Source organism: Blastococcus sp. SYSU DS0616, from assembly GCF_054051015.1.
On the sequence record NZ_JBJHAJ010000006.1, the window covers coordinates 1 to 57,470 of the forward strand.

At 74.1% G+C, this 57,470-nt stretch carries 49 protein-coding genes and 1 pseudogene (1 of these 50 running past the window's edge); 34 read left to right on the forward strand and 16 right to left on the reverse strand.

Translation table 11 applies throughout. The features are described from left to right. Window positions 1-199 precede the first annotated feature (199 nt). From ACI79K_RS05995 to ACI79K_RS06050, 12 genes are all read left to right on the forward strand, one after another. The gene (locus ACI79K_RS05995; RefSeq protein ID WP_456599219.1) at window positions 200-1,141 is read left to right on the forward strand and encodes an ABC transporter permease; all 942 of its coding nucleotides are present in this window, start codon (window positions 200-202) and stop codon (window positions 1,139-1,141) included. Then, the gene (locus ACI79K_RS06000) at window positions 1,138-3,195 is read left to right on the forward strand and encodes a dipeptide/oligopeptide/nickel ABC transporter permease/ATP-binding protein (protein ID WP_456599220.1); all 2,058 of its coding nucleotides are present in this window, start codon (window positions 1,138-1,140) and stop codon (window positions 3,193-3,195) included. Before ACI79K_RS05995 ends, ACI79K_RS06000 begins: the two co-directional genes overlap by 4 nt. Beyond that, window positions 3,192-4,214 carry an oligopeptide/dipeptide ABC transporter ATP-binding protein gene (locus ACI79K_RS06005; protein WP_456588016.1) on the forward strand — a complete coding sequence of 341 codons (1,023 nt, stop codon included), beginning with the start codon at window positions 3,192-3,194 and terminating at the stop codon, window positions 4,212-4,214. Before ACI79K_RS06000 ends, ACI79K_RS06005 begins: the two co-directional genes overlap by 4 nt. Before the next feature lie 29 nt (window positions 4,215-4,243). Then, entirely contained in the window at window positions 4,244-6,946 is a 2,703-nt protein-coding gene (locus ACI79K_RS06010; RefSeq protein WP_456599221.1) for a family 78 glycoside hydrolase catalytic domain, read from the forward strand. Continuing rightward, window positions 6,943-7,860: an alpha/beta hydrolase fold domain-containing protein gene (locus ACI79K_RS06015; protein ID WP_456599222.1), complete on the forward strand. Its 918-nt coding sequence runs from the start codon at window positions 6,943-6,945 to the stop codon at window positions 7,858-7,860. The genes ACI79K_RS06010 and ACI79K_RS06015 overlap by 4 nt, the downstream gene beginning before the upstream one ends. After that, on the forward strand, window positions 7,857-10,493 hold the full coding sequence (locus tag ACI79K_RS06020) for a glycoside hydrolase family 78 protein (RefSeq protein ID WP_456599223.1): 2,637 nt from the start codon (window positions 7,857-7,859) through the stop codon (window positions 10,491-10,493). Before ACI79K_RS06015 ends, ACI79K_RS06020 begins: the two co-directional genes overlap by 4 nt. Beyond that, entirely contained in the window at window positions 10,490-11,422 is a 933-nt protein-coding gene (locus ACI79K_RS06025; protein ID WP_456599224.1) for an alpha/beta hydrolase fold domain-containing protein, read from the forward strand. The genes ACI79K_RS06020 and ACI79K_RS06025 overlap by 4 nt, the downstream gene beginning before the upstream one ends. A 109-nt stretch (window positions 11,423-11,531) precedes the next feature. Continuing rightward, entirely contained in the window at window positions 11,532-11,714 is a 183-nt protein-coding gene (locus ACI79K_RS06030; RefSeq protein ID WP_456588011.1) for a hypothetical protein, read from the forward strand. Further along, a complete protein-coding gene (locus ACI79K_RS06035; RefSeq protein ID WP_456599225.1) occupies window positions 11,714-13,231 on the forward strand; it encodes a family 43 glycosylhydrolase in 1,518 nt (505 codons plus the stop codon). The genes ACI79K_RS06030 and ACI79K_RS06035 overlap by 1 nt, the downstream gene beginning before the upstream one ends. 15 nt (window positions 13,232-13,246) lie before the next feature. Beyond that, window positions 13,247-14,104 carry a nucleoside hydrolase gene (locus ACI79K_RS06040; RefSeq protein WP_456599226.1) on the forward strand — a complete coding sequence of 286 codons (858 nt, stop codon included), beginning with the start codon at window positions 13,247-13,249 and terminating at the stop codon, window positions 14,102-14,104. Window positions 14,105-14,262: 158 nt separating this feature from the next. Further along, on the forward strand, window positions 14,263-15,147 hold the full coding sequence (locus tag ACI79K_RS06045; RefSeq protein WP_456599227.1) for an LLM class flavin-dependent oxidoreductase: 885 nt from the start codon (window positions 14,263-14,265) through the stop codon (window positions 15,145-15,147). Between the two features lie 168 nt (window positions 15,148-15,315). Further along, a complete protein-coding gene (locus ACI79K_RS06050) occupies window positions 15,316-17,556 on the forward strand; it encodes a glycoside hydrolase family 3 C-terminal domain-containing protein (RefSeq protein WP_456599228.1) in 2,241 nt (746 codons plus the stop codon). A 73-nt stretch (window positions 17,557-17,629) separates the two neighbouring features. Here ACI79K_RS06050 and ACI79K_RS06055 read toward each other — a convergent pair whose 3' ends face one another. From ACI79K_RS06055 to ACI79K_RS06065, 3 genes are all read right to left on the reverse strand, one after another. After that, window positions 17,630-19,315, reverse strand: a complete 1,686-nt coding sequence (locus ACI79K_RS06055) for an MDR family MFS transporter (RefSeq protein ID WP_456588006.1) — start codon at window positions 19,313-19,315, stop codon at window positions 17,630-17,632. Window positions 19,316-19,395: 80 nt separating this feature from the next. Then, window positions 19,396-20,004 carry a TetR/AcrR family transcriptional regulator gene (locus tag ACI79K_RS06060; protein ID WP_456599229.1) on the reverse strand — a complete coding sequence of 203 codons (609 nt, stop codon included), beginning with the start codon at window positions 20,002-20,004 and terminating at the stop codon, window positions 19,396-19,398. Between the two features lie 103 nt (window positions 20,005-20,107). Then, complete coding sequence (locus tag ACI79K_RS06065) at window positions 20,108-21,598, reverse strand: diguanylate cyclase (RefSeq protein ID WP_456599230.1); 1,491 nt, start codon at window positions 21,596-21,598, stop codon at window positions 20,108-20,110. A 160-nt stretch (window positions 21,599-21,758) separates the two neighbouring features. Between ACI79K_RS06065 and ACI79K_RS06070 the strand changes: the two genes are divergently transcribed. Then, complete coding sequence (locus ACI79K_RS06070; RefSeq protein WP_456599231.1) at window positions 21,759-22,733, forward strand: patatin-like phospholipase family protein; 975 nt, start codon at window positions 21,759-21,761, stop codon at window positions 22,731-22,733. 7 nt (window positions 22,734-22,740) lie between these two features. On the opposite strand, the gene ACI79K_RS06075 is transcribed toward ACI79K_RS06070, so the two are convergent. Continuing rightward, a complete protein-coding gene (locus ACI79K_RS06075) occupies window positions 22,741-23,613 on the reverse strand; it encodes a polysaccharide deacetylase family protein (RefSeq protein WP_456599232.1) in 873 nt (290 codons plus the stop codon). 136 nt (window positions 23,614-23,749) lie between these two features. On the opposite strand from ACI79K_RS06075, the gene ACI79K_RS06080 reads away from it, so the two are divergent. The 3 genes from ACI79K_RS06080 (at window position 23,750) to ACI79K_RS06090 (ending at window position 27,242) form a co-directional block, all read left to right on the forward strand. Then, window positions 23,750-24,574 (forward strand): sulfite exporter TauE/SafE family protein, encoded by an 825-nt coding sequence (locus ACI79K_RS06080; protein ID WP_456588001.1) that lies wholly within the window; start codon window positions 23,750-23,752, stop codon window positions 24,572-24,574. A gap of 82 nt (window positions 24,575-24,656) precedes the next feature. Continuing rightward, window positions 24,657-26,165, forward strand: coding sequence for a class I adenylate-forming enzyme family protein (locus tag ACI79K_RS06085; protein ID WP_456599233.1), 1,509 nt, complete (start codon window positions 24,657-24,659; stop codon window positions 26,163-26,165). Between the two features lie 96 nt (window positions 26,166-26,261). Beyond that, a complete protein-coding gene (locus ACI79K_RS06090; RefSeq protein WP_456599234.1) occupies window positions 26,262-27,242 on the forward strand; it encodes a phosphotriesterase family protein in 981 nt (326 codons plus the stop codon). Between the two features lie 78 nt (window positions 27,243-27,320). On the opposite strand, the gene ACI79K_RS06095 is transcribed toward ACI79K_RS06090, so the two are convergent. From ACI79K_RS06095 to ACI79K_RS06110, 4 genes are read right to left on the reverse strand one after another with little or no spacing between them, the layout of a single operon-like run. Then, the gene (locus ACI79K_RS06095; protein WP_456599235.1) at window positions 27,321-28,094 is read right to left on the reverse strand and encodes an enoyl-CoA hydratase-related protein; all 774 of its coding nucleotides are present in this window, start codon (window positions 28,092-28,094) and stop codon (window positions 27,321-27,323) included. Further along, window positions 28,091-29,674, reverse strand: a complete 1,584-nt coding sequence (locus ACI79K_RS06100; RefSeq protein ID WP_456599236.1) for a long-chain-fatty-acid--CoA ligase — start codon at window positions 29,672-29,674, stop codon at window positions 28,091-28,093. The genes ACI79K_RS06095 and ACI79K_RS06100 overlap by 4 nt, the downstream gene beginning before the upstream one ends. Window positions 29,675-29,706: 32 nt before the next feature. Then, a complete protein-coding gene (locus ACI79K_RS06105) occupies window positions 29,707-30,078 on the reverse strand; it encodes a DUF6285 domain-containing protein (RefSeq protein ID WP_456599237.1) in 372 nt (123 codons plus the stop codon). Further along, window positions 30,078-31,124, reverse strand: coding sequence for a phosphotransferase family protein (locus ACI79K_RS06110; protein WP_456599238.1), 1,047 nt, complete (start codon window positions 31,122-31,124; stop codon window positions 30,078-30,080). The genes ACI79K_RS06105 and ACI79K_RS06110 overlap by 1 nt, the downstream gene beginning before the upstream one ends. A 220-nt stretch (window positions 31,125-31,344) precedes the next feature. Here ACI79K_RS06110 and ACI79K_RS06115 point away from each other — a divergent pair, with 220 nt between their 5' ends. From ACI79K_RS06115 to ACI79K_RS06150, 8 genes are all read left to right on the forward strand, one after another. Beyond that, entirely contained in the window at window positions 31,345-32,559 is a 1,215-nt protein-coding gene (locus ACI79K_RS06115) for an ABC transporter substrate-binding protein (protein ID WP_456599239.1), read from the forward strand. A 4-nt stretch (window positions 32,560-32,563) separates the two neighbouring features. Continuing rightward, window positions 32,564-33,364, forward strand: a complete 801-nt coding sequence (locus ACI79K_RS06120) for an ABC transporter ATP-binding protein (RefSeq protein WP_456599240.1) — start codon at window positions 32,564-32,566, stop codon at window positions 33,362-33,364. Next, window positions 33,361-34,068 (forward strand): ABC transporter ATP-binding protein, encoded by a 708-nt coding sequence (locus tag ACI79K_RS06125; RefSeq protein ID WP_456599241.1) that lies wholly within the window; start codon window positions 33,361-33,363, stop codon window positions 34,066-34,068. Before ACI79K_RS06120 ends, ACI79K_RS06125 begins: the two co-directional genes overlap by 4 nt. A 43-nt stretch (window positions 34,069-34,111) precedes the next feature. Beyond that, complete coding sequence (locus ACI79K_RS06130; RefSeq protein ID WP_456599242.1) at window positions 34,112-34,999, forward strand: branched-chain amino acid ABC transporter permease; 888 nt, start codon at window positions 34,112-34,114, stop codon at window positions 34,997-34,999. Then, window positions 34,996-36,156, forward strand: a complete 1,161-nt coding sequence (locus tag ACI79K_RS06135; RefSeq protein ID WP_456599243.1) for a branched-chain amino acid ABC transporter permease — start codon at window positions 34,996-34,998, stop codon at window positions 36,154-36,156. The genes ACI79K_RS06130 and ACI79K_RS06135 overlap by 4 nt, the downstream gene beginning before the upstream one ends. A 68-nt stretch (window positions 36,157-36,224) precedes the next feature. Then, on the forward strand, window positions 36,225-37,148 hold the full coding sequence (locus ACI79K_RS06140) for a crotonase/enoyl-CoA hydratase family protein (protein WP_456599244.1): 924 nt from the start codon (window positions 36,225-36,227) through the stop codon (window positions 37,146-37,148). Continuing rightward, on the forward strand, window positions 37,145-38,302 hold the full coding sequence (locus ACI79K_RS06145; RefSeq protein ID WP_456599245.1) for an acyl-CoA dehydrogenase family protein: 1,158 nt from the start codon (window positions 37,145-37,147) through the stop codon (window positions 38,300-38,302). The genes ACI79K_RS06140 and ACI79K_RS06145 overlap by 4 nt, the downstream gene beginning before the upstream one ends. Window positions 38,303-38,339: 37 nt before the next feature. Continuing rightward, window positions 38,340-39,362 (forward strand): LLM class F420-dependent oxidoreductase, encoded by a 1,023-nt coding sequence (locus ACI79K_RS06150; protein WP_456599246.1) that lies wholly within the window; start codon window positions 38,340-38,342, stop codon window positions 39,360-39,362. Between the two features lie 47 nt (window positions 39,363-39,409). Here ACI79K_RS06150 and ACI79K_RS06155 read toward each other — a convergent pair whose 3' ends face one another. Continuing rightward, complete coding sequence (locus tag ACI79K_RS06155; protein WP_456599247.1) at window positions 39,410-40,216, reverse strand: enoyl-CoA hydratase/isomerase family protein; 807 nt, start codon at window positions 40,214-40,216, stop codon at window positions 39,410-39,412. A gap of 98 nt (window positions 40,217-40,314) precedes the next feature. Between ACI79K_RS06155 and ACI79K_RS06160 the strand changes: the two genes are divergently transcribed. Further along, window positions 40,315-41,079 carry a crotonase/enoyl-CoA hydratase family protein gene (locus ACI79K_RS06160; protein ID WP_456599248.1) on the forward strand — a complete coding sequence of 255 codons (765 nt, stop codon included), beginning with the start codon at window positions 40,315-40,317 and terminating at the stop codon, window positions 41,077-41,079. Window positions 41,080-41,135: 56 nt separating this feature from the next. On the opposite strand, the gene ACI79K_RS06165 is transcribed toward ACI79K_RS06160, so the two are convergent. Then, a complete protein-coding gene (locus tag ACI79K_RS06165; protein ID WP_456599249.1) occupies window positions 41,136-42,398 on the reverse strand; it encodes an acyl-CoA dehydrogenase family protein in 1,263 nt (420 codons plus the stop codon). Window positions 42,399-42,677: 279 nt separating this feature from the next. Between ACI79K_RS06165 and ACI79K_RS06170 the strand changes: the two genes are divergently transcribed. After that, entirely contained in the window at window positions 42,678-43,457 is a 780-nt protein-coding gene (locus ACI79K_RS06170) for an SDR family NAD(P)-dependent oxidoreductase (RefSeq protein WP_456599250.1), read from the forward strand. Window positions 43,458-43,601: 144 nt separating this feature from the next. On the opposite strand, the gene ACI79K_RS06175 is transcribed toward ACI79K_RS06170, so the two are convergent. Further along, a complete protein-coding gene (locus tag ACI79K_RS06175; protein WP_456587997.1) occupies window positions 43,602-44,564 on the reverse strand; it encodes a hypothetical protein in 963 nt (320 codons plus the stop codon). A 225-nt stretch (window positions 44,565-44,789) separates the two neighbouring features. Between ACI79K_RS06175 and ACI79K_RS06180 the strand changes: the two genes are divergently transcribed. Beyond that, the gene (locus ACI79K_RS06180; protein WP_456587996.1) at window positions 44,790-45,017 is read left to right on the forward strand and encodes a hypothetical protein; all 228 of its coding nucleotides are present in this window, start codon (window positions 44,790-44,792) and stop codon (window positions 45,015-45,017) included. Window positions 45,018-45,046: 29 nt separating this feature from the next. Here ACI79K_RS06180 and ACI79K_RS06185 read toward each other — a convergent pair whose 3' ends face one another. After that, a complete protein-coding gene (locus ACI79K_RS06185) occupies window positions 45,047-46,018 on the reverse strand; it encodes a zinc-binding dehydrogenase (protein WP_456587995.1) in 972 nt (323 codons plus the stop codon). A gap of 192 nt (window positions 46,019-46,210) precedes the next feature. On the opposite strand from ACI79K_RS06185, the gene serA reads away from it, so the two are divergent. The 6 genes and pseudogenes from serA (at window position 46,211) to ACI79K_RS06215 (ending at window position 51,729) form a co-directional block, all read left to right on the forward strand. Beyond that, a complete protein-coding gene (gene serA / locus ACI79K_RS06190) occupies window positions 46,211-47,419 on the forward strand; it encodes a phosphoglycerate dehydrogenase (protein WP_456599251.1) in 1,209 nt (402 codons plus the stop codon). 46 nt (window positions 47,420-47,465) lie between these two features. Next, window positions 47,466-48,863: a thioredoxin family protein gene (locus ACI79K_RS06195; protein ID WP_456599252.1), complete on the forward strand. Its 1,398-nt coding sequence runs from the start codon at window positions 47,466-47,468 to the stop codon at window positions 48,861-48,863. After that, window positions 48,860-49,384: pseudogene (locus tag ACI79K_RS06200) on the forward strand (UGSC family (seleno)protein). The gene ACI79K_RS06195 and the pseudogene ACI79K_RS06200 overlap by 4 nt, the downstream one beginning before the upstream one ends. A 31-nt stretch (window positions 49,385-49,415) precedes the next feature. After that, window positions 49,416-50,018 carry a peroxidase-related enzyme gene (locus ACI79K_RS06205; protein WP_456599253.1) on the forward strand — a complete coding sequence of 201 codons (603 nt, stop codon included), beginning with the start codon at window positions 49,416-49,418 and terminating at the stop codon, window positions 50,016-50,018. A 31-nt stretch (window positions 50,019-50,049) separates the two neighbouring features. Next, the gene (locus ACI79K_RS06210) at window positions 50,050-50,883 is read left to right on the forward strand and encodes an SMP-30/gluconolactonase/LRE family protein (protein ID WP_456587991.1); all 834 of its coding nucleotides are present in this window, start codon (window positions 50,050-50,052) and stop codon (window positions 50,881-50,883) included. 108 nt (window positions 50,884-50,991) lie between these two features. Beyond that, the gene (locus ACI79K_RS06215) at window positions 50,992-51,729 is read left to right on the forward strand and encodes an HpcH/HpaI aldolase family protein (RefSeq protein WP_456599254.1); all 738 of its coding nucleotides are present in this window, start codon (window positions 50,992-50,994) and stop codon (window positions 51,727-51,729) included. A 3-nt stretch (window positions 51,730-51,732) separates the two neighbouring features. On the opposite strand, the gene ACI79K_RS06220 is transcribed toward ACI79K_RS06215, so the two are convergent. Next, on the reverse strand, window positions 51,733-53,031 hold the full coding sequence (locus ACI79K_RS06220) for a D-arabinono-1,4-lactone oxidase (RefSeq protein ID WP_456599320.1): 1,299 nt from the start codon (window positions 53,029-53,031) through the stop codon (window positions 51,733-51,735). A 201-nt stretch (window positions 53,032-53,232) separates the two neighbouring features. Here ACI79K_RS06220 and ACI79K_RS06225 point away from each other — a divergent pair, with 201 nt between their 5' ends. After that, window positions 53,233-53,889, forward strand: a complete 657-nt coding sequence (locus tag ACI79K_RS06225; RefSeq protein WP_456599255.1) for a TetR/AcrR family transcriptional regulator — start codon at window positions 53,233-53,235, stop codon at window positions 53,887-53,889. 2 nt (window positions 53,890-53,891) lie between these two features. Here ACI79K_RS06225 and ACI79K_RS06230 read toward each other — a convergent pair whose 3' ends face one another. The 3 genes in view from ACI79K_RS06230 to ACI79K_RS06240 are tightly spaced (each overlapping or abutting the next) and all read right to left on the reverse strand, a layout consistent with a single transcriptional unit that may run on beyond the window. Beyond that, the gene (locus ACI79K_RS06230) at window positions 53,892-54,662 is read right to left on the reverse strand and encodes an enoyl-CoA hydratase-related protein (protein WP_456599256.1); all 771 of its coding nucleotides are present in this window, start codon (window positions 54,660-54,662) and stop codon (window positions 53,892-53,894) included. Continuing rightward, window positions 54,655-56,256, reverse strand: a complete 1,602-nt coding sequence (locus ACI79K_RS06235; RefSeq protein ID WP_456587987.1) for a class I adenylate-forming enzyme family protein — start codon at window positions 56,254-56,256, stop codon at window positions 54,655-54,657. The genes ACI79K_RS06230 and ACI79K_RS06235 overlap by 8 nt, the downstream gene beginning before the upstream one ends. Further along, a protein-coding gene (locus ACI79K_RS06240) for an ATP-binding protein (protein WP_456599257.1) crosses the window boundary here: on the reverse strand, window positions 56,246-57,470 show its 3' portion. It continues 824 nt past the right edge of the window; 1,225 of the gene's 2,049 nt are visible here — the last part of the coding sequence; its start codon lies off the right edge, out of view; its stop codon occupies window positions 56,246-56,248. The genes ACI79K_RS06235 and ACI79K_RS06240 overlap by 11 nt, the downstream gene beginning before the upstream one ends.

Sequence of the window (57,470 nt, forward strand, 5' to 3'; positions counted from 1 at the left end):
CCGACCTCGTCCGCCCCGCGGGCCGCCACCGCGCGGCCGGCCGCGCCCCCGCCCCCCGCCCCCCGCCCCCGCCCGCCGCCCCCCCCCCCCCCCCCCCCCCCCCCCCCCCCCCCCCCCCCCCCCCCCCCCCCCCCCCCCCCCCCCACCTCTGCACCATCCCGGACGGGCACGTCGCCCCCACACGCCCAAGGACTCCCTGATGCTCGGCTACGTCGCCAAGAGGTTCGCCATGGCGGTCGGCACGGTGCTCGCCGCGATCCTCATCAGCTTCCTGCTGGTGCACGCCACCGACACCTCGCCTGGTGCGGTGCGCCTCGGTCCTGGCGGTACCCCCGAGCGCATCGCCGCCGAGAACGAGGCGCTGGGTTGGAACGACCCGTTGCACGTCCAGTTCTTCGACTATCTCGGCAGTCTGGTGACCGGCGACCTCGGCACGTCGCTCATCGACGGTCGCGATATCGCCGCGGACCTGACCGACCGGGTGCCGGTCACGGCGTTCATCGCATTGCTCGCCACGGTCTTCTCGGGAGTCGTCGGCGTGGTCCTCGGGGTCACGGCCGCCGTGCGAGGGGGACGCACCTCCCGGGTCATCACGACAGGAGCCGGGGTCGCGCTCTCCCTGCCCGTCTTCTGGGTCGGCATCCTGCTGGTGTATGCGCTGTCCATCCAACTGAGGTGGTTGCCGGCGACCGGCTACGTCCCCTTCGCCGCTGATGCCGCCGGCTGGTTCAAGAGCCTGCTGCTCCCGGTGATCGCACTGTCGATCGGCGGGGCCGCCATCATCGCCCGGACCGCGAGAGCCGGAATGGGCGAAGCGCTGGCCCAGGAGCACATCCGAACCCTGAGGGCCATGGGGACTCCCGAGTGGCGCGTCCGGTACGTGCACGCACTTCGCTTCGCCAGCCTGCCGGTGGTGTCTGTGCTCGGTGTCCAGTTCATCGCCCTGTTCGGCGGCTCGGTGATCATCGAGAACCTGTTCGCCCTCCCAGGCCTCGGCCAGGCCGGGCAGATCGCCGCCGCCTCCAGCGACTTCCCGGCGCTCACCGGCGTCGTCATCGTGGCCACGGTCGTGGTCGTCGTCATCAACCTGCTGCTCGACCTCGTGGTCGCGGCGCTCGACCCGAAGGTGCGTACCGCATGAGTGTGCTGCCCCTGGACGCGGCCGACGAGGTGGCGACCCAATCGGTCCCACAGGGCCCGAAGCGCCGTGGACTGCCCTATTTCCTGCGCCGCCCGGGCGGGATCTTCGGTGCCGCATGGCTCGTGTTCATGGTCGTTGCGTCGCTGACCGCTCCGCTGTGGCGGCCCTACGACCCGGCCGCGCAGGACACGGCCAACCGCTTGGCACTGCCGTCGGCCGATCACTGGCTGGGCACCGACCCGCTGGGCCGCGACCTGCTCAGCCGGATCTTCAGCGCGGGCACCGAGCCGTTGCTCGCCTCCGTGGTCTCGGTCCTCGTCGCCTTCGGGATCGGGCTGTCGATGGCGCTCGTCGCCGCCGAGCGCGGGCACCGCGTCGAGCGGGTCACCACCCGCCTGGCCGAGGTGCTCCTCGCCCTTCCCGGGACGATCATGCTGCTCGCCGTGATCGGGGTGATCGGCGTCCGGATCTACATCATCATGGCCATCCTCGGCGTGATGATCTCCGCGGCCGTCTACCGGGTCATGCTCGGCGTCGCGAAGTCGGTGCGCCAGCGCCTCTACGTCGACGCCGCGCGGGTCAACGGACTCGGCTCGCTGAAGGTCAACCTCGTCCACGTCCTGCCGTCCATGGGCACCGTCGTGGCCGTCCAGGCTGCGCAGCTCTACGGCATCGGTCTGCTCATCGTCGCCGGCCTGGCCTTCCTCGGCTTCGGCCCCGCCGAGCCGCAGCCGAGCTGGGGTTTCATGATCCAGGATGCGTCGTCGTACGTGTTCAACGCGCCGTGGCTCATGGTGCCGACCGGTTTCATCCTCGCGCTCACCGTCGTCGCGGCCAACGAGCTGGCCGACGCCATCGCCAGCAAGGGGTCGATCGCAGCGACCACGCGACGTCGCAAGCGCCCGCTGGCCAGGGCCGCTGCCGGGACCACGGGAGAACCTCGTTCTACCGATCCGCAGGCGCTGCTCGAAGTCCGTGATCTGGATGTCACCGTCGATGACGGTCCGGCGCTCGTCAGTGGGGTGTCGTTCAACCTGCGACCGGGGCGGGTCCTCGGGCTGGTCGGCGAGTCCGGCTGCGGCAAGACGATGACGGCCCGTTCGCTCATCCGTCTGCTCCCCGACGGCGTCTCGATCTCCGGCGGCTCCATCCTGTGGCAGGGGCGCAACCTGGTCGGGCTGAACGAGAAGGAACTCAACGCCATCCGCGGCCGGGAGATCGCGCTGATCTCCCAGGAGCCGATGGTCGCCCTCGATCCGATGTTCTCCGTGTCCTACCAGCTGACCCAGCCGTTGCGCCGGATCCGCGGGGTCGGCCGCGCGGAGGCCGGCCGGATCGCTGCCCAACTGCTGCAGCAGGTGGGGATCGTCGACGCCCACCGGGTGCTCGCGAGCTACCCGCACCAGTTGTCCGGCGGCATGGCGCAGCGCGTCGCCATCGCCCTGGCGCTGACCGGCGAGCCGAAGCTGCTCATCGCCGACGAACCGACCACGGCCCTCGACGTCACGGTCCAGGCGGAGATCCTGACCCTGTTGCGTCAGCTCGTCCGGGACCGCGGCCTGTCCGTCGTCCTCGTCAGCCACGACCTCGGCGTCGTCGCCGACATCTGCGACGACGTCGCGGTCATGTACGCGGGCACCGTCGTCGAGTCGGGGGACGTGGCGAGCGTCCTCGACAGCCCGGCACATCCGTACACGATGGCGCTGCTCGGCGCCAACCCGCACGTGTCGGAGGGCGAGCCGGTGCCCGAGCGGCTGGCGTCCATCCCCGGCACCGTGCCCTCCCCGGGGAGCTGGCCGACCGGCTGCCGGTTCGCCGGCCGCTGCCACTTCGCACGGGACAAGTGCACCGAGCCCTTCTCGTCGCTCCCCGCCCACGGCGACGGGTCCGTCCTGTGCATCCGAGCCGATGAACTCGCCCATGCCTCCGCCACCTGGGCGCCCGAACACGCCGGAGACGAGGTCGTCCCCGGCACGAGGCAGGCCGCCACGCCGGCCGGTGCGACCGCTGCCCGGAACGGGCAGACGATTCCGACTGCTGGAGCGTCCCGATGACCGCACCCGCCGATACGCCGTCCGCCGCCCCCGCCCCTGCGTCGGCCCCGGCGCTGGAGGTCCGCGATCTCGTCGTCCGCTACGGCCGGGGACGCAAGGCCCGGCAGGCGCCACCGGCGGTGGACCGCGTGAGCCTGGACATCGCACCTGGCGAGACCCTTGGTCTGGTCGGGGAGTCCGGCTCGGGCAAGTCCACCATCGGCAAGGCGGTCCTCGGCCTGGAGCCTCCGACCGAGGGGAGCGTAAGGCTGCACGGGCAGGACATCACCGAGATGCCGCTCAAGCAGCGCAGTCGGCTGGCTGCGGACCTGCGAGTGGTCTTCCAGGATCCGTACTCGTCGCTGAACCCCACCCGCACCGTCGGCCAGACGCTGGTCGAGCCGCTGCGGCTCATGGGTGTGCGCCATCAGGAGGCGCTCCAGAAGGCCCGGAAAGGCTTGGAGTCTGTCGGTCTGCCCGGCGACGCGGTCGACCGCTACCCCGCACAGTTCTCCGGTGGGCAACGGCAGCGGATCGCCATCGCCCGCGCGCTGGTCTGCGACCCGAAGGTCCTCGTCCTCGACGAGCCGGTGAGCGCGCTGGACCTGTCCACCCAGGCGCAGGTCCTCAACCTCCTGGCCGACCTGCGCGACCGGCACGGGCTGTCGTTCCTGTTCATCGCCCATGACCTCGGCGTGGTCCGATTCCTCTCCCAGCGGGTGGTGGTGCTCTACCGGGGGCAGATCATGGAGATGGGCCCGGCCGAGGCCGTCCAGGAGCGCTCACGGCACCCTTACACCGTGGCCCTCAACTCGGCCGCCCCGGTGCCGCGCCCGGCCGAGCAGGCCGCCCGCCGGGCGGCCCGCGAGGCCCTCGGCATCGGGGTGGCCGGCTCAGCGGCTCCGGCCGCGACCGGCTGCCCCTTCGTGCCGCGTTGCCCGTTGGCCACGGAGATCTGCGTCGCGCAGCGTCCGCCGCTGCGGCAGGTGGACCAGACCGTCACCGCCTGCCATCACGCCGAGCGCGTCCCCGGACTGTGACGGCTCCGGTGGAGGGCCGTGCCGCGAGCGTGCGAGTAGCCGAGGACGCCGGGGTCCTTGCGCACACGAGCTCCGCGTCTGCGCCGCACGGCCTGCGCGTCGAGCATCTGGACGAGGCGCTCGGTCTGCGGAGCACCGCGCCCCGGCTGTCATGGCGGCTGCCCGAGGGCGCTCGCGAGCAGCGCGCCTACCGGATCACCACCGACAGCGGGTGGGACACCGGCTGGGTGGGGGGCGACCGAGGCCTCCTGGTGCCTTACGCCGGGCCGCCGCTCTGCTCCGGCCAGCGGGTGGAGTGGCGGGTGCGGGTGGGCACCGACCTCGGTGAGAGCCCGTGGTCCGAGCCGGCGTCCTTCGAGACCGGCCTGCTCTGGGCGGAGGACTGGCAGGCGTCCTGGGTGGAGCCCGGCCGGATGCCCAGCGGCCCGAAGGGGTCGCGGCCGGCCGCCCTGCTCCGGTTCGAGTTCGACGCCGACCGGCCGGTGACCGCCGCCCGGCTGCACGCCACCGCGCAGGGCCTCTACGAGGCGTTCCTCAACGGGCGGCGGGTGGGGGACGCCGAGCTCACCCCGGGTTACACGCAGTACGACGCGCGGCTGCAGGTGCAGACCTACGACGTCACCCCATCGGTCTCGGTCGGTCGCAACGCGCTGGGGATCGTCCTCGCTGACGGGTGGTTCCGGGGGCAGGTCGGCCTGACGCGGGCGGCCGACCAGTGGGGGAGCGGGCTCGCGCTGCTGGTCCAGCTGCACCTCACGTACGACGACGGCTCGACCGCGGTGGTGGGCTCGGGTCCGGGGTGGCGCAGCGCGCTCGGCCACGTCGTCGCCGCGGACCTGATCGAGGGGGAGCGCTGGGACCTGCGTCGGCTGCCGCGCGGCTGGGAAGCCCCCGGCTTCGACGACACCGGCTGGGACGACGTCGCCGTCGTCGAGCACGGTTACGCGGGCCTCGTCGACTCGCCGGCCCCGCCGGTGCGGCGGGTCGAGGAGCTGGTCCCGCGCTCGGTGACGAGGCTGGCGAGCGGTGCCCACGTGATCGACCTCGGCCAGAACATCAACGGGTGGGTCCGGCTCACCGACCTCGGCCCGGCCGGCACGAACCTCACGCTGACCCACGGGGAGTGGCTCGCGCCCGACGGCGACGTCACGGTCGCGAACCTCGAGCCCGACATGCCGTTCCTGCCGCACCGGCTCTCCGCCGGGCAGGTCGATTCCGTGGTGTCCGCGGGCGCCCCCGGCGACGTCTTCGAGCCACGCCGGACCACGCACGGGTTCCGGTACGTGCGCATCGAGGGCCATCCCGGTGACCTGACCGTGGACGACGTCCGCGGGGTGGTGGTGCACACCGATCTGCGCCGCACCGGCTGGTTCTCCTGCAGCGACGAGCGGGTGGACCGCCTGCACGAGGCGGCGCTGTGGAGCTTCCGCGGCAACGCCTGCGACATCCCGACCGATTGCCCACACCGCGAGCGGCACGGCTGGACCGGTGACTGGCAGCTGTTCGTGCCGACGGCCGCCTTCCTGTACGACGTGGCCGGGTTCTCGACCAAGTGGCTCCGGGACGTCGTCGTCGACCAGTGGCCCGACGGCACGATCGCGAACGTCAGCCCGAGCCCACGGCACGAGGGCAGGGACGGGCCGATCGGGCACCTGAACGGCTCGTCCGGCTGGGGCGATGCCGCGGTGATCGTCCCGTGGGAGATCTACCGGGCCTACGGCGACGAACAGCTGCTCGACGAGCTGTGGCCGACGATGGTGCGGTGGCTGGACCGCACCGAGCGCCTGGCGCGGGAGGGGCGCCACCCGTCCCGCGTCGAGCGCAATCCCGATCCCGCGCCGCACGAGCGCCACCTCTGGGACACCGGCTTCCACTGGGGCGAGTGGCTCGAGCCCGGCGAGAACCTCGGAACGGGCAACGACGAGTTCCGGACGGCCGACAAGGGGCATGTCGCCACCGCATACTTCGCCTACAGCGCCCGGCTCGCGGCCCGGATCGCCGAGGTCCTCGGCCGGCACGACGACGCAGCCCGCTACGCGGAGCTCAGCGAGCTGGCCCGGCAGGCGTGGCAGGCGGAGTACGTCGACGCCGAGGGCCGGCTCACCCCCGACACGCAGGCGACCCACGTGCGCGCGCTGGCCTTCGATCTCGTCCCGGCCGAGCTACGGCCGGCGGTCGCCGAGCGGCTGGTCGAGCTGATCCGCAAGGCCGACACCCACCTGGGTACCGGCTTCCTCGCCACGCCGTACCTGCTTCCCGTGCTGGCCGACGCAGGGCACGTCGACGTCGCCTACGAGCTGCTGCTGCAGGACACCGAGCCGTCGTGGCTGACGATGATCGACCGGGGCGGCACCACGGTGTGGGAGAGCTGGGGCGGCGTGGACGACGACGGCGTGCCGCACGACTCGCTGAACCACTACTCCAAGGGCGCGGTCGTCTCGTTCCTCCACCGGTACACCGCGGGCCTGCAGCTGATCGATCCCGCCTACCGCCGGTTCAGCGTCCATCCGCGCCCCGGCGGCGGCCTGACCTCGGCCGAGGCGGCGCACGAGTCCCCGTACGGCCGGATCGAGTCCGCGTGGCGGATCGACGGCGGTGCGTTCGATCTCCGGGTGGTCGTCCCCGCCGGGACGGAGGCCGAAGTAGTCCTGCCCGACGGCACCACGACGACCGCCGGCCCCGGCGAGCACCGGTTCACCAGCCCCTTGGACGGAGAGGGAACCGAACGATGACGGCCGAGGCCGAGGCGTTCGAGTGGGCGGGGCCCGCCCGGTTCCTGCCGCCGCCTCCGGCGACCCGGCGGGACGACGGCGTCCGGGTCTTCTCCGGCGTCACCTACGCCTGCCCGGCCGGCTACCGGCCGCTGCAGCTGGACGTCTGGGTCCCCCCCGGGGAGAAACCGGCTCCGCTCGTCGTCTGGATCCACGGCGGCGCCTGGATGACGGGCGACCGCCGCTACCTGCCGGAGACGCTGCGGCCGGACTCGCTGTTCGAGGCGTTCGTCGCCGCGGGGCTGGCGATCGCCACGATCGACTACCGGTTCTCCCTCGAGGCGCCCTTCCCGGCCCAGCTGCACGACGCGAAGGCCGCCGTCCGGTACCTGCGGGCGCACGCCGGGGAACTCGGCGTCGATGTCACCCGCATCGGGGTCGCCGGCGAGTCGGCCGGCGGTCACCTCGCCGCGCTCGTCGCCCTGACCGGGCACCGCGCCGACCTGGAGGGCGACCTCGGGGTCGTCGGGCCGTCCAGCGGCGTCGACGTCGCCGTCGACTGGTACGGCGTCTCCGATCTGTCGACCATGCCGGGGGTGACCCCGCCGCCGCACATCGCGGCGAAGCTGCCCGAGGTGATGCGGGTGCCGGCGGAGGAACACCTCCTCGCCGGCCTCGACGAAGCCACGACGGCCGACGCCAGCCCGGTGACCCACGTGACCGCAGGCGCGCCGCCGTTCCTGCTGATCCACGGCACCGCCGACTGGCTGGTGCCGTTCAACCAGAGCCAGCAGCTCGCGGACGCCATGAGCGCTGCCGGTGTGGACGTCCGGCTGGTCCCGGTCGAGGGCGCCGAGCACATCTTCACCGGCTGCGACGACATCGACGCCGTCGTGCAGCTGTCCGTCCACTACCTGAGGGAGGCGCTCGGATGAGCGACCTGACCGTCCTACCCGTCTCGATCGAGCACCACCGGGAGCCGTTCGGCATCGGGGAGACGACGCCGCGGCTGTCCTGGGTCACGCGCACCGACCTGCCCGGCTGGCGCCAGGCCGCCTACGAGCTGGAGATCGCGCCGGAGGACGGCGAGGTCTGGTCGTCGGGCCGCGTCGCGTCGGCCGAGTCGGTCCTCGTCCCGTGGGAGGCTCCGCTGCTCGTGAGCCGGGAACGCCGGTCCGTGCGCGTGCGGGTCTGGACGGAGGGCGCCGCCGAGCCGTCGGCGTGGAGCGAGGACGTCCTCGTCGAGGCCGGTCTCCTGGAACCCGCGGACTGGACCGCCGAGCTGGTCCAGCCGGTCCTGCCCCGCGACGTGGAGGAGCCGGTCGCCCTCTTGCGGCGCGAGTTCGTCCTCGAGAAGCCGGTCGTCCGCGCCCGGCTGTACGCCACCGCGCAGGGCGTCTACGAGGCCGAGCTCAATGGAGCGGCGGTCTCGGACGTGGTGCTGGCGCCGGGGTGGACGAGCTACCGGCACCGGCTGCGCTACCAGACCTACGACGTCACGGGCCTGCTGCGCGAGGGCGCCAACGCCCTCGGCGTGCAGCTGGCCGAGGGCTGGTTCACCGGCTACGTGGGCTTCACCGGCAAGCGCGAGTGGTACGGCGACCGCACCGGCGCCTTCCTGCAACTGGAGGTGGAGCACCCCGACGGCACGCGGACCGTGCTGGTCACCGACGGCTCGTGGCGTTCGGCCGGCGGGCCTACGGTCGGCTCCGGTCTCTACAACGGCGAGACCTACGACGCCCGCCGGGAGCTGCCCGGCTGGTCGGCGCCGGGCTTCGACGACGCGACGTGGACCCCGGTCGAGGTCGGCGACCTGGACGTCACCACGCTGGTGGCTCCCACAGGTCCGCCCGTACGGCGGACGCAGACCCTTCCCGTCCAGGCCATCACCACGTCCCCGACGGGGAAGACGCTGGTCGACTTCGGGCAGAACCTCGTGGGGCGGATCCGCTTCTCCCTGCCCGACGGCCCCGCCGGCACCGAGATCACCGTCCGGCACGCCGAGGTGCTGGAACACGGCGAGCTGGGCACGCGCCCGCTCAAGGCCGCGCGCGCCACCGACGTCGTCGTGCTCGACGGTGCGGGGCCGCGGACCTGGGAGCCACGGTTCACCTTCCACGGGTTCCGCTACGCGGAGGTCTCGGGCTGGCCGGGTGAGCTGCGCCCGGCGGATCTCGAGGCCGTCGTCCTGCACACCGACCTGCGCCGCACCGGCACGTTCACGTGTTCCGACCCCGACGTCGAGCGGCTGCACGAGAACGTCGTCTGGGGCATGCGGGGCAACTTCGTCGACATCCCCACCGACTGCCCGCAGCGCGACGAGCGGCTGGGCTGGACCGGCGACCTGCAGGTCTTCGCCCCGACGGCGTCGTTCCTGTACGACACCGCCGGCATGCTGCGCTCCTGGTTGGCCGACCTCGCGGTCGAGCAGCTGGAGGACCACGGCGGCGTCGTACCGATGTACGTGCCGTTCCTGCCGCTGCTGCCCTTCCCGCAGAACCCGGAGACCGGGTGGGGCGACGCCGCCGTCGTCGTCCCGTGGGTGCTCTACCAGCGCTCCGGGGACCGGCAGCTGCTCGCCGACCAGTGGGAGTCGATGGTCGCCTGGATCGACGCCTTCGCCGGTCGCGCCGGTGCCCACCTGGACTTCCCGGAGGGGGGCTTCTCCTTCGGTGACTGGCTGGACACCGCGGCGCCGCCGGACAACCCGGCCGCCGCGCGCACGCCGTGGCAGTGCGTGGCCACTGCGTACCTGGCACGCTCGGCCCGGACCGTGGCGCAGGCGGCCGAGGTGCTGGGTCACGACGGGAGCCGCTTCGCCGAGCTCGCCGACCGGGCCGCGGTCCGCTTCCGCGCCGAGTACGTGTCGCCGAACGGCCGCCTCGCCTTCCCGTCCCAGACCGCCTACGCGCTGGCGCTGGAGTTCGATCTGCTGGAGCCCGGGCAGCGTGAGCATGCCGGCCGGCTGCTCGCCGAGCAGGTGCTGAAGGACGGGTTCCACATCGCCAGCGGTTTTCTCGGCACGCCCCTGGTCACCGACGCACTTACCCACGCCGGGGAGCTGTCCACCGCCTACGAGTTGCTCCTGCAGCGCGAGAACCCGTCGTGGCTGTACGCGGTGACGATGGGGGCGACGACGATCTGGGAACGCTGGGACTCCATGCTCCCGGACGGGACCATCAACCCCGGCGAGATGACGTCGTTCAACCACTACGCGTTCGGTGCGGTCGCCGACTGGCTGCACCGGACCGTGGCCGGGCTGGCCCCGGCGGCGCCCGGGTACCGGCGGCTCAGGGTGGCCCCCCGTCCGGGGCCGGGGCTCACGTCGGCCGGCGCGACGCACGAGACGCCGTACGGGACGGCGGAGGTCTCCTGGACGCTGACCGGTGGGACGCGGTTCGCCCTGGAGGTCACGGTGCCGCCCAGCACGACGGCGGAGATCCGGTTGCCCGACGGCAGCGCTCCGGTGGAGGTCGGCTCCGGCCGGCACACCTTCGCCGCCGAGATCACCGAACCGACGCCGGTCGAGAAGCCGGCGCTCTTCTTCAACCCGGAGGACCACCAGTGACCACCACGGAGTCGCACGGCGCCGCTGCGGCGCAGGACGCGCCTGCCTTCACCCTGCCCACCTGCTTCCCGCCCACCCACGGGGTGCCGGGGCCCGACGGCCGGACGACCTACCGGAGCGAGACCTTCGCCCTGGTCGACGGCTACCGGAACCTGCTCCTCGACGTCGTCGTGCCCGCGGCGGAGCAGCCCGTCCCTGTCGTCGTGTTCATCCACGGGGGCGCGTTCCGCATGGGGGCGGCCGAAGAGGTCTGGTCCCCGTCCTTCGTCCCGATGCGCGAGAAGATCCTGGCCGCGGGGATGGCCTTCGCCTCGATCACCTACCGCTTCAGCGCCGAGGCGCCGTTCCCGGCGCAGCTCCTCGACGTCCGGGCCGGCGTCCGGTACGTGCGGCACTTCGCCGCGCAGCTCGGGATCGATGGCGACCGCGTGGCCCTGTGGGGCGGCTCGGCAGGTGCCCACCTGGCCCTCCTCCTGGCGTTCACGCACGACCGGAGCGACTTCGGCCCGCGCGTCGGGGTGGAGGGCCCCGACCTCCCGGTGGCAGCGGTCGTGGACTTCTTCGGCGTCACGGACGTGCTGGCGCTGCAGGAGGACGACACGACCGGCGGGCGCGCGGACCACGAGAGCGCCGACTCCCCGGTCGGTCAGCTCATCGGTGGGGCCCTGCGCGAGCACGAGGACCGGGCTCGCGCCGTCAGCCCGATCACCTATGTGCGCCCGGACGCGCCGCCGGTGCTGGCCTTTCACGGCACGCAGGACGGAGCCGTCGGCCCGGTCCAGAGCCGGCGCCTCGTGGCGGCCCTCCAGCAGGTGGGTGCGTCGGCCGAGCTCGTGGAGGTGGACGGCGCCGACCACGGGTTCGTCACCATCGACGTGGAGCCGATCCTCGACCGGTCCGTGGGCTTCCTCCGGAAGCACCTGTCCTGAACCCCACGTCGCCGGCTCCTCCGGCCCACCGCCGCCGAGCCGGGCGGCGGCGGTGGGCCGACCCCTCCGTCGACATGAAGACGACCCCACGAACGGCAGAGCTGCGCGCATGACCGTGGAGACGTACGACTCCATCCGGCCGGGACAGGTCTGGCTCGACACGGACGGCAACCGGATCCAGGCCCAGGCGGACACGTCGGTGGCCGGCTACGTGTGGCTGTCCGTCCGGTTCGACGGTGGGATGCCGGTGCTCGACTGGCACGACGAGTGGCGGATCGAGGACCACGACTGATGCCGCCCTCCGGCTCCGGGGACCCGCGGCCCGTCGTCCCCGGGTTCCACCCCGACCCGAGCATCTGCCGGGTGGGGGACACCTACTGGATGGTCGTCTCCAGCTTCGAGTACGCGCCCGGTGTGCCGCTGTTCCGCTCGACCGACCTGGTCACGTGGAAGCAGGCCGGGCACGTGCTCGTTCGGCGGTCCCAGCTCGACGTATCCCGGGCGCCGGGCTCGGGTGGCATCACCGCCCCGACCATCCGGTTCCACGACGGCCGGTTCTGGATGATCACCACCAACCTCGCCGACGGCGGGTGGCAGGTCCTCGTGCACACCGACGACCCGCTGGGGGAGTGGTCGGAGCCGGTCCGGCTGACCGACGTGCGAGGCATCGACCCCGACCTAGCCTGGGACGACGACGGCACCCTGCTGGTCACCTACGCCGGCTTCGGCGCCGGCGGACCGGCCGGCCCGGTGCAGCAGGCGGTCGACCCGGTGTCCGGTCGTGCACTGACCGGACGGCGGCACGTCTGGCAGGGCACCGGCGGCCGGTTCCCGGAGGGGCCGCACCTCTACCGCATCGGTGGGTACTGGTACCTGCTGATCGCCGAGGGGGGCACCGAACGCGGGCACGCGGTGACGATTGCGCGGGGTCCCTCGCCGTCGGGGCCGTTCGAGCCGTGCCCGTGGAACCCGCTGCTCACCCACCGGGGGATCGAGTCACCGGTCCAGAACACCGGGCACTCGGACCTCGTGCAGCGGCCGGACGGCAGCTGGGCGGTCGTCTTCCACGGCGTGCGCCCGCGCGGGGCCAGCCCGCAGTTCCACGTGCTCGGGCGCGAGACGTTCGCCGCCGAGGTGGTGTGGGAGGACGGCTGGCCGCGTATCGGCGAGTGGCTGGCCCCGCCGACGGACGCGGTCGAGGTCGAGGAGCTGGCCGGCGCCGAGCTGCCGGTCTCCTGGGTCTCGCCCCGCCGGTTCCCCGGCGAGGTGCTCACCCGCGGCGAGGGCGGCTGGCGGTTGTGCGCTCGGGACGGCGACCTCGCCTCCGAGGACCTCGCGTTCGTGGGACGCAGACAGGAGCACCTGCACTGCCGGGCCCGCGCGGTCGTGGCGGCGGACGGGAACGGGGTCGGCGGGCTGTCGGTGCGCATGGATTCTCGGCACCAGCTCGCCCTGGAGGTGGACGGTGGCCGGGTCCGTGCAGTCGCGCACGTGGGCGCGCTGCGGCAGGTGCTGGGGGAGACCTCGGTCCCGGCGGGCGAGGACGTCGTCCTCGAGCTCCGCGCCGTGCCGGACGACGGCCACTTCTCCTCGACGGCGCTCGGCCCGGACCAGCTGGTCGCCGGGGTGGTGGACGCCGCAGGCGTGTTCGCCGAGCTCGGCCGGATCGACGGCCGCTACGTCTCCACCGAGGTGGCGGGCGGGATGACCGGGAGGCTGTTCGGCGTCTGGTGCTCCACCGGTGAGCTGGTCGTCCGCTCCTTCGCCTACGCCGGCGCCGATGACCCGGCCGCCGTCCCCACCGTCTGAGCACTGGAGGAACACGTGTCCCTGCGCATCACCCAACGCTGCCGCGTCGTCATCGACAACGACTGGGCCGGCGACCCGGACGGGCTGATGGCTCTGGCCCACCACCTGCTCAGCCCCGCCAACCGGGTGGATGCGGTGACCAGTTCGCACCTCAGTCCGGTGTTCGGCCCGCCCGAGGGCACGGCGGCCGCCGGAGCTGCGCTCGCCCAGGAGCTGGTCGACCTGGTGGGCACCCAGCGGCCGGTGGTCTGCGCCGGGTGCGACGTGCCGATCGGCGGGGGCGACACCTCGTCGGCGGCCGCGGACGCCATCGTCGCCGAGGCGCGGCGGGACGATGCGCTGCCGCTCTTCGTGGTCTGCGGGGGGCCGCTGACGAACGTGGCCCAGGCGCTGCGGGAGGCCCCGGAGATCGCTCCCCGGTTGACCCTGGTCTGGATCGGCGGAGCGCTGGACGCCGATGCCTTCGAGTACAACCGGGACACCGACACCGAGGCCGCCCGCGAGGTGCTGGGGCTCAAGGAGCTCGCGGTCTGGCAGTTCCCGCTGGAGACCTACCGGCGCTGCACGTACTCCGTCGCGGAGCTGGAGCACGACGTGGGCGGCGCCGGGCGGCTGGGTGCCTGGCTGTGGCGGCAGTACACCGAGCTGCCGATCCCCGACTTCATCGAGCTCGGTGAGCTGTGGCCGCTCGGCGACAGCGCACCGGTCCTGGTCACCGCCCTCGACGACGCGTCCTGCACCTGGACGGAGTCCCCGGCCGGGCCCGGACGCGCGGCCCGCCGGGTCTGCACCGACGTGGACCTCCGCCTCCTGGTCGCCGACCTGCTCGCCCGGCTCCGCCTGCACGAGCGCCGGGCGGGACACGGCGGCTGAGCGCCGCGGGGCCGGCGTCCTCGGCGCGCCGGCCTCGGAGGCGGTACTCGGCGACGGACGCAGTCGACGTCGTGATGCCGCGACCTCCGGGGTGGACCACGGGCCCCGGGAGAGGCCGGGCAGCCGGCCGGTGGCGATCCGTACGCCAGACTGGGGAGGTGACGATCGCGCTCGACCTGTCGGCCGTCGTGCTCCCGGACCGGCATCCGGTCACGACCTTCCTCGACGACGTGCGCGCCGCGGAGCGGGCGGGCGTGCGGACCGTCTGGACCTACGACCACCTGACCTGGCCCCGGCTTGCGGACGGGCCCTGGTACGGCGCCGTGCCGCTGCTCGCCGCGGCGGCGGTCAGCACGGAGCGGGTCCGGCTCGGGACGCTCGTCGCCTCGCCGAACTTCCGCCACCCCGTCCCGTTCGCCAAGGAGCTCATGACCCTCGACCAGCTCACGGGCGGCCGGCTCGAATTGGGAGTCGGGGTGGGCACCGAGGGGCACGACGCACAGGTGCTGGGCGGAGTGCCGCTGAGCCGGGCGCAGCGGGCGGAGCGGTTCGCCGAGTGGCTGGCGATGCTCGACCGGTTGCTCCGCGAGCCGGTGGCGACGATCGACGGGACGTGGTTCCAGGCGGTGGACGCCCACCAGCTGCCGGGCTGCGTGCAGCGGCCGAGGGTGCCGTTCACCGTGGCCGCGACCGGTCCTCGCGCGCTGCGGCTGGCGGCCCGCTACGGCTCGGCCTGGGTGACCTACGGCCCGTTCGGCGCCGACGTCGGGCCGGACGAGTGGTTCACCGCCGTCGCCGACCAGAGCCGCCGGCTGACCGAGGCGCTGGAGGCCGAAGGGCGCGCGCCGGCCGAGCTGCGCCGCTCGGTGCTCCTCGGGCTGGAGGTGGCGTGGCCCTTCGAGAGCCGGGAGCGCTATCTCGACACCCTGGGGCGGCTGGCCGACTGCGGCATGAGCGAGGTCGCCGTGCACTGGCCGCGGCCCGACGGGCGCGGCGTCCCCGAGGCGGCCATGTCCTTCGTCCGCGACGCCCACGGCCTGTGACGCCGGTGTCGCACTGAGGCAGCGGCCGCTGGAGCGGCTCGCCGGGGTGCCGCACCGGGCCGTCACCTGCAGCGGCCCGCCGGGCGCGGCCCTGCACGGATCGGTCCGTCTACCGCTGGATGGCAGTGCCGGGCCGCCGCGGTGGCAGATCCCGGCAGGATCACGGGGGTGACCTCGACTCCTCCCTCCGACCCGACCGCGCTGCCGCTGGAGCGGAAGGCGGCCCTGCTCTCCGGCCAGGACTTCTGGTCCACCCCACCGATCGAGGAGGCCGGCCTGCCCTCGGTCGTGCTGACCGACGGGCCGCACGGCGTCCGACGCCAGGCGGCTGACTTCGGGCAGATCGGCCTGCTGGAGAGCCTGCCGGCCACCTGCTTCCCGCCCGCGGTCGCCGTGGGATCGAGCTGGGACCCCGAGCTCGCCGAGCGGCTGGGTGCGGCGGTCGGCCGGGAGGCCCGCGCGCTGGGCGTGCCGGTCGTCCTGGGCCCTGGCGTGAACATCAAGCGGTCGCCGCTGTGCGGGCGCAACTTCGAGTACTACTCGGAGGACCCGCTGCTCTCCGGCGTGCTGGGTGCCGCGCACGTCCGCGGGCAGCAGGGGGAGGGCGTGGGCGCCTCGGTGAAGCACTTCGCGGCCAACAACCAGGAGACCCAGCGCATGCAGGTCAGCGCCGAGGTCGACGAGCGCACCCTCCGGGAGATCTACCTGCCGGCCTTCGAGCGCGTCGTCACCGAGGCCCGGCCGGCGACGGTCATGTGCGCCTACAACAAGGTCAACGGCGTCTACGCCTCGCAGCACCGCTGGCTGCTGACCGATGTCCTCCGCGAGGAGTGGGGCTTCGAGGGCGTCGTCGTCTCCGACTGGGGAGCGGTGCAGGACCGCGTGGCCGCGCTGGAGGCCGGCCTCGACCTGCAGATGCCGGGTGACCACGGCACGGGGAACGGGCTCGTGGTCGAGGCGGTGCGGACGGGTGCCCTGGACGAGTCGGTCGTCGACCGGAGCGTGCGGCGGGTGGCCGCCCTCGCGGAGCTGGTGAACGAGCCCGCCGACGGCTTCGACGTCGACGCCCACCACGCTCTGGCCCGCGAGCTGGCGGCCGGCTGCCCCGTCCTGCTGAAGAACGACGGCGGTGCGCTGCCGCTGGCGCCCGGTGCGCGGGTCGCCGTGGTGGGGGAGTTCGCCCGCACCCCGCGCTACCAGGGCGGCGGCAGCTCCTACGTCAACGCCACCCGGGTCGACGACGCGCTCGGCGCCCTGCAGGACCTGACCACGGGGCCGGTGGCCTTCGCGCCGGGGTTCTCCCTCGACGCGTCCGGCGACGCCGCGGCCCTGCGCGACGAGGCGGTCGCCGTCGCCCGGGACGCCGACGTCGCCGTCGTGTTCGCAGGGCTGGCGGACGCCGACGAGTCGGAGGGCTTCGACCGGACGACCCTCGACCTGCCCGCCGACCAGGTGGCGCTGATCCGGGCCGTGGCGGCGGTGAGCCCGCGGACCGTCGTCGTGCTCTCCTCCGGCGGCATCGTCTCGCTGGAGGGCTGGCACGACGACGTCGACGCCGTCCTCGCCGGGTTCCTGCTGGGGCAGGCCGGCGGTGGTGCGCTGGCCGATCTGCTCACCGGCGCCGTCGACCCCTCCGGCCGGCTGGCCGAGACGATCCCGCTGCGGCTGCAGGACACCCCCGCCTACCTCAACTTCCCCGGGGAGCAGGGCTCCGTCCGCTACGGCGAAGGCGTGATGGTCGGCTACCGCCACTACACGACCGTCGAGCGCCCGGTGCGCTACCCGTTCGGCCACGGGCTGAGCTACACGACCGTCGAGACCGGCGACCTGCAGGTGACCGCCACCGGCGACGACACCGCCGCGGTGGCCGTGACGGTGACCAACACCGGCGAGCGGGCCGGCCGGCACGTGGTCCAGGTGTACGTCGCGACGACGGCCGGCCCGGTTCGTCGCCCGGCCCGGGAGCTCCGGGCGTTCCGGAAGGTGTCGCTGGCGCCGGGGGAGTCCCGGACGGTCTCCGTCGAGCTCGACCGGCGGGCCTTCGCCCACTGGGACGTCCGGGAGGGCCGCTGGCTCGTGGCGCCGGGGGAGTACACCGTGCAGATCGGCCGCAGCGCCACCGACGTCGTGGCCGAGGCGACGGTGACGCTGGCCGGGGACGTCGTCGTCCCGGAGCTCACGCTCGGCTCGTCGGTGGCGGAGTGGTTCGGCCACCCGGTGGTGGGTGCCCGGTTGCTGGAGGGGTTCCTCGCCACGATGCCCGAGGGCGCCGGGGAGATGCACGACGGGATGCTGCAGATGATCGGGTCGATGCCGATGGGTCGGTTCGCCGCCGACTTCGGCTCGGCGATCCCGCCCGCCGAGCTCGACCGGCTCATGGCCGAGGCGCGAGCCGCGCGGAACGGCTGAGCCTGCTCGGCGGATGTGCGCGCAGGCCCCGTTCCAGAGCCTGGAACGGGGCCCGCGCGCACACGCTCGGTCGCTAACCGTGGATCGACGTCTCGCGCGCGCCGCCGCCCGGCTGCGGCGAACCGGGCAACGCGCCGGCCTCCGGCTCGCCGTCGGCCCGCACCACCGGCAGGTCGTCCTCCGACGCGACCGCCTCACCGCGGGCGACCATGCCGGCGTAGTCCGACAGCGGGATCTCCTTCAGCGCCAGCGCCAGCAGGAACGCGACGGCCAGGACCGGCACCAGGTACCAGAACACCGGGGCGAGGCTGCTGGCGTAGGCGTCGACGATCGCGGACCTCAGCGGCTCCCCGGCCGCGTCCACCGCGGCCGGCACCAGGGTGTCCGGCGAGGTGATGCCGGCGCGGGCCGCCTGCTCGGCGTTCGTGGTGAGCGCCCCGGTCAGGTTCTCGGCCAGCCGGCTGGTAAACAGCGTGCCGAAGACCGCGACGCCCAGGGTGGCGCCGACCTCGCGGAAGTAGTTGTTCGTCGAGGTGGCGGTGCCGATCTGGGTGGCGGGCACCGCGTTCTGGGCCGCCAGCACGACGTTCTGCATGACCAGGCCGAGACCCGCGCCGAGCAGGAAGAACATCGCCCCGATCGTCCAGAGCGAGGTGTCGCCGGTGAGGCTGGTCATCCACACCATCGCCGCCGTGATCACGCCGACGCCGGCGACGGTGAAGACCTTGTACCGGCCGCTCCTGGCGATGTACACCGCCGAGCTCTGGATGGTGACGATGATGCCGGCGGTCATCGGCAGCATCAGCAGGCCGGAGTTCGCCGCGGACAGCCCGGAGGCCATCTGCAGGAACGTGGGCATGAACGCGATGGCGGAGAACATGCCCAGGCCGACGGCCAGCCCCAGCGCGGTGGCGACCACGAACGTGGGGTTGCGGAAGAGCGTCATCGGGATGATGGGCTCGGCGGCGCGGCGCTCGATCGCCACGAAGACGGCGGTGGCGGCCACCAGCGCGGCGAGCAGCGAGAGCGCCTGCCACGAACCCCAGCCGTCGCGGCCCCCGAAGTCGGTGAACAGCACCAGGGACGTCGTCGCGGCCGACAGCGCCAGGATGCCCGCGTAGTCCACCGGGGTGGTGCTCCGCTTGCGCGGCAGGGTCAGGGCGAACCAGCCGATGGCGAGCACCGCCAGGCCGACCGGCACGTTGATCCAGAACGCCCACTCCCAGCCGAACGCCGGGTGGTCGGTGAAGAAGCCGCCGACCAGCGGGCCGGCGACGGCGGAGAGGCCGAAGAGCGCGCCGATCGGGCCCATGTACTTGGCCCGCTCCCGCGCCGGGACGATGTCGGCGATGATCGCCTGGGCCAGGATCATCAGCCCGCCGCCGCCGAGGCCCTGCACCCCGCGCCAGACGACCAGCCAGGTGAAGTCCGGCGACAGCGCGGCGCCGACGCTCGCGACGGTGAACAGGGCGATGGCGACGAGGAACAGGGTCCGGCGGCCCCAGAGGTCGCCGAACTTCCCGTAGACCGGCATGACCAGGGTGGTGGCCAGCAGGTAGGCGGTGGTCATCCACGCCATGTGGGAGACCCCGCCCAGCTCGCCGACGACCGTCGGCATCGCCGTCGAGACGATCGTCTGGTCCAGGGCGGCCATGAGCATGCCGGCGAGCAGGGCGCCGAAGATGGTGTTGATCCGCCGCCGGGTCAGGACGATCGGCGGGGCACCGGCGTCGGTCGGTGCCGTGGTGGGGGCGGGCAACGGAGCTCCTCGGGAAGGGACGGCGCTGCAGGCGCAGCGGCGGCTCGGGTCGGGGGTGCGGACGGCGGTGTCCGCGCGGATCAGCGGGTCGGGCGAGGGGGTGCCGGCAGCCCGGCGGTGAGGGCGTCCCAGGCCTCGTCGACGAGGTCGGGCAGCGAGGCGGTGAAATCCGTGGCCAGCCACCGCTGCAGCGACACCCGCATGGCGCAGGCCTGCACCGAGGCCAGCAAGGTCGGGTAGACATCGGCGTCCACCCGGGTGCCGGTGCGCTCGGCGATCGCCGCGGCGAGCGCCCGCTCGGACTCGCCGAACGCGGCGACCAGCCGCTGGACGAGCGGGGGATGGGCATCGATCACCGTCATGCGCAGCGGCCACAGCGCGGACTCGTCGGCCATCTCCCGCGCCCGCTGCCGGTGGACCGCGCGCAGCGCCTCGACCGGGGTCTCGGCGGCCGGGCGATCGGCGAACTCTGAGGCGACCTTCGTGAGGTCCGCGGGGTCGAGGCCCACCACCGCGTCGACCTTCGTGGCGAAGTAGTTGAAGAAGGTGCGGGGGGAGACCTCGGCGCGGTCGGCGATCTCCTCGACCGACACGGCGTCCAGCCCGCGTTCGGCGACGAGCTCGAGCGCGGCTCGGTGCAGCGCCAGCCGGGTGGCGAGCTTCTTCCGCTCGCGCAGGCCGTCGGTCACATCATGGGAGCATGCACGAATAATGCACTAACTGCAAGTTTGCATATCTTGCAGCGTGTTGGCGGCAGGACCTCGCGCCCGCTCGTCGCAGGCAGGTGGTCGGTCAGCCCGCCGCGGTATTCGCCGGTACGCGGATGAGGTTGTCGTAGCGGTCGGTGCGCGACTGCTTGTCGGCGTACATCCGCTCGTCGGCGCGGCGGACCAGGTCCTCCACCGAGCACGGCTCCCGCGGGTCCCAGAGCTCGGCGCCGATGGAGAACCGGAGCTCGAAGGCGGCGCTGGAGCCGGCGTTGAAGGAGTCGAGCGCGTCCTGCACCCGCGAACGGGCGGTGGCCGCGTCCGCGCCGTCGCCGAGGAGGACGACGAACTCGTCACCCCCGAGCCGGCCGAGGACGTCGCCGGACCGGCACGCCGCCCGCAGCACCGCCGCGGCCGAGGCGATGGCCCGGTCGCCCTCCTCGTGACCCAGGACGTCGTTCACCTGCTTGAGGCCGTCGAGGTCGAGGAAGACGGCCAGCCGCGTCTCGCCGGCCCGGGCGGCCCGGGCCAGCTCCAGCTCCGCCAGCTCGAACCAGCCCCGCCGGTTGTGGATCCTGGTGAGCTCGTCGGTCGAGGCGATCACCGCCATCGCCTGTTCCCGGCGACGGCTCAGCACGACCAGCGCGGTGCCGGTGGTCAGCAGCAGGGCCAGCACGAGCAGCTGGCTGCGCAGGCTGGCCCGCTCCAGGTGCCCCTGGAAGGCCTCCCGGGTCTGCACGCTGAACACCAGCCAGCTGGTGCCGTCGACGCGCTGCCAGGCGCTGACGTGGTCGGTGCCGCTCTCGTCGGTGTCCACGATGCCGTTCCCGCCGCCGGTGCGCGCGGCCGCCAGCACCTCGGGGTAGGGCAGCGGGGCCCCGATCAGCTCCGGCTCCGGGGCGCCGACGACGAGCCCGGCGGCGTCGACGATCCAGCCCTCGCCCTCCCCGGCGGTGAAGTACTCGGTGCTGGTCTCGCGCGCCGACCAGAAGCAGACGAACAGGCCGGCGCTCCCGTCGGACAGCCGTACCGGGGCACCCAACGCGAGGGCGGGCTCGGCGCCGATGGTCACGATCCCGGACAGCGGGACCTCGCCGGCTGCCGGATCGCGGACCGCCGCGATCAACGGCTCGAACCCCGGGTCGGTGGGGGAGGCGGCGTCGCCGGTGGGGGCGTAGGACGCCACGATCTGGCCGCGGGTGTTGAAGACGGCGGCACCGAGGTCCATGGCGCCGCCCGAGGTGACGACGATCTTCTGGATCCGCGCGGCGTCCTGTTCCGCAGCCGGCCCGTCCGTGGGCGTGGCGCTGAACGGCGGGACGCCGGACTGCTCCTGGACCGTCATGACCGAGGCCAGCTGGACGAAGCCGTCCCGCACGGTCTGGGCCGTCAGCTGACCGAGGACCGCCACCTGCTGGACGCGGTCCTCCCGGTGCTGGTCGATCGCGAGCGCGCCGGCCGCGTGCGTGGACACCAGCCCGAGCACACCCATCACCCCGACCAGCAGGCCGGACACCACGAGGGCACCCCGGCTGCGCCGCCCCCCCGAGCTGGTGCTCGTACTGTCGTGTGCCACCTCGCGCCCCTTCCGGCCGACGCAGTCCCATCGGGTGTTCCCGGCCGACCTTGAGCTACGACGCGGCCCGCGGGTGCCGGCCACCTCGTACGGGTGAGCCGGCACAGGCCGGGCGGAGGACGACCTGCCCGCAGTCCCGGCGGGTGGCAGGCTCGGGGCCGTGGCGCGCGTGGGTCTGGTGCTGGGCGGGGGCGGCGTCGTCGGGCAGGCCTACCACTCGGGCGTGCTGGCCGTGCTGCAGCACGACGTGGGCTTCGACGCGCGGACGGCCGACGTGATCGTCGGGACGTCGGCCGGCTCGATCACCGGCGCCCTCCTGCGGCTGGGCGTCGCCGCCGAGGACCTCGCCGCGTGGACGGTGAAGGCACCGCTGTCCGGCGACGACGCCGTGCTCCGGCAGGTGGCCGAGGCGTCGGTGCCCGAGCTCGCGCCGTTCCGGCCCTGGGAGCTGGTACGCCGCCCGCTGCGGCTGCCCGGGCGGCACATGGTGCAGCGGGCGCTCACCCGGCCGCTGCAGTTCCGCCCGATGGCCGCGGGCATGGCGCTCCTGGCGCCGGGGCGGCGCGACGTCGTCGAGCAGCTGGCGGCGCTCCGGGAGCTGGCCGGCCCGGGCTGGCCCGACCGCGACCTGTGGGTGTGCGCAGTGCGCCGGCGGGACGGTCGCCGCGTCGTGTTCGGCCGCCCAGGTGCGCCGGAGGCGCCGCTGCACCTGGCCGTCGGGGCCTCGTGCGCGGTGCCGGGCTACTTCGCCCCGGTCACGGTCGGGCGGCGCGACTACGTCGACGGCGGTGCGCACTCACCGACCAACGCCGCCGTCCTGCGCGGGCAGGGGCTGGACCTCGTCGTCGTCGTCGCGCCGATGAGCGGTCCCACCGGGTGGCGGCCCGGCGTGTTCCCGGCGGCCCGCCGCTACTCGGACCGACTGCTGCAGCGCGAGGTGCGGGCGCTCGAGGCCGACGGCGTCGCGACGGTCGTCTTCCGGCCCGGGCCCGGTGAGCAGCTGGTGATGGGCAACGACATGATGTCGCGCGCCCGGCTGGACGAGGTCGTGCAGCAGTCGTTCCTGACGGCGGGGGCCCACGCGGCCAAACCGGAGGTTGCCGTGCTGCTCCGCGCGGCCGCCGGCCGCGGCTGATCCCCGGTCAGAACGAGGCGTCCAGCTGGGCGAGCAGCGTGGGGCCGTCCCAGGTCGGCGGCGGCATGATCCGCCGGATGGTCAGCAGCGGGTACGCCGGGTCCTGGGGATCGGCGAGCTGGAACGCCGCCCGGTAGCCGGCCGCTGCCACGTGGGGCAGCGCCTCCGGCGACCACATCCCGTGCGGGTAGGCCAGCACCTCCACCGGGTGCCCGAGGATCTCACCCAGCTCGGCCCGCGGCTGGTCCAGCTGCGTCGCCCACTCGTCGCCGGTCAGCCGGTCGACCCGCTGGTGGTCCCAGGTGTGCGCACCGATGGTCATGCCGGCCCGGTCCAGCTCGCGCAGCTGCTCGGCGCTCAGCCAGTCCTTCTTCCCGAGGACCACGGTCATCGGGAAGAAGGCCGCCGGGTAGCCGAACTCCTGGAGCACGGGGAGGCCCACCGAGTGGTGGGTCGCCGAGCCGTCGTCGAAGGTGAGCACGACGGGCCGGTCGGGCAGCGGTGCGCCGAACTGCAGGTGGTCCAGGAGCTCCGGGACGCCGATCGGGGTGCGGCCACCGTCGCGCAGCGCCTGCAGCTGGGCCCGGAAGGCCGCCGGCGGGGTGATCATCGTGCGGGCGTACGCGCTGTCCTCGGCGCGGAACTCGCGCAGCTGGTGGAAGCAGAGCACCGGCACGGTCGACCGGGCCAGCACCTCCTCCGCGGTCGCCGGGGTCGGCGGAGCGCTGGACGGAGCCGGCGTGTCCGCCGGCGTCGGCCTGCCCGGTCCCGAAGTGCGGGGGCTGCGCCCGGTGGGAGCGGCCGAGCGGTCGGCGGCCGGGCCGGAGCAGGCCCCGAGCAGGGTGGCCCCGGCCGCGGCGAGGAACGTCCGTCTGCGCACGGCCCCACCCTCGCGGGCAGCCGCCGCCGGGGCAAGGAGGCCGACCGCGGACCCCGCTGACGGGTGCCGCCGGCGGGCCCCTACCGTGCTCGGGGCGAGCCCGGGGCGGGCCGGGGACGAGGAGGTGCGGGGCCGGATGGACGCTCTCCTCCCGGGCGGGCTGCTGCCCGAGGGGCTCACCGGCGGCGTCTTCCTGCTCCTGCTGCTCGCCGCGCTGACGGCCGGGTGGATCGACGCCGTGGTCGGGGGCGGCGGTCTCGTGCAGCTGCCCGCGCTGCTGCTCGTCCCGGGGATGAGCCCCGTGCAGGCGCTGGCCACCAACAAGCTGGCGTCGGTGTTCGGCACCACGACCAGCGCCGTCACCTACTACCGCCGGGTCCACCCCGACCTGCGGACCGCCCTGCCGATGGCCGGGGTGGCCCTGGTGGGCAGCATCGCGGGGGCCTCGGTGGCCGCGGCGCTCCCGGCCGCGGTCTTCAAACCGGTCATCGTCGTCGCGCTCGTCGGCATCGCCGCCTTCACGCTGCTGCGGCCGTCGCTCGGCGAGGTGACCGAGCTGCGGCACAGCGGGCGGCGGCACCACGGCGTCGCCGCGGCGGTCGGTGCGGCCATCGGGTTCTACGACGGCATCCTCGGCCCCGGGACCGGCTCCTTCCTGGTGTTCGCGCTGGTGTCGCTCCTGGGCTACGACTTCCTGCACGCCAGCGCCAAGGCCAAGATCGTCAACGTCGCCACCAACCTGGGCGCCCTGGTCTTCTTCGTGCCCTACGGAGCGGTGTTCTGGGGCCTCGGCATCCTGATGGGCGCCGCCAACATGCTCGGTGGCTACCTGGGCTCGCGCACTGCGACCACCCGCGGCAGCGGCTTCATCCGCGTCGTCTTCCTCGTGGTCGTCACCGCGCTGATCGGCCGGCTCGGCTGGGACGTCTGGGCCGAGAACATCCGTCCGCTCGTCGACTGACCCGGCGGACCGGTGGACAGCCGGGTCGCCCGCCGACAGACTGCCGGGACGACGCGGACGGCGAGGTCAGCGGGAGGTTCGGATGCCCTATCCCTTCGACCGGGGCGGCAGCGGGACCGGGCCGGACGGCATCCGCCGCTACACCGGCCTGCCGCAGAACCTGGTGCAGCTGCTGCGCGCCGCCGTCGATGCCCACCCCGACGCCGAGGCGCTGGTCGAGCTCGGCGGCGAGCGCGTCACCTACCGGGAGCTGTGGGAGCGGGCGTCCCGCGTCGCCGGCGGGCTCCGGGCGGCCGGGGTGGCGCCGGGCGACCGGGTGGCGAACCGGCTGGGCAACGGCACCGACTGGGTGCTCGCCTTCTGGGGGACGCTGCTCGCCGGCGCCGTCGTCGTCCCGGTCAACACCCGGTTCGCCGAGCCGGAGGTGCGCTACGTCGTCGAGGACTCCGGTGCCGCGCTCGTCGTCGGGCCCGGCGCGGCACTGCCCGACGGCGAGCCGCTCGCCGTCACCGACCAGGGGCACACCGACCTGGCCGGGATCTTCTACACCAGCGGCACGACCGGCTTCCCCAAGGGTGCGATGACCACCCACGAGAACTTCCTGTCCAACGTCGAGACCTGCCTGCGCTGCCTCGGGCTGCCGCGGGACGAGCGGCTCTCGACGCTGATCTCGGTGCCGCTCTTCCACGTGACCGGGTGCAACTCCCAGCTGCTGGTCGTCACCGCGCTGGCCGGGACGTCGGTGATCATGCCGGCGTTCGAGGTCGGCGCCTTCCTGCGGGCGATCGAGGAGGAGCGCATCTCCGTGCTCACCACCGTCCCGGCGATCTACTGGCTGGCGCTCCAGCAGCCCGGTTTCGCCGACGTGGACACCTCGTCGGTGCGGGCGGTCAGCTACGGCGGCGCGCCGATCGCCCCGGACCTGGTGCACCGCATCAAGGCGGCGTTCCCGACGGCCCGGGTGGGCAACGGCTTCGGCCTGACCGAGACGTCCTCGGTCTCGACCTACCTGCCCGACGAGTACGCCGCCGAGCACGCCGACTCCGTCGGGTTCGCCGCCCCCGTCGTCGACCTCGACGTGGCCGATCCGGACCCGGCCACCGGTGTGGGCGAGCTGCTGATCCGCGGCCCGAACGTGGTCGCCGGCTACTGGCGCAAGCCCGAGCAGACGGCGGAGACCTTCGTCGACGGGTGGCTGCACAGCGGCGACCTGGCCCGCATCGACGACGAGGGGCTCGTGTACGTCGTCGACCGCAAGAAGGACATGATCAACCGCGGCGGGGAGAACGTGTACTGCGTCGAGGTGGAGAACGCCCTGGCCGCCCACCCCGCCGTGGGCGAGGTCGCCGTCGTCGGCGTGCCCGACCCGATGATGGGGGAGAAGGTCGGCGCCGTCGTCGTCCCGCGTCCGGGGCAGGAGCTCGACCCGGCCGGCCTGCTGGCCTTCGCCCGTGAGCGGCTCGCCGACTTCAAGGTGCCGCAGTTCGTCTCCGTGCGCGCCGATCCGCTGCCGCGCAACCCCGGCGGCAAGGTGCTCAAGCCGCCGCTGCGCGAGCAGACGGACTGGCAGACCGCCCACTCACCCCGCTGAAGAAGGACCACCCTTCCCCCCACGCCTCGCCCGCTCGGCGCGGGCCCCTGAAGGGTGGCCGTCCGGAACACCGCACAACACCTGGGAGGCCCCGCAGTGCCCACCGTCGAGACCGTCCGTGGCCCGATCGACACCGCCGAGCTCGGTGCGACCCTCATGCACGAGCACGTGTTCGTGCTCTCGACCGAGCACGTGCAGAACTACGGCACCGGCGACTGGTGGGACGAGGACGAGCGGGTCGCCGACGCGGTCGACCAGCTGAACGAGCTCAAGGCGCTGGGCATCGACACGATCGTCGACCCGACGGTGTGGGGACTGGGGCGCTACATCCCGCGGGTGCAGCGGGTCGCCGAGCAGACCGACATCAACATCGTCGTGGCGACCGGGCTCTACACCTACGACGAGATCCCGCACCAGTACGAGCACCGCGGCCCGGGGCTGCTGCTCGACCTGCCGCGTGACCCGATGGTCGACGACTTCACCGGCGACATCCGCGATGGCATCGCCGGCACCGGGGTGAAGGCCGCGTTCCTCAAGTGCGTCATCGAGGCGAAGGGGCTCACGTCGGGCGTCGAGCGGACCGTGCGCGCCGTCGCCGCGACCCACCGGGAGACGGGCGCGCCGATCACCGTGCACACCTCGTCGCACACCGGCGCCGGCCGGCTGGCGGTGCAGGTCTTCGGCGAGGAGGGCGTGGACCTCACCAAGGTCGTCATCGGGCACGCCGGGGACAGCAACGACCTCGACTACCTGAGCGAACTGGCCGAGGCCGGCTGCCTGCTCGGCATGGACCGGTTCGGCCTCGACATCTACAACCCGACCTCCTCGCGGGTGGACACCATCGTCGCGCTGGCCGAGCGGGGCTACGCCGACCGGATGGTGCTCGCCCACGACGCCAGCTGCTACATCGACTACTTCCCGGGCGCCGAGGGGCAGGCCGCGAAGCAGCAGATCGCGCCGAACTGGAACTACACGCACATCAGCAGGGACGTGCTGCCGATGCTGCGCGAGCGCGGGACGACCGAGGAGCAGCTCCGCCAGATGCTGGTCGACACGCCGCGGCGCTACTTCGAGTAGGGCGGGCGGGCCACCCGGGCGCCGTCCGGCGACACGGCCACCGGATCCCCGCGGGGCGTCCGGTGGCCGTGTCCGCGCTCAGCGGCCGGTGAACACCGGCGGGCGCCGGCCCAGGAAGGCCGCGACCCCCTCGGCGAAATCGGCCGTCGCGGCCAGCTCGGCCTGCCCGGACGCCTCCCGCTCCAGGGCCGGCTCGAGCTCGCCCAGGCTCGCCGCGTTGATCGCCGCCTTGGTCCGGGCGAGCGCGGCGGGGGGGCCGGCTGCCAGGCGGGCGGCCAGCTCGGCCCCGTCGGCCTGCAAGCGGTCGTCGTCGACCACCAGGGCGGCCAGACCGCACGCCAGGGCCTCCTCGGCGGGCATCTTCTCGGCCAGCAGGGCCATCCGCATGGCGCGCCCCCGTCCGGCGGAGGCGGCGACCAGCGCGGTGGCGCCGCCGTCGGGCATCAGGCCGATCCGGGTGAAGGCGAGCATGAGGTACGCCGACCGGCTCATCACCACCAGGTCGCAGGCCAGCGCCAGCGAGCAGCCGACGCCCGCCGCGGGGCCGTGCACCAGGGCCAGCACGGGTACCGGGACGTCGCGGATCGCCCGGACGGCCCGGTTGGCCGCCTGCACGGAGACCTCCTCCTCCGAGCCGCCCAGGTCGGCGCCGGAGGAGAAGGCCCGCCCGGCACCGGTGAGGGACACCGCGCGGATGCCGGGGTCCCGGCCGGCGGCGGTCACCGTCGCGGCGAGGTCCTCGAGCAGCTCGGTGGTGACGGCGTTGAGCGACTGCGGCCGGTCCAGGACCAGGCGCAGCACGCCGTCGGTGACGCTGCGCTCGAGACCGCTGGTCGCGGTGCCGGCGGTCACTGCGTCACCAGGGCGTCGCGCCGCACCTGCTCGCGCAGCGGGGACTTGAGGATCTTCCCCGAGGCATTGCGCGGCAGCTCGTCGAGCACCACCACCTTGGTGGGCTTCTTGTACGACGCGAGGCGCGTGCCGCAGAAGTCGATCAGCGCGCGCTCGGCCGGCGGGTCGGCGGGGTCGTGCGGGACCACCACGGCGACGGGCGTCTCGCCCCACCGGGGGTGCGGCCCGCCCACGAGGGCGACCTCACGCACCTTCGGGTGGTCGGCGATCACGGCCTCCACCTCGGCGCTGTAGATGTTCTCCCCGCCGGAGATGATCATGTCCTTGAGGCGGTCGACGACGTAGTAGAAGCCGTCCTCGTCGACGCGCACGAGGTCGCCGGAGTGGAACCAGCCGCCGCGGAAGGCCTCCTCGGTCGCCGTCGGGTTGTTCCAGTAGCCCACCATGGTCTGCGGTCCGCGGTAGACGATCTCGCCGATCTCGCCCTGGGGGACGTCCTCCATCGCCGGGTCCACGACGCGCACGGACACCAGCGGCACCGGCTTGCCGATGGAGCCGATCTTGGTGATGGCGTCCTCGCCGGGGAGCACGGTGGTGATCGGCGACATCTCCGTCTGCCCGAAGGTGCACACGTTCGGCACGCCGGGGAACGCCTCGGCCATGGCGCGCAGCACCGCCGGGGTGGCCGGCGCCGCACCCCAGGCCATGCTCCGCAGCCGGATGTCCCGGCCGGGGATGGTGGGGCTGGCGCAGACCGCCTGCCACTGCGTCGGGACCAGGAAGGCGCTGGTGGCGCCCTCGGCCTCGAGCAGGTCCAGGAACGCCTCGGGATCGAATGCCCCGGTGGGGGTGATCACGGTCGTGAAGCCGAGGACGAGGTTCGGCACGAGCGCGCCGACGGCGGCGATGTGGAACATCGGCGAGGTGACGAGGCTGATCTCGTCGTCCCGGACCAGGCGGAACGCCTGTACCAGCGTGAGCGTCTGCCCCAGCAGGTTCTCGTAGGTGAGCATCGCCCCCTTGGGCAGCCCGGTCGTGCCGGAGGTGTACATGATGAAGGCGACGTCCTCGAGCCGGTCGGGGCCGGCCGCGGGGTGCGGCTCGGAGCCGGTGAGCACCTCCTCGTAGCGCTCGGCACCGGGGCCGGCACCGGCGACGTCCTCCCCGACGACGAGGCAGGGCAGCCCGCCCGCCCGGTCGGCCCGGACACCGGCGACCAGGGGCGCCAACGGCTCCTCGACGACGACCGCGCAGGAGCCGGAGTTCTCGGCGAGGAAGGCCACCTCGGTGGCGACCAGGCGGAAGTTCACCGGGACGGCGATCGCGCCGAGCCGGTTGACCGCGATCAAGGTCTCGACGAACTCCGGGCGGTTGGTGAGCAGCATCAGCACCCGGTCACCGGCGCCGACCCCGCGGTCCTCGAGCGCCCGCGCGAGCCGCCGGGTCCGGTCCTCGAGCTCCCGCCAGGTCGTCGTCGCGCCGCGGAAGCGCAGCGCCGCGCGCTCCGGGTGGGTGGCGGCGTGCTTGGCGACCTGGTGCACCCAGGTGAGCCGCTGCTGCGGGTGGTGGGCGGTGTCCATGCCTGTCGTGTCCTCCCTGCTGGTGCGGACGGTCACCGGGTGGCCGTCCGCGGGTCGTCGTCGATGTCGTCGGAGAGGTGCTGCGGGTTCCAGACCAGCAGCCGGTCGGTGGTCATCGCGTGGAGCGCGGCGGCCAGGTCCGGGTCGGCGACGTCGACGTCGCCGACCCGGATGCGCTCGGCCAGCTCCGTCTCGTCGCGCACGCCGAGGTCGGCGAGCAGCTGCTCGTACCGGGCCTGCGCGGCGGGGCCGAGCTCGAGTTCGCGTTCCAGTGCGGCCAGCAGGTTGGCGGCGACGCGGGCCTGGAAGGAGAGCGTGCCGGTGGTCCCGGGCATCACCTCGCGCTCCAGGAACTCCCGGACGGCGACGACGACCTCGCGGGCGTCGGGGAACGTGTGCAGCATCAGGCCGGCCTCCCGTCGGCGGTGCGGCGGCCGAGCATGCGGAGCAGGTCGAACTCCTGCTCGGCGACCCGCCGGCCGATGGCCGCGAGCTCCACGGAGCGGGTCGCCCCGGAGAAGTGCCGCTGCGCCTGCACCATCGATCCCACGCCCCAGTTGAGGGTGCCCGCGACCTGCCACCAGTGGACGACCTCGGGATCCGGGCGTGCGCCGCCGGCCTCCTCGTAGGCGTCGAACAGCTGGCGGAACCCGCCCACGCCGGCGACCGGCCGCGGGCCGCCGAACCGCCAGGCGCGGATGCTCAGGTAGCCGAGGTCCTCCATCGGGTCCCCCCGGTGCACGAGCTCCCAGTCGAGGACGGCCCGCAGCCCGGTGGGGCCCACGATCACGTTGCCGAGCCGGAAGTCGCCGTGCACCAGGCACGGGTCAGCGGCAGGTCCGGGCCGCGATGCCGCGAGCCAGGCGAACGCCAGCTCCAGCACCGGCCGGGCGACACCGACGGCCTCGTACCGCGCCCGGAGGTCCTCGACGAGGTCGACCCGGGGGATGTCCGGGACCTGGTCGGCGGCGATGCCGTGGATGCGTGCGGCGGCGCGACCCAGGTCGGCGGCGAGCACTTCCCGGGCGGGCGCGTACCGGTCGTCGCGGAGGATCCGGCGGGCGATCGTCTCGCCCTCGACGAAGGACATGAGCAGGTAGGGGGCGCCCAGGACCTCCGCGTCGGCCGACCAGTCGAGCAGCTCGGGGACCGGGACGCCGTGCCGACGGGCGGCACCGATCGCGAGCGCCTCGCGCCGCATCTCGTCGGGGCGCGGTTCCGACGGCGGGTCCCGCCGGAGGACGAGCCGCGGGCCGGACCCCTCGTCGCCTGCCGCGGTGAGCGTCCACGTCTCGCGGCTCGCACCGCCGGACAACCGGCGCAGATCGCGCACGGTGACCGGACGCCCGAGGACCTCCGCCAGCCGGCGCCCGAGCGCGACCGCCAGCCGGTCCACCTCCGACGGTTCGCCGCCGCCGGCCACCTCCGGCCGCATCGCCGCCACCTCCACGGGCACCTTCCTTGAACGCTCGCTCAGGGCACGCGACTCCAGCGGCCGCAGCCAGTGAACGGGATCACGTCGGACCGGCGCAAGGGGTTGACATGGATCACAGTTTGCATTGTCCTATGTAGCGCTCGCTCAGTGAGCGTCCAGCCCGTGGAGCCGCGTCTGAGGCGGTTTCCGCCCAACAGTGGAGGTTGCCTTGAGCCGCCGTCGTCCCGTCGTCGCCATGACCTGCGCCGCTCTCGTGCTGACCGCCTGCGGAGGGCGCGCCGACAGCACGGCCGCCTCCGCCGACGGGGGCGAGTGCGACCCCGGGATCACCGACTCCACGATCCGGATCGGCTCGAGCCTGCCCATGTCCGGCGCGGGCGCGGTGTACGGCTCCATCGGCCGGGCCGCCCAGGCGTACTTCGAGGACCTCAACGCCGCCGGTGGCGTGGAGATGGGCGACGGGGTGACCCGCACCGTGGAGTACCGGGCGATGGACGACGCCTACGACCCGGCGCGCACGGTCAGCAACACGCGCACCCTGGTCGAGCAGGACCAGGTGTTCGCGATGATGAACGTCCTGGGCACCTCGCCCAACCTCGCCATCGGCGACTACGTCGCCGGCAACGGCGTGCCCAACCTCTTCGCCATGACGGGCACGGACGAGTTCATGGCCCAGGACGAGTACTGGTCCATGGGGTTCCTCCCGCAGTACGAGTTCGAGGCCCAGGTCATGGCCGACTACGTGCTGGAGCAGAACCCCCAGGCGAAGGTCGGCCTGCTCTACCAGAACGACGGCTTCGGAAAGGGCATGCTGGCGAACTTCCAGCGGGAGTTCGAGGGCACCGGGGTCGAGATCGTCAGCGAGCAGGCCTACGAGCAGTCCGGTGGATCGGCCGACTCCCAGGTCGTCAACCTCGCCAACTCCGGCGCCGACGTGTGGCTCAACTACGCCACCGGCACCTTCATGACGCAGTCGCTGAAGAAGGCGCACGAGATCGGCTGGCAGCCGTTGACCCTGGTGACCTCCGGGACCAACCACGCGCAGGCCGTCATGCAGCCGGCCGGTGAGGGCGCCGTGGACGCGGTCTCCTTCACCTGGCTCAAGGACGTCTCCGACCCCGGCTGGGCCGAGGACGAGGGGATGCAGGCCTGGCAGGCGTTCGCGGAGAAGCACGGAGGGGACTTCGAGGCCGCCGACTCCACGGCGGCGAACGGCTACACCGTCGCGCAGGCCATGGTGGAGGTGCTCGAGCAGATGGAGGGCTGCACCCGGCAGGACATGCTCGACGCCGCCCAGAACCTCTCGGGTGTCGCGCCCGACCTGTTCCTCCCCGGCGTGACCATGGAGACCTCGCCCGACTACCCCTACACCACCACCCAGGTGCAGATGATGACCTTCGACGGCACCACCTGGGAGCTGCAGGGCGACGTCATCGAGCGGTCCCGGTGACCCGGTGACGGCGACCACCGCGGACCCCGCCCCGGTCGGGGATGCGTTCCTCTCCGTGCGCGACGTCCAGCTCCGCTTCGGCGGCGTCGTCGCCCTGGACGGCCCGTCGTTCGACCTCCGCCGGGGCACCATCTGCGGGCTGATCGGCCCCAACGGTGCCGGGAAGACGACGCTGTTCAACTGCATCAGCCGTCTGTACGAGCCGGACTCGGGCGCGATCGAGCTCGAGGGGCGCAACCTGCTGGCGCTGCGGACCGAGCAGATCGCCGAGGTCGGCATCGCCCGGACGTTCCAGAACCTGGGCCTGTTCGGATCGATGACGGTGCTGGAGAACGTGCTCGCCGGCGGCTACCACCGCACCCGGGCGGGGTTCTGGCCGAGCGCGCTGGGGCTGCCGGGGGTGCGGCGGGAGGAGCGGGCGGAGATCGACCGGGCGCGGGCCCTGCTCGACGACCTGGGGCTGTCGCACGTCTCGTCGTCCCTGGCCGCCGGCCTGCCCTACGGGACCCTCAAGCGGGTCGAGCTCGCCCGCGCGCTGATGGCCAGGCCCCGGCTGCTCATGCTCGACGAGCCGGCCAACGGGCTCATCCACGAGGAGGTCCTCGAGCTGGCCGACACCATCCGGGGGCTCTGCGACGCACACCGCCTCTCGGTGCTCCTCGTCGAGCACCACATGGCGATGGTCATGCGGGTCTCCGACCAGGTCGTGGTGCTGAACCTGGGCCGCAAGATCGCCGACGGGACGCCGGACCAGGTGCGCGCGGACCCCGACGTGGTCGAGGCCTACCTGGGGGCACCGGCATGAGCCTGCTCGAGGTCGAGGACCTGGACGCCGGCTACGGGCCGGTCGAGGTGCTGCACGGGGTGGGCCTCTCGGTGGACCACGGGGAGGTGGCGGTGGTGCTCGGCGCCAACGGGGCGGGAAAGACCACGCTGCTCCGGGCGCTGTCGGGCATGATCCGCGGCAGCGGCCGGGTGTGCTTCGACGGGCAGGAACTCGTCGGGCTGCCCAGCGAGCGCATCGCCGCGCTGGGTGTCGCGCACGTCCCGCAGGGCCGGGGCACGTTCGGCTCGATGACGGTGCAGGACAACCTGCGCGTCGGGGCCTACCTGCGCACCGACCGGGACGAGCGCCGGCACCTGGACCACTGGTACTCGGTCTTCCCGCGCCTGGGTGACCGCCGCGACCAGCAGGCCGGCAGTCTCAGCGGCGGCGAGCAGCAGATGCTCGCCATCGCCCGGGCGCTCATGCCCTCGCCCCGGCTGCTCCTGCTCGACGAGCCGTCGCTGGGCCTGGCCCCGAACACGACCCGCTCGCTGTTCGAGTCGCTGCGGCAGATCAACGCCGAGACGGGCACGGCGATGCTCGTGGTCGAGCAGAACGCCCAGCTGGCCCTGGACATCGGCAGCTCCGCCGTGCTGCTCGAGGCCGGCCGGGTCGTCTCCTCCGGACGGGCCGCGGACCTGCGCGACAACGACGACATCCGCCGGGCCTACCTCGGCTACTGACCCTCACACGGCCCTGCCCCCGGGTGCGGCCGAAGGAGCACACATGGAACTGCTGTTGCAGCAGGTGGTGGACGGCATCGCCACCGGAGCGCTGTACGGGGCGCTCGCGCTGAGCGTCGTACTGGTGTACCGGGCCTCGGGGATCGTCAACTTCGCGCAGGGCGAGATGGCCATGTTCGCGGCCTTCCTCACCTGGCAGCTCTACGCGTGGGGGACCCCTCTCGCCGTGGCGATCCTGATCGCGATGGTGGTCGCCTTCGCCTTCGGCGCGGGCGTGGAGCGGGTGCTCATCCGCCCGTTCGGCACGAGCCCGTCGGCGCATCTCTCCCTCATCATCGTCACGCTGGGGCTGATGCTCTGCCTGACCAGCGGGGCCGGCTGGGTGTGGGGCTACCTGACCAAGGAGGTGCCGCCGGTCTTCGGCTCGGGCGCGGTCGACCTCGGCCCCGCCGCGGCGTCCCGGCAGGCCCTGGGCATCGTGCTGACGGTGGCCGTCGTGGCCGGGCTCCTCTACTGGTTGTTCCAGCGCACCCGGCTGGGGCTGGTCATGCGCGCGGCGGCGAACAACCCGGAGTCGGCCCGCCTGTCGGGCGTGCCCGTGGGGCGGATGCTGCTGCTCGGGTGGGGGCTCGCCGCCGCGATCGGGGCCCTGGTCGGCTCGCTGGCCGCCCCCCAGCTGTTCCTCCAGCCGAACATGATGGCCGCGATGCTGCTCTACGCATTCGCCGCGGCGACGCTGGGCGGCTTCGACAGCCCGGTCGGGGCGCTCGTCGGCGGTCTCATCGTCGGCGTGGTCGAGAACCTGGCGGGCACCTACGTCGACGTCATCGGCAACGACTTCAAGCAGGCGGTGGCCCTGGTGATCATCATGGGCGTCCTGCTCCTCAAGCCCGAAGGGCTCTTCGGCACCAGGACGGTGGCACGGGTATGAGCACGAGCACGAGCACCAGCGCCGGCACCCGCACGAGCGCCCGGCCACCGGCGCCCGGCCGCTCGCTCTCCGGCCGGCTCGCCCTGCTCCGCCAGGCGCAGGCGCCGCTGGACGCACCGACGTGGCTGCGCACCGCCGTCTTCTCGGCCGTGGTGGCGGTCGCCGTCCTCGTGCCGCTGTACTCGCCGCCCTACGTCAACTTCGACCTGAGCATGGTCATGATCTACGCGGTCGTCGGCATGGGTCTGAACCTGCTGACCGGCTTCAACGGGCAGATCTCCCTCGGGCACAGCGCCTTCTTCGCGACCGGCGCCTACATCGGAGCGGTGCTGATCCAGGAGGGCTGGCACTACCTCGCGGTCCTGCCGGTGGCGGTCGTCGCGACGTTCGTCATGGGGTACCTCTTCGGGCTGCCGGCGCTGCGGCTGCAGGGGCTGCAGCTGGCGCTGGTGACCTTGGCGCTCGCGATCGTCACGCCGGCGGCGATCAAGCGGCTGGACGGCATCACCCAGGGCCAGGAGGGGATCAACGTCTTCACCGCCCAGCCGCCGGAGTGGACCGGGCTGGCGCGCGACCAGTGGGTGTACCTGCTGTGCCTGGTCGCGGTCGTGGTGGCCTGGGTGCTCACCCGGCGGCTGGCCACCGGCCGCATCGGCCGCTCGCTGGTGGCCGTGCGCGACCACGAGACGGTGGCGCGCACGCTGGGGGTCCGCAGCTCCCGGACCAAGACGACCGTCTTCGCCATCAGCGCCGCCTACGCCGGGGTGGGCGGCGTGCTCTACGTCTACGCCGTCCAGTTCGTCGGTCCGGACTCCTTCGGCCTGGTCATGGCGATCGCGTTCATCTCGCTCATCGTCGTCGGCGGCCTGGGCACGATCGGCGGCGCGGTGCTCGGCGCCTTCTTCATCACCTACGTGCCGGAGTGGACGGCCGACGTCAACCAGGCCGCGGCCGGGCTGGTCTACGGCCTGTCGCTGATCCTCTTCATGTTCGTCATGCCCTACGGGATCGCCGGGCTGTCCCGGGCGGTGCTCCGGCCGGTGGTCGACCGCATCCCCGGACGCCGGGGGCCGCTGAGCGGCCGGGCGCCGGAGACACCCGCTCCCGTCACCGCGCCGGACACGACGGCGCGCCCACCGGGTGCCCGGGCGGGCTGACGCCCGCCGGACCCCCCGTCCCGACCCCGCCGGCCCGGTCGTCCGCGCCGGCAGAACAGGAGGCCCCCGTGCCCGCTGCGACCGTCGCCCACGGCGAACCGGATCTGCAGGACATCTCGCTGGAGGTGGTCGACGGGATCGCGACGATCACGCTCCAGCGCCCGGACTCGCTCAACGCCTTCACCGACCGGATGGAGGTCGAGCTGCTCGAGGCCCTGGACCGCTGCGACGCCGACGACGCCGTGCGCGCCGTCGTCCTCACCGGGGCAGGGCGTGCCTTCTGCGCCGGCATGGACCTCTCGGCGAGCACGGCCGCGTTCGACGGCTGGCGGACCGACGAGGACGGCGAGGGGCCGCGGATGCGCCGCGACGGCGGTGGCCGGGTGGTGCTGCGCATGTACGAGCTGCACAAGCCGATCATCGCGGCGATCAACGGGCCGGCGGTGGGCGTCGGCATCACGATGACGCTCGCCGCCGACGTGCGCATCGCCGCCGAGGACGCCCGGATGGGCTTCGTCTTCAACCGACGCGGGCTGGTCCCGGAGTCGTGCTCCTCGTGGTTCCTCCCGCGCGTGGTCCCGCTGCAGACGGCGCTCGAGTGGGTGCTGACCGGCCGCGTGTTCCCGGCGGCGGAGGCCCGCGCCGCGGGGCTCGTCCGCAGCCTGCACCCGCGGGCGGAGCTGCTGGAGGTCGCCTACGCGCTCGCCGCGGAGATCGCCGACAACACCGCGGCGGTCTCGGTGGCCCTCGCCCGGCAGATGCTGTGGCGGATGCTCGGCGCGCAGCACCCCGTCGTCGCGCACGAGGTGGAGACGCACGCCCTGAACGTCCGGGGCACCAGCGACGACGCCCGGGAGGGCATCGCCGCCTTCCTGGAGAAACGGCCGGCGCGGTTCCCCGGCGTGGTGTCGCGGGACCTGCCCGACGTCTTCGCGGGACTGCCCGCCCCGGAGTACCGCGAGCCGCTGACCAGCGATCGGGAGGCACGGTGAAGCGCACCCTGTACACGACCGACCACGAGGACTTCCGCGGCGTGGTCGCCGAGTTCGTGGCCCGCGAGGTGGCGCCCCACCTCGAGCGGTGGGACGACGAGCGGCTCATCGACCGCGAGGTCTGGCTCAAGGCCGGTGAGCAGGGCGTCATCGGGCTGTCGGCGCCGGCCGAGCACGGGGGCGCCGGGATGGCGGGCGACTACCGCTACCGCTTCGTCGTCCTCGAGGAGCTGGCCAAGGTCTTCGCCGCGTCGGTGGCCTCCGGGTTCTCCCTGCAGGACGACATCGCGATCCCCTACATCGTCTCCCTGGGCACCGAGGAGCAGCAGCGGCGCTGGCTGCCCCGGATGTGCGCCGGCGAGATCATCGGCGCGATCGCCATGACCGAGCCGGGCACCGGCAGCGATCTGCAGGGCATCCGCACCTCCGCCCGCAAGGTCGAGGGCGGCTGGGTGGTGAACGGTGCGAAGACGTTCATCACGAACGGCATCCAGTCCGACCTGGTCATCACCGTGGCGCGCACCGATCCCGCCGGCGGGCCCGGTGGCTTCAGCCTCCTGGTGGTGGAGCGGGGCATGGCCGGATTCACCCGGGGCCGCAAGCTCAAGAAGGTCGGGCTTCAGGCGCAGGACACCGCCGAGCTGTTCTTCGAGGACGTCTTCGTGCCCGACGAGAACCTGCTGGGCGCCGAAGGCGGCGGGTTCCGCCAGCTCATGTCCCACCTGCCGCTGGAGCGCCTCTCCATCGCCGCCCACGCGGTGGCCGTCGCCGGGGCCACGCTGGCCGCGACGCTGGACTACACCCAGCAGCGGACGGCCTTCGGGCAGCCCGTCGCAGACTTCCAGAACACCCGCTTCGAACTGGCCGACGTCTCGACCGAGGTCGACGTCACCCAGGTCTACGTCGACCGGGCGGTGCTGGCGTACAACGACGGCGAGCTCGGCGCGGTGGACGCCGCCCGGGCCAAGCTCTGGGGGAGCGAGGTGCAGAACCGGGTGATCGACCGGTGCCTGCAGCTGCACGGCGGTTACGGCTACATGCTCGAGTACCCGGTGGCGCGGGCCTTCCAGGACGCCCGGGTGCAGCGCATCTTCGGCGGCACGAACGAGATCATGCGCCAGATCATCGGCCGCGACCTGGTGGGCCGGAAGTGAGCGCCGCGGGCCGGCCCGGTCGGCCGGGAGGACACGCGTGAAGCTCGGACTGGCCCTGGGTTACTGGGGTGCGCGGCAGCCGGAGGGGCAGGCGGAGCAGGTCGCGCTCGCCGAGGAGCTGGGCTTCGAGTCCGTCTGGACGGCCGAGGCCTACGGCTCGGACGCCCTGACGCCGCTGGCCTGGCTCGGCAGCCGCACGGCGCGGCTGGAGCTGGGGACGGCGGTGGTGCAGTTGTCGGCGCGCACCCCGGCCGCGACGGCGATGGCGGCGATGACGCTGGACCACCTCAGCGGCGGACGCTTCGTGCTGGGCCTCGGCGTCTCGGGGCCGCAGGTGGTCGAGGGGTGGTACGGCCAGCCGTACCCCAAGCCCCTCGCGCGGACCCGCGAGTACGTCGAGATCCTGCGCCGGGTGATGCGGCGGGACGTGGTCCGGTTCGAGGGGGAGCACTACACCGTTCCCCATGCCGGGGGCACGGGCCTCGGCAAGCCGCTGCGCTCGACCGTCCACCCGGTCCGCAGCGACATCCCGGTGCTGCTCGCCGCGGAGGGGCCGAAGAACGTCGCGCTGGCGGCGGAGATAGCCGACGGGTGGATCCCGCTGTTCTACTCGCCGCACGACGACGCCCACTACCGCGCGTCGCTGGCGGAGGGGTTCGCCCGGCCGGGCGCCCGTCGCACCCCGGACGACTTCCGCGTCCCGTGCATGGTCGGCGTCGAGATCGACGACGACGTCGAGGCCGCCGCCGACCGGGTGCGCCCGATGCTCGCGCTCTACATCGGGGGGATGGGCGCGCGCGGCGTCAACTTCCACTACGAGGTGCTCGCCCGCATGGGCTTCGAGGCCGAGTGCGCCCGCATCCAGGACCTCTACCTCGACGGACGCAAGGACGAGGCGGTCGCCGCCGTGCCGTTGGCGATGGTGGAGAAGGTGGCCCTGGTCGGCCCCCGGGAGAAGATCGCCGACGACCTCGCCGCCTGGGAGGAGTCCCTGGTGACCACGATGCTCGTCAGCGGATCGGCCCGGACCCTGCGCACCATGGCCGAGATCGCCGGCTGAGCCGCCCGGCGGCGGGGGGAACCGCCGCCGGGCCGGCCGGCGGGTGCTCAGCGCCGCGTGTAGACCGGGGACCGCTTCTCGACGAACGCGGCCGTCGCCTCGCGCGCGTCCGCGGTGAGCGCGGTGATGACCTGCTGCCGGTTCTCGAACTCGATCGCCGCGGCGAACGACGCCGTCTCCAGGGCGATCCACATGCCCTGCTTGGTGAGCTCCACGGACGCCGGCGGGTTGCGCAGGATCTCCTGCGCCGTGGCCAGCGCGCGGTCGACCAGCTGGTCGTCGGCCACGACGTCGACCACCAGGCCCATCGTCCGCGCCTCCTCGGCGGTGAACCGGCGCCCGGTGAGCATCAGCTCGTGCGCGCGGCCCGCCCCGACGATGCGGGGGAGCAGCCACGACACCCCGATGTCGCACGCGGAGTACCCGGCGCGGATGAAGCCGACGGCGAAGACGGCCGATCGGGCGGCGATGCGGATGTCGGAGGCGCAGACGAGCGCCAGACCGCCACCGGCCGCCGGGCCGTTGACCGCGGCGATCACCGGCTGCGGGAGCCGGTGCAGCTGCTCGGCGAGCCGGGCGATCTCCCGCTGCCGGTCCAGCGCCGCCAGCACGGTGACGTCGCGCTCGACCCGCTGGTCGTCCCCGTCGTAGCCGTGCAGGTCCAGGCCGGCGCAGAACGCCCGCCCGGCGCCGGTCAGCACGACGACGCGGCACTCGCGGTCCGCGGCGATCGCGGTCAGGGCGGCGCCGAGCTCGGCCACCAGCTCGGCGCTCATCGTGTTGAGCCGGTCGGGGCGGTCGAGGGTGACGGTGGTGACCCCGGGAACGGGTGTCGTCAGCCGGACGAGGGCCATGGCGCACTCCCTTAACGATCGATCACTACCAGCCTAGGGTGGGTGGGCCAGCGGAACCAGGGTCCTGGGAGGAAATCGCCAGGGGTGAGCAGCAGCGGGTGACCACCACGGTCGTCGACGGGGTCGCGTCGGTGACCCTCGACCGCCCCGACAAGCTGAACGCACTCGATCCGGCGATGTTCGAGGCGCTGGTCGACGCCGGGACCGCGCTCATCGAGCGGGACGACGTCGGCGCCGTGGTGCTCGCCGGCGCGGGCCGCGCGTTCTGCGCCGGCCTGGACTTCGCGCAGTTCGCGGCGATGCGGGACGGCGCGCGCGGGGACGTGGTGGCCGACCGCCCGCAGCTTGGCGCCGCACGAGCGCTGGCTCAGCAGGCGGTGCACGTCTGGTCGCTGGTCCCGGCCCCGGTCGTCGCGGCGGTGCACGGCGTGGCCTTCGGGGGAGGGCTGCAGGTCGCCCTCGGCGCCGACATCCGGATCGTCGCCCCCGACACCCAGCTGTCGGTGATGGAGATCCAGTGGGGGCTGGTCCCCGACATGATGGGGACCCAGCTGCTGCCCGAGCTGGTCGGCCGGGACGTCGCGAAGGAACTGGCCCTCACGGGGCGCAAGGTGGACGGCGCGGAGGCGGTGCGGATCGGTCTGGCCACGCGGCAGGCCGACGACCCGCTGGGCGCCGCCCGGGCGCTGGCCGAGGAGATCGCGGGGCACGGCCGCAACGCCCCCCGCGGCGTGAAGCGGCTGGTCGACCTCGCCGGCCGGGTGCCCCTCGAGGAGGGGCTGCAGGCCGAGCAGGACGTCATCCGCGCCCTCATCGGTTCCGAGGAGCAGGTGGCCGCCGTCCGCCGCCGTCTCGCCCGCTGACCTGGTGCCCGCATCGGCCGGCGGCCGCCCGAGGGCAGCCGCCGGCCGATGCGGTCTCAGGCCTGGTGCCGGCGCCGCCCGGCGAAGCCGAAGAGCGTGCCGGCGACCTTGCGGATCTGGATCTCCTCCGCGCCCTCGGTGATCCGGTAGCGCCGGTGGTGCCGGTAGATGTGCTCGAAGGGCTGGTTGCGCGAGTAGCCCTCGCCGCCGTGGATCTGCATGGCCCGGTCGGCCGCGTCGCAGACCAGGCGGTTGGCCCGGTAGTTCGCCATGGAGACGTACTCGCTCACGTCCGTCGGATCGCCGGCCTCGTCGAGGGTCCAGGCCGCCTTGCGCACCAGCCCCCGGACCATCTCCGCCTCGGTGTGCAGCTCGACGAGCGGCCACTGGACCGCCTGGCGGCGGGACAGCGGCTCGCCGAACGTGATGCGCTCCCGGGCGCGGGCGACGGACCGGTCGATGCAGAACTGGGCGGCGCCCAGGCTGGAGGCGGCCTGGCGGATCCGGTTCTCGTGCAGGAAGTGCTGGGCGATGGTGAGCCCCTCGTCCTCGGCCCCGAGAATGGTGCTCGCCGGCACGCGGACGTCGCGCAGCGAGACGTTCGCGTGATCGGTCGGCATGTTGAAGGTCCAGTCGTAGCTGGTGACCTCCAGGCCGGGCGTGCCCATCGGCACCACGAAGGCGGTGATGCCGCGGGCGTCGCCGTCCTTCCCGCTGGTGCGGGCGAAGACGACATCGTGCGTCGCGCTGTGCACCCCGGAGTTCCAGCGCTTGCGACCGTTGATCACCCACGAGTCGCCGTCCCGCACGGCGCGGGTCTCCATCCACGTGGCGTCGCTGCCGTGGTCCGGCTCGGTGAGGGCGAAGGCCACCCCCCGGGTGCCGGTGATCATGCCCTCGATCAGGTCGTCCTTCTGCTCCTGCGTGCCGAACTCGTGGACGATCATCACGAACGGGAGGTTCGCGACGACCGAGGACTCGTTCTGCAGGTCGTTGTGCAGGCCCAGGCCGCGGTGGGCCAGGTGCTCGCGGACGACGGCCATCTCCAGGTTCGTCGCGCCCCGTCCGCCGAGCTCCGCAGGCAGGGCGTACCGGAAGAAGCCGGCCGCGTCGGCCCGGCGTTTCATCTCGGCGAGCAGCTCCTCCCACTCCCGTCGGGGGGTGCCCCCGGCCTCCCAGTCGGTGCGGGCCCACTCCCGCCGGTGGTCGAAGTACTGCTGGTTCTCCTCCTCCAGCGGGAGGATCTCCTTGTCGATGAACGCGTCGAGCTCGTCCAGGAAGCGCTGCAATCGGTCGGGGAGCACGAAGTCCATGGTCATCCGTCCTAGCGTGTGTTTTAGTGAGCGCTAGGTTAGGGCCCTCCGGGCGGGGCGTCCAGGGTCTGCGGCGCCGCGAATCCGAGGGGCCGCCGGGGGGCCGGCCACCGGACGCGTCCGGGACTGCTCCGTCATCGCCACCTGGTCCGCCGCGGCGGACCGACCACCACCGGGAGAGCTGGTGCACCGTCATCCCGACCTCGCGATCGATCCCCTCGCGCCCTCCGCCGCGCTGAGCCGGCGGGCCGGAGCCGCCTCCGCACCGGCCGCCGGGAGCACGCGGTGAGCGGGCTGTTCGACCTGACCGGGCGGGCCGCGCTGGTCACCGGCGGCGGCTCCGGCATCGGGCTGGGCATGGCCAGGGCGCTGGCCGGCGCCGGCGCGGCCGTGACCCTGTGGGGGCGCAACGGACAACGCGTCCGTGCGGCCGCCGACGCGCTCCGCGGCACCGGCGCCGACGCGCACGCGCAGCAGGTGGACGTGTCCGACGAGGCCGCCGTCGCCCGCGGGATGCGCGCGGCGGCGGACCTCCTCGGCGGGCTCGACGTCGTCGTGGTCAACGCCGGTGTCGGGTTGCCGCTCGCCCCGCTGGTCCAGGCGTCCACCGAGGACTACCGGGCGACGATGGCGACCAACCTCGACGGCGCCTTCTGGACCGTCCGGGAGGCCGCCCGGGTGATGCTGGAGTGCGGCAGGCAGGGGCGCCCGGGCGGATCGATCATCGCCGTGGCGAGCCTCGCGGCGATCGAGGGCGCCGGGCGCAACCACGCCTACGGCATGGCCAAGGCCGGCCTCACCGGGCTGGTCCGGTCCTCGGCCGTCGAGCTGGCCCGCCACGGCATCCGGGTCAACGCCGTCCTCCCGGGGTGGATCGCCACGGACATGACCGCCGCCGCGCAGACGTCGTCGACCGTCACCGACCGGGTGATCTCCCGCGTCCCCGCCGGCCGCTGGGGCGAGCCGGACGACTTCGCCGGCGTCGCCGTCTACCTGGCCGGCGACGCATCGGCCTACCAGACCGGCAGCACCGTGGTGATCGACGGCGGCTACAGCGTCTTCTGAGCACCGGCTCCCGATGCTCCGGTCGCGGGGCGGTCGAGGCCGTGCCGACCGGCACGACCAGCCGGCCCGGTCAGCAGGTGCGCGCCGGGGGCGGTGCGGGGCCGATCCGGGCCGGGCGCCGTCCCGGAGCGGCGCCCGGTGCGCTCAGCGACCCCGCGGTGGCCGGGCGCGGCGCAGCCGGCCGAGGAACCGGCCGGGCGCCGTGGCCTCCGGGCGCTCCGTCGGGAGGGCGATCGAACCGGCCGTGCGCCGGAGCTCCGTCTCGAGGTCGGACCGCCGGCGCTCGAGCTCGGTCACGTCGGCCAGCAGCGCGGCCCGGCGCTCCGCGGCCTGCGCATCCAGGCGGTCCCGGAGCGCCGCCGCCTCGTCGTCCGCGCGCCGGCGTTCCGCCCGGGCGGTCGCCAGCATCCGGACGACCTCGTCCCTGCCCTGCACGCGGAGGTGGGCCACATCGGCCGCGGCCTGCTCCCCGAGACGAGCGGCCTGGTCGGCGGCGCGCTGCTCCACGGCGCGCGCGGCCGCCGCGCGGGCCTCCGCCTCGGCCGCGGCGTCCCGGCGGGCCTGCTCGGCGTCGTCGACCACCCGCTGCGCCGCCGCGACCATCGCCTGGGCCCGCGTGGCGGCGTCGGCGATCGTCTCGCCGGCCCGCGCCCGGGCATCCGCCAGCTCGGCCTCGGCGCGGGCCGTGAGCTCGTCGGCCTGCCTGCGGGCCGTGGCGCGGAGGGCCTCCGCCTCGGCCGTGATGCCCTCGGCCTGGTCGGCCGCCGCGGCGAGCATCGACCCGATGCGGTCCGACAGCCGCAGGAACTCGCCGCCACCGGCGGAGTGGTCGAGCAGCTGGCGCGCGTCGTCGAGCGCGGCCTGGGTCTGCAGGCAGCGGGCGAGCAGGTGCTCCCGCTCCCGGTCCGCCGTGGCGAGTTCGTCCTCCGCCCACTGGACGTAGGTGTCGACCTGGAACCGGTCGTAACCCGCCAGCGCCCGGCCGAACATCGGCGCGGCCCGGAAGATGGTGGGCAGGTCCCCGGAGACGTTCGGCGGCGTGCGCTCGGCCGGCGGTGCGCTGCCGATGACCTCGACAGCGCTCTGGTCCTGCGTCGCAGTGCTCATGCCGCTGCCTCCTCCTGTGCTGTTCCGGCGACCATCGCGCTGACGCTAGGTCGGCGGAGCGGCGGCGCGCCCGTCCAGCACGGGGCTCGTCACCCGGCGGGGTGGGGTGCGCACCCGGTCCGGCCGTCGCCTCCGGTGGCCGTCGCCCTGCGTGACGTCCCCCGGTGGGGTGAGTGGCGCCGCGCGGGCGTTCACGGCCGGCCGGCGCGGGGCACACCGTGGCGCATGGCACCGTCCAGCTCCGCCCCGGCCCCCGGCAGCATGACCGTCGACGTCCTGTTCCAGTGGGAGGTGCTGGCCACCGTCGTGCTGGTGGCGGCCGTCCTGGCGATCGCCGCCGTCGTGGCGCTGTCGGCCGCACCGGGGGCGGGCGACCGCTCCGAGTGGCAGCGCTGGCTGGCCGCGCGGTCGCGGACGGGTGCGGAGCCGGGCGGACCGCGCGCGGACGGCTGACCCGCCGCAGCGCGTCGGGCGGAGCCCGGTCAGGCCGTGGAGAGCACGACCTTGTACTGGCCGGGACGCGGCTGGATCGCCGCCGCGAAGGCGGCCTGGACGTCGTCGACCGGGTGGACGTCGCTGACGTAGACGTCGCGCAGCTCCGGGTGTGCGGCGAGGTAGGTGCCCGCGTCCCGCAGCACCCGCGCGCGCTCGAGCGTGACCCCGGCGCGCAGGGTCAGGTTCTTCCGCAGGAAGGTGATCATGTCCAGCGGGTAGACCGGGTCGTCGGGGATGCCGAAGTAGAGCAGTTCGCCGCCCGGTGCGACGGCGACCAGGCAGTCCTGCAGCGTCGTCACCTGGTGGCCGACGGCCTCGACGACGACAGCGGGCCGGTCGGCGTCGCCGAGGGACGCCGCCCACAGGCTCGCGCCGGCGGTCACCGTCTCGTCGACGCCGAAGACGTCGGCCGCGGCGCTGCGGTCGACCCGGTCGACCCCGACGACGACACCGGCGCCGCGCTGCTTGAGCACGTGGCTGAACAGCAGCCCGATGGGCCCCTGGCCGACGACGGCGACCACCTTCCCCCGCACGTCACCGAGCTGCTCGGCGGCGTAGAGGACACAGGCGAGCGGCTGCAGCATCACGGCCGTGGTCGGCGCCAGCGCGGTGTCGTAGCCGGCCAGCCCGTCGCCGTCGGTGACGACCAGCTCGGCGATCCCGTCGAAGGCGGCCGCCCAGCCGACGACCAGGTCACCGGGGGAGTGCGCGGGGTGCCGGCTGGCGACGACCTCGCCGACCACCTCGTGCAGCGGGAAACCGGGCGCCCGCGTCGTCCGGTTCGCCGGGTCCGCGGCGTGCAGGAACGGCGCGCCCTTGAAGAACGGCAGGTCGCTGCCGCAGATGCCGCCCGCCCTGGTGGCCAGCAGGACCTGCCCGTCCGCCAGGTCCTCGGCGCGCGGCGCGGTGACCTCCACCCGCTCGAAGGTGAACGGTCCGCTCAGCCGCTGCGCCCACACGCCGGTCGCCTCCCGTCGCCACGGTCGCCGTGGCGCGGCCGTCCGGGAAGTGAACCAGCGCCCGGCCCCGAGCGCAGCGGGACACCGGTCGAAGGCCGGGTCGGTGCCGCCGGGATACTGGGCAGGTCGCGCACGCGCGGCGACGCGTCGGCGCACCGGGCCGGCGGTTCCACGGTCGAGGAGGTCCCGGACGTGCCCAGAGCGCTGCTGCTGGAGAACATCGACCCGGTCGCGACCGAGATCCTCGGTGCCGCCGGTTACGAGGTCGAGTCGCTGCGGGGTGCGCTGGACGAGGCCGACCTGATCGCCGCGCTCGACGGGGTCGACGTGCTCGGTATCCGGTCCAAGACGCAGGTGACCGCCGAGGTGCTGCGCAGCCGTCCGGGCCTCTCGGCGCTGGGCGCCTTCTGCATCGGCACCAACCAGATCGACCTGACCGCGGCCGCGGCGGCGGGCGTGGCGGTGTTCAACGCGCCGTTCTCGAACACCCGCAGCGTGGTGGAGATGGCGATCGCCGAGATCATCATCCTGGCCCGGCGGCTGGTCGACCGCGACCGCGCGCTGCACGCCGGCACCTGGGACAAGTCGGCCGCCGGCAGCCACGAGATCCGCGGGCGGACGCTGGGCATCGTCGGTTACGGCAACATCGGCAGCCAGCTCTCGGTGCTCGCCGAGGCGCTCGGCATGCGGGTGCTCTTCTACGACCTCGAGGACAAGCTGGCCCTCGGCAACGCGCAGCGCTGCGAGACCCTCGACGAGCTGCTCGAGCGGTCGGAGACCGTCACGCTGCACGTGGACGGGCGGGGCGGCAACGCGGGCATGTTCGGCGCCGAGCAGTTCGCCCGCATGCGGCCGCGCAGCCTGTTCCTCAACCTCTCCCGCGGGTTCGTCGTCGACCACGAGGCGCTGCGCGAGAACATCCTGAGCGGGCACATCGCCGGAGCGGCGGTCGACGTCTTCCCCGAGGAGCCGCGCGAGCAGGGCGACGCGTTCACCTCCGTGCTGCGCGGCCTGCCCAACGTGATCCTCACCCCGCACGTCGGCGGCTCGACGCAGGAGGCCCAGCACGACATCGGGCGGTTCGTGGCCGGCAAGCTCGTCGACTACACCGCCACGGGGACGACGACGCTGAGCGTCAACCTCCCCACGGTCGTCCTGCACAGCACCTCCGCCGACCGCTTCGCGCTGCTGCACCGGAACGTCCCGGGCGTCCTGGCGCGGGTCGACGCGCTCGTCGGCGAGCACGGCCTGAACGTGGACGCCCAGGTGCTGGCCACGCGCGGGGAGCTGGGTTACGCGGTCACCGACGTCAGCGACCCGCTGCCGGCCGATCTGCTGGCCGGCCTCGCCGCCCTGCCGGAGACCGTCCGCCTGACGAGGTTCGGCCCCCGGGCGGACTGACCCGCGCGGCCTGGCCGGGGGGCCGGCGCCTCGGTACGGTCGCGGCGTGCGGCTCCCCGACGGTCTCGTGGCCGTGGTGAAGCGCGACTGCCCCACCTGCGTCCTCGTCGAGCCGGTGCTGCGGCAGCTCGGCGCCGCCGTCTGGTGCCAGGACGACGCCGGGTGGTTCGACGGTGACGACACCGGCCTGGAGCTGTCCTACCGGCTGGGCATCGAGACCGTGCCGACCCTGCTGCGCGTGGCCGACGGCGCCGAGACCGCCCGGGTGGTCGGGTGGAGCCGCGAGCAGTGGGTCGAGCTGACCGGGGTCCCGGGACTCGGTGCGGGGCTGCCCGAGCACCGGCCCGGCTGCGGCTCGCTCTCGGTGGACCCCTCGCGCGTCGACGGGCTGGAGGCCCGCTACGGCGGCAGCGGGCTGGCGAGCCGGCGGGTCGAGCTCGCCGAGCTGGAGGACGAGCACGAGGCGCTGTTCGACCGCGGCTGGACCGACGGGCTGCCCGTCGTCCCGCCGATGCCGGAGCGGGTGCTGCGGATGCTGCGCGGCACCACCCGCGATCCCGCCGAGGTCGTGGCCGTGGTGCCGCCCGACCTCGTCGAGTGCACGGTGGAGAAGGTGGCGGTCAACGCGGTCATGGCCGGCTGCCTGCCCGAGCACCTGCCGGTCGTGCTGGCCGCCCTGGAGGCCGCCGCCGCCGCGGAGTTCGCCCTGCACGGGCTGCTCGCGACGACGTACTTCTCCGGGCCGCTCGTCGTGGTGAACGGACCGGTGGCCGCGCGGATCGGCATGAACAGCGGGGTCAACGCCCTGGGGCAGGGCAATCGCGCCAACGCCACCATCGGCCGCGCCCTGCAGCTGGTGGTCCGCAACGTCGGTGGCGGCCGCCCCGGTGAGGTCGACCGGGCGACGTTCGGCAACCCGGGCAAGTTCACCTTCTGCTTCGCCGAGCGCGAGCACGACAGCCCGTTCACCCCGCTGGCCGCCGACCGCGGCGTCCCCGGGAACGCCGTCACCGTCTTCGCCGGGGCGGGCGTGCAGCCGGTGGTCGACCAGCTCAGCCGCGATCCCGGGTCGCTGGCCCGCACGTTCGCCGCGTGCCTGCGGGTCAACGCCCACCCCAAGCTGCCGATGGCGTTCGACGCGATGCTGCTGGTCTCGCCCGAGCACGGCCGGGTGTTCCGCGACGCCGGCTGGGACCGCGCGCGGCTGCTCGCCGAGCTCGAGGACCTGCTCACCCTCCCCGCCGACGAGCTGGTGCGCGGTGCCGGTGGCATGGCCGAGGGGATACCCGCCGGTCCGGCCGGGGGCGACCTGCCCAAGTTCCGGCCCGGCGGTCTGCTGGTCGCGCACGCCGGCGGCGACGCCGGGTTGTTCAGCGCGATCATCGGGGGCTGGGTGGCCGGGGAGACCGGGAGCGTCCCGGTGACCAGAGAGGTGCATGCATGAGGACCGTCCTGGACCCGACCGGGGAGCAGCGGGCGGCCGCCCGCGAGCTGCTGCCCCGCCCTGCCTCGCTGCGCGGCCGCCGCGTGGGGCTGCTCGACATCAGCAAGGCGCGCGGCGACGTCGTCCTCGATCGCCTGGCCGAGCTGCTCACCGCTGACGGGGCGGTCGTGCGCCGCTACCGCAAGCCGACCTTCGCCCGCACCGCCCCGGTGGACCTGCGGCACGAGATAGCCGAGCAGTGCGAGGTGGTCATCGAGGCACTGGCCGATTAGGGCTCGTGCACGTCGTGCAGTGTGCACGACATCGCCGACCTCGAGCGCCGCGGCGTCGTCGGGGTCTTCCTCGCCAGCGAGGCCTTCGCCGAGGCCGCCCGGGTGCAGGGTGCGGCGCTGGGCTTCCCCGCGCCGTGCGTGCTGGTGCCGCATCCGGTCCAGGACCGCACCGACGCGGAGCTGCGGTCGGCCGCGGAGTCGGCGTACCCCGCGGTGCTCGCCGCCGTCACCGCGGCCTCCGGCGGGTGACGTGGGACGCCCGCGCTGCCAGGGTGGGCCGATGACCGAGATGCCGATCAGCCGCTTCCCCCTCCGGTCCACCGGCGAGCTGCCCCCCGACCTCGCCGAGCGCTACGCGGAGGTCGCGGAGCGATCCGGGTTCCTGCCCAACGTGTTCGCCGCGCTGGCCTGGCGGCCGGACGAGGCCCGGGCGTTCTTCGCCATGCACGACGCGCTCATGGACAAGGAGACGCCGGGGCTGTCGAGGGCCGACCGGGAGCTGATCGTGGTGGCCACCAGCGCCGGCAACGACTGCCTGTACTGCGTCGTCGCGCACGGCGCCGTCGCCCGCATCCGCACGAAGGACCCGCACATCGCCGACCACGTCGCGGTCGACTGGCGCAAGGCGCCGCTGTCCCCGCGCATGCACGCCGTGCTCGCGGTGGCCACCCGCCTGGCGGCCGACCCGGCGGCGGTCACTGCCGAGGATCTGGCGGGTCTCGCCGAGCACGGGCTCACCGAGGACGACATCTGGGACGTCGGCATGATCACGTCCTTCTTCGCGCTCTCCAACCGGTTGGCGCACTTCGCGGCGATCACCCCGAACCCGGAGTTCTTCCTGATGGGCCGGCTGCCGCGGACCGCCGAGGCACCGTCCACCTGACCCTCGGGCGGGTGCGCGCTACGGTCCGCCGGTGACCGCTCCGACGACGTCCGTGCTCGCCGACGACCTCGGCTTCCCGGAGGCCCCGCGCTGGCACGCGGGCCGGCTGTGGTTCTCCGACTTCCACGACCGCGTGGTGCGCCGGATGCCCGCCGCGGGCGGCCCCGAGGTGGCGCTGGAGCTCGACGACAGCCCGTCGGGGCTGGGCTGGCTGCCCGGGGGTGACCTGCTGGTCGTCTCCATGGTGCGGCGGGCGCTGCTGCGGGTGGGGGAGGACGGCACCCGGGTGCATGCCGACCTGACCGCCGTGACCCGGTTCCGGGCCAACGACCTGCTCGTCGACGCGGCCGGCCGGGCCTACGTCAGCAGCTTCGGCTTCGACCTCGAGGGCGGCGACGCCCCCGAGGCGACCGATCTGGTCCGCGTCGACCCCGACGGCTCGGTCTCCGTCGCCGCGGCGGACGTCGTCTTCCCCAACGGCATGGTGCTCAGCCCCGACGGCCGCACCCTCGTCGTCGCCGAGACCTACGGCGCGCGGCTGACGGCGTTCGACGTCGCGCCGGACGGGGCGCTCTCCGGTCGCCGCGTCTTCGCCGAGCTTCCGGGGGTCGCCCCCGACGGCATCTGCCTGGACGCCGAGGGGCAGGTGTGGGTGGCCACCGCACGTACGCCGGAGGTGCTCCGGGTGCGCGACGGGGGAGAGGTGACCGCCCGGGTCGAGGTGGGCAGCGGCTCGCTCTCCTACGCCTGCGCGCTGGGCGGGGAGGACGGCCGAACCCTCTTCGTGTGCACCGCGCCGAGCTGGCGTCCGGGCCCGCGCGCCGGCCGCATCGAGGCCGCCCGGGTGGAGGTCGGCGCCGGCTGAGTGCCGCGGCTGGACGTGCCCTGCTCGCGCGGGCGGTGCCGCTCGGTCGCGCACGCCGCGCGGTGCGCGCAGGATCGAACCGGTTCGGGTGCGGAGAGGGAGGGCCGGATGGCGGGCAGCGCGGCGGGGTTGCGACGGCGGTGGTCGCAGGGCCGGGCCTGCCACGGGCTGTGGAACGTGCTGCCCGGGGCGGTGACCGGTGAGCTGCTCGCGCGGACCGGCGCCGACTACGTGGTCGTCGACCTGCAGCACGGGGCGACGACCGAGGCCGAGCTCCCGGGGATCTGCGCGGCGGTCACCGCCGCCGGCTCGGTGCCGCTGGCCCGCACCCGCAGCGCCCTGTTCCCCGACGTCGGGCGGCCCCTGGATCTCGGCGCCGGTGGCGTGATCGTGCCCAACGTCCGTGACGCCGAGCACGCCCGCGAGATCGTCGCCGCCTGCCGGTACGCGCCGGGCGGGGGACGGTCGGTCGGCCGGCTCTCCGGCGGGGCGGAGGAGCCGCTGGTGTTCGTGATGGTGGAGGCGGCGTCCATGCTCGCCGATCTCGACGCCGTCCTCCGCGTGGAGGGCATCGACGGTCTCTACGTGGGCCCCGGCGACCTCGCGTTGTCGCTGGAGCTGACCGGCGCCGACCGGCGGACCGAGCTGCGCACCGTCCTCTCCTCGATCATCGCCCGGGCGCGGGCCGCCGGGGTTCCCGTGGGGGTGCACGCCCGCAGCGGCGAGGAGGCGGCGGGCTTCGCCGCGGAGGGCGCCACCGTGGTCACCGTGGCCGTGGACGCCGTCTCGCTGGGCGAGGCCGCGGCGCACCACCTCGGCGTCGCCCGGGACGCCGGCCCCGGCTGACCGTCACCCGAACGCGGCGACGGTCCGGTCCAGGAAGTCGTTGCGGAAGGCGCCACGCGGATCGAAGCGGCGGACCAGCTCCCGGAACGCGGGCATCCGCGGGTACAGCGCGGCGAGCTCGTCGGCGCCCGTGGTGAAGAGCTTCCCCCAGTGCGGTCGGGCGCCGAAGGGGCGCAGCGCCGCCTCGATCTCCGGCAGCAGGGCGCGCACGGGCGCCTCCTCGGGCAGCCAGGTGAAGTGCAGCGCCAGGACGTCCCCGCCGTAGGCCGGGCTCAGCCACAGGTCGTCCGCCGCCACGGTGCGCAGCTCGCTCACCTGGAGGAGCGGGGCGATCCGCGGCGCGAGGGAGCGCAGCGCGTCGCAGGCCTGCTGCCCGTACCGGCGCGGGACGAAGTACTCGGTCTGCAGCTCGTCGCCGTTGCTGGGGGTGAAGCCGGTCCGGAAGTGCGGCAGCCGTTCGTGCCACTCGCCGGGCAGGCCGAGCTGGTCGGTCAGGTTCTCGACCGGGGTGCCGGGCAGCATGTGCGTGGGCTCCGTCGCGGCCCGGGCGCCGAAGAACTCCTCCGGCGTGACGTCGTGCTCGTCGGTGCGCGCCTTCACCCACACCTGCGTCACCTCGTGCCAGTCGGTGAACACGCTGACGCTGTAGGCGGCGTCGGCCACCGCGTCGAAGTCGGCGAACAGGCGGTCCCAGGTCAGCCCGACGAAGACGGTGGTGCGGACCTGGAAGGTCGGCTGGAAGCGCAGGCCGATCCGGGTCACCACCCCGAGCGCACCCAGGTGGACGACGGCGCCGGCGAGGTCGGGGTGGCCGGCCCCCAGCGTCACGAGCTCGCCGTCGGACCGGACGAGCTCCAGACCCGCCACCGCGGTGCTGAGCGAGCCGCTCCGGTTGCCCGACCCGTGCGTTCCGGTGGCCGTGGCCCCCACGACGGTGATGTGCGGCAGCGAGGCGAGGTTGTGCAGCGCGAAACCCTGCTCGGCCAGGCGGGGCACCACCTCGCTGTAGCGCGCGCCACCGGGGATCCAGGCGACACCGCCGGCCTCGTCGCTGCCCCGTTCGACCGTCACCTCGCCGGGTAGCACGTCGAGGGCCACCAGCTCGGCGGTGGTGTCGGCGATGTCGTTGAAGCAGTGCCGCGAGCCGAGCGCCTTGACGCGGTGGCCGGCGGCGACGACGGCCTGCAGCTCGGCGAGGCTGGTCGGCCGGTGCAGCCGCGCCGCGCGGTAGGAGACGTTCCCGGCCCAGTTGGTCCTCGGCCCCGCGGTACCCGCCGGGGCACCGGACGACATCTCGTGCATGCTCACTCGCGATCTGCTGGGGGAGGGCGACCGGGCCGCCCGCCGGAGGAGTCGATGATGCGCGACGCGGGTCGCGCGCCCTCCGGCCGCCCCGTGGACGACGGCCACGGCCTAGGGGGCGCCCCGGCGGGGTCGGCGGCGTGCGCCGGCTCGCGGGCGCGGTGTGGCAGGCTGCTCCGGCCCGGTTCTCTCGGAGGTGGCATGCCAGGCGCGGAGCAGGAGCAGCTGCCGGTGACCGACCGGGGCCGGCGGACGCGGGCCGCCCTGCTGCAGGCCGGGCGCGAGCTGTTCGAGGAGCGCGGGTTCGCCGACGTCCGGATCGACCTGGTGGCGGAGCGGGCCGGCGTCTCGCACGGCACCTTCTACACCTGGTTCGACTCGAAGGAGTCGCTGCTCCGGGCGATCGTGGCGGTCGTCGTCGAGGACGTGTTCGCCGCGACCACCGTCGGCTCGCGGCTGCCGCCCGACGACCCGTACGGGCGGATCGAGGCGGCCAACCGGCTCTACCTCGGCGCCGTCACCCGGCACGCCCGCATCCTCCGGGTGCTCGACTCGCTGGCCGACACCCGTGAGGAGTTCCGGCGGCTGCGGGTCGACGTCCGCGAGGCCTTCGTGCGCCGCGGGATGGAGGGTCTGCTGCGGCTGCAGGAGCTGGGGCTGGCCGACCGCACCCTTCCGCCGCGGGCCACGGCCAGCGCCCTCGGCGCGATGGTCGAGTCGTTCGCGCACCTGTGGCAGGACCCCGTGGAGGACCTGGACGAGGACGCCGCCGTGGACGTCCTGACCCGGCTCTGGGCCGGGGCGATCGGCCTGCCGCCCGCCGCCTGGCCGGACGGCGGGGCCGGTCGCCCCGGCTGAGCTCAGGCGTCGAGGCCCCAGGCCGGTCGGCGCTTCTCCAGCAGCGCGGCGATGCCCTCCCGCGCCTCGGCCGAGGCGAACCGCTCGGCGGACACCTCCGCCATGCGGCGGAAGTCCTCCTGCAGGTCGGCGCCGGGCAGCTCGCGGAGCAGCCGCTTGGTGACCGCGAGCGCCTCCGGGGCGCCGCGGCCGAGCTGCTCCACGAGCTCGTCGACGGCGGCGTCGAGCCGGTCGTCGGGCACGACCCGGTCGAGCAGACCGGCCGCCCCGGCCCGGGCACCGTCGAACGGCTCGCCGGTGAGGAACAGCTCCCGCGCCGCCCGCGGGTCCATCCGCCGCAGGACGGGGACGGCGATGATCGCCGGCGCCACACCGATCCTGACCTCGCTGAACGCGAAGGTTGCCGCCGCGGGGCCCACCGCGAGGTCGCAGGCCGCGATCAGGCCGAGTCCACCGGCCCGCGCCGGCCCGTTCACCCGGGCGACCACGGGCTTGGGCCCCGTCAGGAGCAGGGTCAGCACCTCCGGCAGGCCGACCGCGCCGGGAGCCCCGCCGGCCCGCTGCTCCTTCAGGTCGGCGCCCGAGCAGAACACCGGGCCCGCCCCGGTCAGCACCACCACGCGGACGGCGGCGTCGGCCAGCGCCGCACCCAGCGCCGCGTGGAGCTGCTCGACCAGGGCACGCGAGAGCGCGTTGCGGTTGTGCGGGGAGTCCAGGGTCAGCACGGCGGCCGGCCCCCGCCGGGCGACCTGGACCAGGCGGTCGTCAGGCACGGAACTCGTCCCGCAGCTCGTGCTTCTGGATCTTCCCGGTCGCCGTCTTCGGCAGCCCGGCGCGGACCTCGATCCGCTTGGGCACCTGGAAGCCGCCCAGGTGCTGCCTGCAGTGGGCGAGCAGCCGCTCGGCCAGCGCGACCGGGTCGGTGTCCGGGTCGGCCGGCACGACCACCGCGGTCACTGCCTCGCCCCAGCGGTCGTCCGGCACCCCGATGACCGCCGCCTCGGCGATCTCGGAGGAGGCCAGCAGCACCCGCTCCACCTCCACCGAGGAGACGTTCTCGCCGCCGGTCTTCACCATGTCCTTGACCCGGTCGGTGAACCAGACGACGCCCTCGTCGTCGAGGTGGCCGACGTCGCCGCTGTGGAACCAGCCGTGCGCGAACGCGGCGGTGTTGGCGGCCGGGTTGTTCCAGTAGCCGCTCATCACGTGCGGGCCGCGGTAGACGATCTCGCCGGTCTCGCCCGCGGGCAGCAGGGCGCCGGCCGGGTCCATGATCCGGGTGTCGACGGTGACCGTGGACGGACCCCAGGACGCCGCCTTGGTCTCCTGGTGCGCCGGCCACTGGAACACCGTCGCGGGTACGCACTCGGTCTGCCCGGAGCCGAGCAGCACCTGGGCGTTGGGGAAGGCGGCGGCGATCGCGGTGATCCGCTCCTGGGGCATGGGGGCCATGGCGTAGATGCACAGCCGCACCGAGGAGAGGTCGCGGGTCCGGATCCCGGGGGAGGCCAGGAGCGCGCCGTACATCATCGGCAGCAGCATCAGGTGCGTCGCCCGCCGTTGCTCCACGACCTCGAGGAAGCCCTCCGGCTCGAACCCGCGGGGGAGCACGGCGGTGCCGCCGGTGAGCAGGATCGGCAGCAGGAGGGTGTCCAGCGCGGTCGTGTGGAACAGGGGGAGCACGATCGGCAGGACGGAGAACTCGTCCCCCCGCCGGTGGCCGGTCTGCAGCGCGTTGCTCAGCACGCCCACGTGCACCGAGAGGTGGCTGGTGAGCACGCCCTTGGGCCGGGCCGTGGTACCCGAGGTGTAGAGGCAGTGCAGGGTGTCGCGGTCCTCGACGATCACCTGGACCGGGGTGGGGTCGGTGGCGACGTCGTCCCAGCGCCGCACGTCGCGGCCGGCGACCGACGCCGGGGCCTGGTCGCCGGTCACGATCACCGTGGTGATCTGCGGCAGCTGCGGCAGCACCGCCTCCAGCAGCGGGAGGAACGGCGGATCGGCGACGACGGTGCGGGTGCCGGAGTCGGCGAGGATCCAGCCGATGTCCTCCGGTGCCAGCATCAGGTTCACCGGGAGCGCCACCAGCCCCGCCTTCGCGCAGCCGAAGAAGCTGGCGGCGAAGCGCCACGAGTTGCCCAGCAGGAAGGCAACGGGCTCCTGGCGGCCCACGCCGGCGTCGAGCAGGCCGCGACCGAACGCCTCGGCCGCCCCGTCGAGCCGCGCGTAGCCGATCTCCTCGTCGCCGTCGACGATCGCGGTGCGGTGGGCGAACAGCTGGGCGGTGCGGGTCAGCATGTCGCCGACCGAGAAGCGGGTCGCGAGGTTGAGCTCCAGGGGGTCGACCCCGGACAGGTCAGGACGCATGGCTGTTCCCTTCGGTCTCGGTCTGCGGTGCGGGGGGTTCGCCGACGACCGCGAGGACCGCGCCCGTCTCCACCTGCCGGCCCACGTCGGCGTGCAGGTGGGTGACCACCCCGTCGGCCGGCGCGACCACGGGGTGCTCCATCTTCATGGCCTCCAGGACCAGCACCAGCTGGCCCGCGGCGACCTGCTCGCCCTCGGCCACCGCCACCCGGACCACGGTTCCGGGCATGGCGGCGGTGAGGGATCCGGGCTGCACGGCGGCGCCCGGCTCCGGGAACCGGGGCTGCTCGACCAGCGTGCTGCCGCCCTCGGGACCGTCGACGTGCCAGCGGTCGCCGTCGGCGTGCACGTCGTAGGTGCTGCGCAGCCCGCCGAGCTCGAGGTCCAGCCGCACCCGGCCGGGGGCCGGGACCGACGTACCGAGGACTGTGAGCGGCACGGGCTCGCCGTCCACGTCGGCGGTGACGCCTGCCGAGCCGATCCGGTAGCGCACCGTGCCGGTGTCGAAGACCGTGACCTGCGGGGCCGTGGGGTTGTTGCGCCAGCCCGACGGCAGCCCGCCCAGCACCGGCGCGCCGGCCCGCCGCAGCGCCGCTCCGGCCAGCGCGGCCACGACGGCGTGCCGACGCCGTGCGGCCTCGTCGACCAGCGGGGCGGCCAGCTGCGCCAGCCCGTGCCGGTCGAGGAACCCCGTGTCGGTCTCCCCGGCGAGGAAGGCCTCGCTGCGCAGCACGCGCACCAGCAGGTCGCGGTTGGTGGTCAGCCCGTGCAACCGCGCCCGGGCCAGCGCCCCGGCCAGCGCCAGCGCCGCCGACGACCGGTCGGGCGCCCAGGCGATGACCTTGGCCAGCATCGGGTCGTAGTGCACGCCGATCTCGCCGCCGGCCTCCACCCCGCTGTCGACCCGGATGCCGGGCCCGGCGGTGGTGCGGAAGGCGGTGTCGGCCGGGATCGCGAAGTCGGCGAGCCGCCCCGACTGCGGCAGCCAGCCGCGCGCCGGGTCCTCGGCGTAGAGCCGCACCTCGATCGCCGAGCCGGACGACGTGGCCGACACGGCCGCCGCCGGCAGCGGACGGCCGGCGGCGACGTCGAACTGCAGGCGTACCAGGTCCAGCCCCGTGACCGCCTCGGTGACCGGGTGCTCGACCTGCAGCCGGGTGTTCATCTCGAGGAAGAAGAACTCGCCCGACTCGTCGAGCAGGAACTCCACCGTG

Excerpts from the sequence above, each read along its gene's own strand:
- ACI79K_RS06205 (WP_456599253.1), top strand. The coding sequence starts at position 49,416 with ATGACCGAGATGCCGATCAGCCGCTTCCCCCTCCGGTCCACCGGCGAG.
- ACI79K_RS06155 (WP_456599247.1), bottom strand. The coding sequence starts at position 40,216 with ATGGCCCTCGTCCGGCTGACGACACCCGTTCCCGGGGTCACCACCGTC.
- ACI79K_RS06020 (WP_456599223.1), top strand. The coding sequence starts at position 7,857 with ATGAGCGACCTGACCGTCCTACCCGTCTCGATCGAGCACCACCGGGAG.
- ACI79K_RS06220 (WP_456599320.1), bottom strand. The coding sequence starts at position 53,031 with ATGCACGAGATGTCGTCCGGTGCCCCGGCGGGTACCGCGGGGCCGAGG.
- ACI79K_RS06235 (WP_456587987.1), bottom strand. The coding sequence starts at position 56,256 with ATGCGTCCTGACCTGTCCGGGGTCGACCCCCTGGAGCTCAACCTCGCG.
- ACI79K_RS06030 (WP_456588011.1), top strand. The coding sequence starts at position 11,532 with ATGACCGTGGAGACGTACGACTCCATCCGGCCGGGACAGGTCTGGCTC.
- ACI79K_RS05995 (WP_456599219.1), top strand. The coding sequence starts at position 200 with ATGCTCGGCTACGTCGCCAAGAGGTTCGCCATGGCGGTCGGCACGGTG.
- ACI79K_RS06000 (WP_456599220.1), top strand. The coding sequence starts at position 1,138 with ATGAGTGTGCTGCCCCTGGACGCGGCCGACGAGGTGGCGACCCAATCG.
- ACI79K_RS06215 (WP_456599254.1), top strand. The coding sequence starts at position 50,992 with ATGGCGGGCAGCGCGGCGGGGTTGCGACGGCGGTGGTCGCAGGGCCGG.
- ACI79K_RS06080 (WP_456588001.1), top strand. The coding sequence starts at position 23,750 with ATGGACGCTCTCCTCCCGGGCGGGCTGCTGCCCGAGGGGCTCACCGGC.
- ACI79K_RS06085 (WP_456599233.1), top strand. The coding sequence starts at position 24,657 with ATGCCCTATCCCTTCGACCGGGGCGGCAGCGGGACCGGGCCGGACGGC.
- ACI79K_RS06100 (WP_456599236.1), bottom strand. The coding sequence starts at position 29,674 with ATGGACACCGCCCACCACCCGCAGCAGCGGCTCACCTGGGTGCACCAG.
- ACI79K_RS06180 (WP_456587996.1), top strand. The coding sequence starts at position 44,790 with ATGGCACCGTCCAGCTCCGCCCCGGCCCCCGGCAGCATGACCGTCGAC.
- ACI79K_RS06130 (WP_456599242.1), top strand. The coding sequence starts at position 34,112 with ATGGAACTGCTGTTGCAGCAGGTGGTGGACGGCATCGCCACCGGAGCG.
- ACI79K_RS06005 (WP_456588016.1), top strand. The coding sequence starts at position 3,192 with ATGACCGCACCCGCCGATACGCCGTCCGCCGCCCCCGCCCCTGCGTCG.
- ACI79K_RS06175 (WP_456587997.1), bottom strand. The coding sequence starts at position 44,564 with ATGAGCACTGCGACGCAGGACCAGAGCGCTGTCGAGGTCATCGGCAGC.
- ACI79K_RS06165 (WP_456599249.1), bottom strand. The coding sequence starts at position 42,398 with ATGACCATGGACTTCGTGCTCCCCGACCGATTGCAGCGCTTCCTGGAC.
- ACI79K_RS06225 (WP_456599255.1), top strand. The coding sequence starts at position 53,233 with ATGCCAGGCGCGGAGCAGGAGCAGCTGCCGGTGACCGACCGGGGCCGG.
- ACI79K_RS06115 (WP_456599239.1), top strand. The coding sequence starts at position 31,345 with ATGACCTGCGCCGCTCTCGTGCTGACCGCCTGCGGAGGGCGCGCCGAC.
- ACI79K_RS06105 (WP_456599237.1), bottom strand. The coding sequence starts at position 30,078 with ATGCTGCACACGTTCCCCGACGCCCGCGAGGTCGTCGTCGCCGTCCGG.
- ACI79K_RS06035 (WP_456599225.1), top strand. The coding sequence starts at position 11,714 with ATGCCGCCCTCCGGCTCCGGGGACCCGCGGCCCGTCGTCCCCGGGTTC.
- ACI79K_RS06015 (WP_456599222.1), top strand. The coding sequence starts at position 6,943 with ATGACGGCCGAGGCCGAGGCGTTCGAGTGGGCGGGGCCCGCCCGGTTC.
- ACI79K_RS06135 (WP_456599243.1), top strand. The coding sequence starts at position 34,996 with ATGAGCACGAGCACGAGCACCAGCGCCGGCACCCGCACGAGCGCCCGG.
- ACI79K_RS06125 (WP_456599241.1), top strand. The coding sequence starts at position 33,361 with ATGAGCCTGCTCGAGGTCGAGGACCTGGACGCCGGCTACGGGCCGGTC.